Annotated in this window: 50 protein-coding genes and 4 tRNA genes (1 of these 54 only partly in view); 34 read left to right on the top strand and 20 right to left on the bottom strand. The window is 68.8% G+C overall.

Features of this window, described 5'->3' with window-relative positions:
• The 4 genes from KV106_RS36390 to KV106_RS36375 all read left to right on the top strand — a co-directional run.
• On the top strand, nucleotides 1–126 hold the final stretch of the coding sequence (locus tag KV106_RS36390; RefSeq protein WP_261216722.1) for an RHS repeat-associated core domain-containing protein. 4,431 nt of this gene lie to the left of the window's left edge; the window shows 126 of its 4,557 coding nt (coding positions 4,432–4,557); its start codon lies off the left edge, out of view; it ends in the stop codon at nucleotides 124–126.
• The gene (locus tag KV106_RS36385; protein ID WP_261216719.1) at nucleotides 123–464 is read left to right on the top strand and encodes a hypothetical protein; all 342 of its coding nucleotides are present in this window, start codon (nucleotides 123–125) and stop codon (nucleotides 462–464) included. Before KV106_RS36390 ends, KV106_RS36385 begins: the two co-directional genes overlap by 4 nt.
• Before the next feature lie 135 nt (nucleotides 465–599).
• Nucleotides 600–1,715 carry a hypothetical protein gene (locus tag KV106_RS36380; RefSeq protein WP_261216718.1) on the top strand — a complete coding sequence of 372 codons (1,116 nt, stop codon included), beginning with the start codon at nucleotides 600–602 and terminating at the stop codon, nucleotides 1,713–1,715.
• A 256-nt stretch (nucleotides 1,716–1,971) separates the two neighbouring features.
• Nucleotides 1,972–2,238, top strand: coding sequence for a hypothetical protein (locus KV106_RS36375; RefSeq protein WP_261216716.1), 267 nt, complete (start codon nucleotides 1,972–1,974; stop codon nucleotides 2,236–2,238).
• On the opposite strand, the gene KV106_RS36370 is transcribed toward KV106_RS36375, so the two are convergent.
• Nucleotides 2,235–2,540 carry a hypothetical protein gene (locus KV106_RS36370; protein ID WP_261216714.1) on the bottom strand — a complete coding sequence of 102 codons (306 nt, stop codon included), beginning with the start codon at nucleotides 2,538–2,540 and terminating at the stop codon, nucleotides 2,235–2,237. The two genes, KV106_RS36375 and KV106_RS36370, sit on opposite strands and share 4 nt — an antisense overlap.
• 165 nt (nucleotides 2,541–2,705) lie before the next feature.
• Nucleotides 2,706–3,038, bottom strand: a complete 333-nt coding sequence (locus KV106_RS36365) for a hypothetical protein (RefSeq protein WP_261216713.1) — start codon at nucleotides 3,036–3,038, stop codon at nucleotides 2,706–2,708.
• 255 nt (nucleotides 3,039–3,293) lie between these two features.
• Here KV106_RS36365 and KV106_RS36360 point away from each other — a divergent pair, with 255 nt between their 5' ends.
• Complete coding sequence (locus KV106_RS36360; RefSeq protein WP_261216711.1) at nucleotides 3,294–4,133, top strand: HNH endonuclease; 840 nt, start codon at nucleotides 3,294–3,296, stop codon at nucleotides 4,131–4,133.
• A 25-nt stretch (nucleotides 4,134–4,158) separates the two neighbouring features.
• Here KV106_RS36360 and KV106_RS36355 read toward each other — a convergent pair whose 3' ends face one another.
• The 7 genes from KV106_RS36355 to KV106_RS36325 all read right to left on the bottom strand — a co-directional run bounded on the left by KV106_RS36355 (nucleotide 4,159) and on the right by KV106_RS36325 (nucleotide 11,428).
• Nucleotides 4,159–4,668: a DUF4124 domain-containing protein gene (locus KV106_RS36355; RefSeq protein WP_261216706.1), complete on the bottom strand. Its 510-nt coding sequence runs from the start codon at nucleotides 4,666–4,668 to the stop codon at nucleotides 4,159–4,161.
• A gap of 57 nt (nucleotides 4,669–4,725) precedes the next feature.
• Nucleotides 4,726–4,801: transfer RNA gene (locus KV106_RS36350), tRNA-Thr, on the bottom strand.
• 25 nt (nucleotides 4,802–4,826) lie between these two features.
• Nucleotides 4,827–5,840, bottom strand: a complete 1,014-nt coding sequence (locus KV106_RS36345) for a class 1 fructose-bisphosphatase (protein ID WP_261216704.1) — start codon at nucleotides 5,838–5,840, stop codon at nucleotides 4,827–4,829.
• Between the two features lie 43 nt (nucleotides 5,841–5,883).
• Nucleotides 5,884–8,601, bottom strand: coding sequence for an aminopeptidase N (gene pepN, locus KV106_RS36340; RefSeq protein WP_261216703.1), 2,718 nt, complete (start codon nucleotides 8,599–8,601; stop codon nucleotides 5,884–5,886).
• Nucleotides 8,585–9,271 (bottom strand): HAD family hydrolase, encoded by a 687-nt coding sequence (locus KV106_RS36335; RefSeq protein WP_057594913.1) that lies wholly within the window; start codon nucleotides 9,269–9,271, stop codon nucleotides 8,585–8,587. Before KV106_RS36335 ends, pepN begins: the two co-directional genes overlap by 17 nt.
• A 49-nt stretch (nucleotides 9,272–9,320) precedes the next feature.
• Nucleotides 9,321–10,425 (bottom strand): peptide chain release factor 2 gene (prfB, locus tag KV106_RS36330; RefSeq protein WP_172705610.1). Its coding sequence is split into 2 segments (ribosomal slippage): nucleotides 9,321–10,343 and nucleotides 10,345–10,425, totalling 1,104 coding nucleotides; the frame shifts between segments, so codons are not numbered across the junction.
• 181 nt (nucleotides 10,426–10,606) lie between these two features.
• Complete coding sequence (locus KV106_RS36325) at nucleotides 10,607–11,428, bottom strand: MetQ/NlpA family ABC transporter substrate-binding protein (protein WP_261216701.1); 822 nt, start codon at nucleotides 11,426–11,428, stop codon at nucleotides 10,607–10,609.
• A 284-nt stretch (nucleotides 11,429–11,712) separates the two neighbouring features.
• Here KV106_RS36325 and KV106_RS36320 point away from each other — a divergent pair, with 284 nt between their 5' ends.
• The 4 genes from KV106_RS36320 to KV106_RS36305 are packed head-to-tail and all read left to right on the top strand — an operon-like array spanning nucleotide 11,713 to nucleotide 14,541.
• Nucleotides 11,713–12,606, top strand: a complete 894-nt coding sequence (locus KV106_RS36320) for a methionine ABC transporter ATP-binding protein (RefSeq protein WP_057594910.1) — start codon at nucleotides 11,713–11,715, stop codon at nucleotides 12,604–12,606.
• Nucleotides 12,599–13,261: a methionine ABC transporter permease gene (locus KV106_RS36315; RefSeq protein WP_057594909.1), complete on the top strand. Its 663-nt coding sequence runs from the start codon at nucleotides 12,599–12,601 to the stop codon at nucleotides 13,259–13,261. The genes KV106_RS36320 and KV106_RS36315 overlap by 8 nt, the downstream gene beginning before the upstream one ends.
• 53 nt (nucleotides 13,262–13,314) lie before the next feature.
• The gene (locus KV106_RS36310) at nucleotides 13,315–14,139 is read left to right on the top strand and encodes a MetQ/NlpA family ABC transporter substrate-binding protein (protein WP_261216697.1); all 825 of its coding nucleotides are present in this window, start codon (nucleotides 13,315–13,317) and stop codon (nucleotides 14,137–14,139) included.
• A gap of 30 nt (nucleotides 14,140–14,169) precedes the next feature.
• A complete protein-coding gene (locus KV106_RS36305; protein ID WP_261216695.1) occupies nucleotides 14,170–14,541 on the top strand; it encodes a hypothetical protein in 372 nt (123 codons plus the stop codon).
• Nucleotides 14,542–14,584: 43 nt separating this feature from the next.
• Here the strand turns inward: KV106_RS36305 and KV106_RS36300 are convergent, their stop codons facing one another.
• Entirely contained in the window at nucleotides 14,585–15,943 is a 1,359-nt protein-coding gene (locus KV106_RS36300; protein WP_057594906.1) for an LLM class flavin-dependent oxidoreductase, read from the bottom strand.
• Nucleotides 15,944–15,950: 7 nt separating this feature from the next.
• Nucleotides 15,951–16,769, bottom strand: coding sequence for a MetQ/NlpA family ABC transporter substrate-binding protein (locus tag KV106_RS36295; RefSeq protein ID WP_261216691.1), 819 nt, complete (start codon nucleotides 16,767–16,769; stop codon nucleotides 15,951–15,953).
• A 108-nt stretch (nucleotides 16,770–16,877) separates the two neighbouring features.
• Between KV106_RS36295 and KV106_RS36290 the strand changes: the two genes are divergently transcribed.
• The gene (locus KV106_RS36290; RefSeq protein WP_057594904.1) at nucleotides 16,878–17,576 is read left to right on the top strand and encodes an aspartate/glutamate racemase family protein; all 699 of its coding nucleotides are present in this window, start codon (nucleotides 16,878–16,880) and stop codon (nucleotides 17,574–17,576) included.
• Here the strand turns inward: KV106_RS36290 and KV106_RS36285 are convergent, their stop codons facing one another.
• Nucleotides 17,577–18,503, bottom strand: a complete 927-nt coding sequence (locus KV106_RS36285) for an alpha/beta fold hydrolase (protein ID WP_261216685.1) — start codon at nucleotides 18,501–18,503, stop codon at nucleotides 17,577–17,579.
• A 126-nt stretch (nucleotides 18,504–18,629) separates the two neighbouring features.
• On the opposite strand from KV106_RS36285, the gene KV106_RS36280 reads away from it, so the two are divergent.
• From KV106_RS36280 to KV106_RS36265, 4 genes are all read left to right on the top strand, one after another.
• Complete coding sequence (locus KV106_RS36280) at nucleotides 18,630–19,691, top strand: aldo/keto reductase (protein WP_261216684.1); 1,062 nt, start codon at nucleotides 18,630–18,632, stop codon at nucleotides 19,689–19,691.
• Between the two features lie 16 nt (nucleotides 19,692–19,707).
• Complete coding sequence (locus tag KV106_RS36275; RefSeq protein WP_261216682.1) at nucleotides 19,708–20,202, top strand: aminoacyl-tRNA deacylase; 495 nt, start codon at nucleotides 19,708–19,710, stop codon at nucleotides 20,200–20,202.
• A gap of 103 nt (nucleotides 20,203–20,305) precedes the next feature.
• Nucleotides 20,306–20,944, top strand: coding sequence for a glycerol-3-phosphate 1-O-acyltransferase PlsY (gene plsY / locus KV106_RS36270; protein WP_057594898.1), 639 nt, complete (start codon nucleotides 20,306–20,308; stop codon nucleotides 20,942–20,944).
• 10 nt (nucleotides 20,945–20,954) lie between these two features.
• Nucleotides 20,955–21,308: a RidA family protein gene (locus KV106_RS36265; RefSeq protein WP_261216679.1), complete on the top strand. Its 354-nt coding sequence runs from the start codon at nucleotides 20,955–20,957 to the stop codon at nucleotides 21,306–21,308.
• A 15-nt stretch (nucleotides 21,309–21,323) separates the two neighbouring features.
• On the opposite strand, the gene KV106_RS36260 is transcribed toward KV106_RS36265, so the two are convergent.
• Both KV106_RS36260 and KV106_RS36255 read right to left on the bottom strand, forming a co-directional pair.
• Nucleotides 21,324–21,974 carry a retropepsin-like aspartic protease family protein gene (locus KV106_RS36260; RefSeq protein ID WP_057594895.1) on the bottom strand — a complete coding sequence of 217 codons (651 nt, stop codon included), beginning with the start codon at nucleotides 21,972–21,974 and terminating at the stop codon, nucleotides 21,324–21,326.
• Between the two features lie 10 nt (nucleotides 21,975–21,984).
• The gene (locus tag KV106_RS36255) at nucleotides 21,985–22,470 is read right to left on the bottom strand and encodes a YajQ family cyclic di-GMP-binding protein (RefSeq protein ID WP_057594893.1); all 486 of its coding nucleotides are present in this window, start codon (nucleotides 22,468–22,470) and stop codon (nucleotides 21,985–21,987) included.
• Between the two features lie 45 nt (nucleotides 22,471–22,515).
• Here KV106_RS36255 and murB point away from each other — a divergent pair, with 45 nt between their 5' ends.
• Nucleotides 22,516–23,574 carry a UDP-N-acetylmuramate dehydrogenase gene (gene murB, locus KV106_RS36250; protein WP_057594891.1) on the top strand — a complete coding sequence of 353 codons (1,059 nt, stop codon included), beginning with the start codon at nucleotides 22,516–22,518 and terminating at the stop codon, nucleotides 23,572–23,574.
• Nucleotides 23,575–23,586: 12 nt separating this feature from the next.
• The gene (locus KV106_RS36245) at nucleotides 23,587–24,426 is read left to right on the top strand and encodes a glycine-rich domain-containing protein (protein WP_261216666.1); all 840 of its coding nucleotides are present in this window, start codon (nucleotides 23,587–23,589) and stop codon (nucleotides 24,424–24,426) included.
• Between the two features lie 81 nt (nucleotides 24,427–24,507).
• Here the strand turns inward: KV106_RS36245 and argG are convergent, their stop codons facing one another.
• The 4 genes from argG to KV106_RS36225 all read right to left on the bottom strand — a co-directional run bounded on the left by argG (nucleotide 24,508) and on the right by KV106_RS36225 (nucleotide 27,459).
• A complete protein-coding gene (argG, locus tag KV106_RS36240) occupies nucleotides 24,508–25,848 on the bottom strand; it encodes an argininosuccinate synthase (protein ID WP_057594890.1) in 1,341 nt (446 codons plus the stop codon).
• Between the two features lie 20 nt (nucleotides 25,849–25,868).
• Nucleotides 25,869–26,192, bottom strand: coding sequence for a pyrimidine/purine nucleoside phosphorylase (ppnP, locus tag KV106_RS36235; RefSeq protein ID WP_057594888.1), 324 nt, complete (start codon nucleotides 26,190–26,192; stop codon nucleotides 25,869–25,871).
• A 129-nt stretch (nucleotides 26,193–26,321) separates the two neighbouring features.
• Nucleotides 26,322–26,954 carry a hypothetical protein gene (locus tag KV106_RS36230; protein ID WP_057594886.1) on the bottom strand — a complete coding sequence of 211 codons (633 nt, stop codon included), beginning with the start codon at nucleotides 26,952–26,954 and terminating at the stop codon, nucleotides 26,322–26,324.
• A gap of 133 nt (nucleotides 26,955–27,087) precedes the next feature.
• Nucleotides 27,088–27,459, bottom strand: a complete 372-nt coding sequence (locus KV106_RS36225; RefSeq protein ID WP_261216663.1) for an ArsC family reductase — start codon at nucleotides 27,457–27,459, stop codon at nucleotides 27,088–27,090.
• A gap of 35 nt (nucleotides 27,460–27,494) precedes the next feature.
• Here KV106_RS36225 and folC point away from each other — a divergent pair, with 35 nt between their 5' ends.
• The 9 genes from folC (at nucleotide 27,495) to KV106_RS36180 (ending at nucleotide 34,892) form a co-directional block, all read left to right on the top strand.
• On the top strand, nucleotides 27,495–28,793 hold the full coding sequence (folC, locus tag KV106_RS36220; protein ID WP_261216727.1) for a bifunctional tetrahydrofolate synthase/dihydrofolate synthase: 1,299 nt from the start codon (nucleotides 27,495–27,497) through the stop codon (nucleotides 28,791–28,793).
• Nucleotides 28,794–28,886: 93 nt separating this feature from the next.
• Nucleotides 28,887–29,777, top strand: coding sequence for an SPOR domain-containing protein (locus KV106_RS36215; RefSeq protein WP_261216661.1), 891 nt, complete (start codon nucleotides 28,887–28,889; stop codon nucleotides 29,775–29,777).
• A gap of 22 nt (nucleotides 29,778–29,799) precedes the next feature.
• Entirely contained in the window at nucleotides 29,800–30,285 is a 486-nt protein-coding gene (locus KV106_RS36210; protein WP_261216659.1) for a CvpA family protein, read from the top strand.
• Between the two features lie 12 nt (nucleotides 30,286–30,297).
• Nucleotides 30,298–31,797 (top strand): amidophosphoribosyltransferase, encoded by a 1,500-nt coding sequence (gene purF, locus KV106_RS36205; protein WP_057596104.1) that lies wholly within the window; start codon nucleotides 30,298–30,300, stop codon nucleotides 31,795–31,797.
• Between the two features lie 44 nt (nucleotides 31,798–31,841).
• A complete protein-coding gene (locus tag KV106_RS36200) occupies nucleotides 31,842–33,059 on the top strand; it encodes an O-succinylhomoserine sulfhydrylase (RefSeq protein ID WP_261216657.1) in 1,218 nt (405 codons plus the stop codon).
• An 11-nt stretch (nucleotides 33,060–33,070) separates the two neighbouring features.
• Nucleotides 33,071–34,462 carry a glutamate--tRNA ligase gene (gene gltX / locus KV106_RS36195; protein WP_261216656.1) on the top strand — a complete coding sequence of 464 codons (1,392 nt, stop codon included), beginning with the start codon at nucleotides 33,071–33,073 and terminating at the stop codon, nucleotides 34,460–34,462.
• Nucleotides 34,463–34,534: 72 nt separating this feature from the next.
• Nucleotides 34,535–34,610, top strand: a tRNA-Ala gene (locus KV106_RS36190).
• A gap of 60 nt (nucleotides 34,611–34,670) precedes the next feature.
• Nucleotides 34,671–34,746 (top strand) — tRNA-Glu (locus KV106_RS36185).
• A gap of 69 nt (nucleotides 34,747–34,815) precedes the next feature.
• A tRNA-Asp gene (locus KV106_RS36180) sits at nucleotides 34,816–34,892 on the top strand.
• A gap of 323 nt (nucleotides 34,893–35,215) precedes the next feature.
• Here the strand turns inward: KV106_RS36180 and KV106_RS36175 are convergent.
• Nucleotides 35,216–36,112, bottom strand: coding sequence for an AraC family transcriptional regulator (locus tag KV106_RS36175; protein ID WP_261216654.1), 897 nt, complete (start codon nucleotides 36,110–36,112; stop codon nucleotides 35,216–35,218).
• Between the two features lie 99 nt (nucleotides 36,113–36,211).
• Between KV106_RS36175 and KV106_RS36170 the strand changes: the two genes are divergently transcribed.
• Entirely contained in the window at nucleotides 36,212–36,973 is a 762-nt protein-coding gene (locus KV106_RS36170) for an SDR family oxidoreductase (protein WP_261216652.1), read from the top strand.
• A gap of 115 nt (nucleotides 36,974–37,088) precedes the next feature.
• A complete protein-coding gene (locus tag KV106_RS36165) occupies nucleotides 37,089–37,673 on the top strand; it encodes a BPSL1445 family SYLF domain-containing lipoprotein (RefSeq protein WP_261216651.1) in 585 nt (194 codons plus the stop codon).
• 22 nt (nucleotides 37,674–37,695) lie between these two features.
• On the opposite strand, the gene KV106_RS36160 is transcribed toward KV106_RS36165, so the two are convergent.
• Nucleotides 37,696–38,535: a plasmid replication/partition related protein gene (locus tag KV106_RS36160; RefSeq protein WP_261216650.1), complete on the bottom strand. Its 840-nt coding sequence runs from the start codon at nucleotides 38,533–38,535 to the stop codon at nucleotides 37,696–37,698.
• Nucleotides 38,536–38,929: 394 nt separating this feature from the next.
• Between KV106_RS36160 and KV106_RS36155 the strand changes: the two genes are divergently transcribed.
• The 7 genes from KV106_RS36155 to KV106_RS36125 all read left to right on the top strand — a co-directional run.
• On the top strand, nucleotides 38,930–39,454 hold the full coding sequence (locus KV106_RS36155) for a sigma-70 family RNA polymerase sigma factor (protein WP_057596097.1): 525 nt from the start codon (nucleotides 38,930–38,932) through the stop codon (nucleotides 39,452–39,454).
• Between the two features lie 117 nt (nucleotides 39,455–39,571).
• Nucleotides 39,572–39,826 carry an isopentenyl transferase family protein gene (locus KV106_RS36150; protein WP_261216649.1) on the top strand — a complete coding sequence of 85 codons (255 nt, stop codon included), beginning with the start codon at nucleotides 39,572–39,574 and terminating at the stop codon, nucleotides 39,824–39,826.
• Between the two features lie 176 nt (nucleotides 39,827–40,002).
• Entirely contained in the window at nucleotides 40,003–40,257 is a 255-nt protein-coding gene (locus KV106_RS36145; protein ID WP_261216647.1) for an MbtH family protein, read from the top strand.
• A 59-nt stretch (nucleotides 40,258–40,316) separates the two neighbouring features.
• Entirely contained in the window at nucleotides 40,317–41,006 is a 690-nt protein-coding gene (locus KV106_RS36140; RefSeq protein WP_409976597.1) for a thioesterase II family protein, read from the top strand.
• A 102-nt stretch (nucleotides 41,007–41,108) separates the two neighbouring features.
• Nucleotides 41,109–46,424: a non-ribosomal peptide synthetase gene (locus KV106_RS36135; RefSeq protein ID WP_261216645.1), complete on the top strand. Its 5,316-nt coding sequence runs from the start codon at nucleotides 41,109–41,111 to the stop codon at nucleotides 46,422–46,424.
• Complete coding sequence (locus KV106_RS36130; RefSeq protein ID WP_261216644.1) at nucleotides 46,424–50,986, top strand: type I polyketide synthase; 4,563 nt, start codon at nucleotides 46,424–46,426, stop codon at nucleotides 50,984–50,986. The genes KV106_RS36135 and KV106_RS36130 overlap by 1 nt, the downstream gene beginning before the upstream one ends.
• Before the next feature lie 54 nt (nucleotides 50,987–51,040).
• Nucleotides 51,041–55,851 (top strand): non-ribosomal peptide synthetase (locus tag KV106_RS36125; protein WP_261216642.1); only part of this gene is annotated, 4,811 nt, incomplete at its 3' end.

Here is a 55,851-nt window from a genome sequence, read left to right as displayed (position 1 = left end):
ATTCACGACCCTTCCAAGGGCGCGCTGGGACAGAATCACGCCAGGCTGATCCATCCCGAGGGCGTGGATGGATTCAATGCGAACAAGGGAAAGCTGCTCAGCGCATTCAAGGGATGCGCAGGATGAACATGATCGACCACATCGTTTCGCGCCGCGGCGGCGAGGTGTACGCCACCGTCGAATTCCTTCCGGACGAGAAGATCGACTTCTTCTTTCACGGGCGCTTGCTGCGCAACGACTTCCCCGCGGAGCTGCTCGCGCTCGTCGCCGAATACGAGGGCATCGTCGAGGACATGGTGTTCTCGCTCGTCGACGAGGTCGAGGAGAGGATCTACGCCTTTGACCTCGGGTTGCGCGAGATGGGCGTGGGAGTTTTCAATCTCTCGATAGGCACGCATGGCGAGATCTCGTTCTTCACGAAATACCCGACTGGCAGCGGCTTCAAGGACCGGTATCCGGGTTGAGGCGCAAGCAGTAGACGACGAATAGCTGCGTCTACACTCGTTCCAAACAAAGCTTTCGGCCGCCGGGAGACGGTCGATAGCGACTCGTGCGCTGCGCGAGCTTCCGCAATTTCCGGAGGGATTGGGATGAGGTCAGTGAAGGCGAAGCAGGAGCTGGTTCATCGGATTCGGCTGAACGAGGCCTCGGGGAACGCGCTTCCGAAGCAAGGGCTTGCGAAGTACCTGTCCTTGTTTGCCGAATACGTCGTTCGGAATCCAGTGGCCCTCGCCACATCCGCGGCACTCACGCTCGGAGGATTGCTTCTTCTGGGGTTCTTTCTTCGCATTGGGTTCATGCCGGATGTCGATCTGGCGGGGTCCATGGCACTGCTTTTTGCCGCAGCTCTTGTGGGCATCGGCACTCTGATCGCGCTGATACTGGCCACCGTCCTACCCGGCGTGAGCATGCGCTACCTGCTTGATGACGCGAAGATCCCGGTGAACTGGTCTTCGGTGCTGGCTACGGCCGGACCTGCTGTCTTGTCGATCACCCTTGCGGTCTTGTCGCCGTTGATGCTTGAGCCGGCAAAGAGACCGAGCATCTGGGTGATTTCCCTGGGTTGTTGGGCGATCGCGCCCATCTTGGGAATCAGTTTGATCTGGTTCGCTCAACGCCGTGCGACGCCATTCACTTGGCGTGCGCAACTTCAGAAGATATGGCCCTTTTTTGTGTCCAGTGTCCTGTGGACCCTGGGACTTTTCCAGGTCTTGCAGGCAGCCATTTACATGGGAGTGGACAGCCCTCATCCGCAGGTCCTCACGATCGTTCTTCTTGCGGTCTGGCTTCTTCTGATCGGGGCGATCAATTTGTTCATGACGCGGATACCGCTGCGGGTATCGCTGATCGTCGGGCCTATCGCAGGGATTTTTAGCTTGGCTGTCTTGGCTCTCCTCACAAGCAGCTATTCGACGGTGTCGGCAACGACGATGAGGATGCTCGGCATCGGCGACATCCCCAGCACCAACCTGCTCCTCACAGCTGATACCTGTCAAGCATTGAGCGCGGCACCGGGCACACTGCATTGCGAAGCCTTGCCCGATAAAGCGACGGCGGGAGTACTCAAGGACGTCACCATCCTCTCGCGCATCGGTTCGAACGTCGTCGTCGAAGGCCAGATTCCCAAAGCAGATCCAACGCAACCGCGGCCGCGTTTGATCCTTCGCAAAGAGGCCGTGATCGCGTGGACCATGCCCGGCACCAAGGGCCGCTGACCTGGCAACAACCGCGCGCTCCTGCGCGTTCTTGTTCTTGTCACGGTCGTGCCACTGAATTCGACCGGCCCACAATTGTTCACTTCCAAGGGCTGGCCTTGCCCGCCTTCTCTGCCTACATTCCAAGGGGTCACGCCCCGCGCAAGCTCCCTTGGCAAGCGCGAAGGCGAGGCACAAAAGGCGACGGCCGAGGTGCGCTAACACCCCGGCCGTCTAACCAAGTGACGTGCATTACTTTGGAAAGGCAGCACACCAAATGGCTGAAGAGATTATGGCCGGCGCCCCCGCGCCTTCCGCGTTCATCCCGCCCACAACGCCGGACGCATTCGATCTACTCGAGAACAAGTTGTCTCAGCTGCATGCGCTGCTGAGCAGTTGCTACGGCATGGGCAGCGACTGGTTCGAGGAGATAGGCCCGAGGCGGCGCGACATGATGTTGTGGATCGCCTCGGACCCCACGCGCGACGCTGAATCCCTTCTGCAGGAGGTGGCGCCTCAGGTGCTGCGGGCCTCAGGCGCCTAGAGGCCGAACACCGCGACCGTCGCCCAGAACGCTAACCATCCTGCGCCGAAGGCTATGAGCGACATGCCTAACAAGAAGGCAAGCAAGTAGCCGAGCCGCTTCGGTCCAGACACGGCACGGGGCACGCACCATCCGTAAATCGCCACGGCCCACGCCAGCAGAAAGACGAGCGATCCCGCAGCGATGCTGCCTGACACAGGCACGATCTCTCGCCGGTCGAGCCATGTGACGCCGAGGTTGAGCAAGGGAATCGCGGCCGCCCACAGAAAAACGTTGAGAGCGAGTCGCGAGCCGATGGTCATCTGATCGCCTCAGCACGCCGACATAGGAGTCTCTCGTCCTGGAGCTTGGTATCCGGGTATGGGAACGAGTGACGCATGGCCCATCATGCGCTCACGTGCGGGTCTGACGCACAGAGGTCGCGGTTGCGACCCGAGGTGCCGTTTAGGTGGCCGCGATCGACGTGCTCAGCAGCCCAGGCGCTGCTTGATCTCTCGCAAGCGCAGCGAGTGGGCTGAGTGAAATTCCGGCCCCGAATCTTCTTTGGATGCGCCGCGATAGCTGATTGGCCCGATGTCGTCGTTCGAGGCGCGCGGCCCCGTGTGGCAGGCCGGCGAGCAGTAGCGGCAGCCGTTGACCTGCCGATAGAACGCCCGCGCCGTTTCCATCGCCGAGCGGCAGTCTTCGTGCCAGTCGAGCGACAGCGTGTTCACCGGATGCGGCCAAAAAATGCACCCCTGTGCGTGTACCTCATGGTCGCCATTGAGTTGTGCGGTCTTGTTGACGCAGTACTGTGGCATTTCGATCCTCTTGGCCCCTTTGCTTGGGGAGGATCGTAGGAGGGAGAGGCGGGGAGGTGAACGTCACTCCGGGTGATTGACATTTGTCGCGGGAGTGTTCACGAACCTTAACGTCAAGCGGGCCTGAGGTACGCGACCGCAATGCCTCAAGGGGGCGATGCGTAGGGGGTTGCCTCGAGGTTGGAAAGGTTTGGTTAACGTATATTCATAAACGTTATCAACCTTCTCTGCCACGAGTCGCCGCCGTAGAAAGACGTGTCTGTGCCCGATCCAAGCCATGTGTCGCCGTCTTTTGTGGTCGGTGAAATCTACGACCGACGATCCGAGCTTCACAAACCTTATGGCGGAGGCTGGCAAAGCGGCATCTCTTCGTCTTCGCTCTATCCGTTGATTTTCTTGTTCGCGGGGCACAGCGGTACCCGTCATGGATACGCCGATCGTCCAGAGGACGACGGCACGTTTCTCTATACGGGCGAGGGACAGCGCGGTGACATGAAGATGACGCGTGGCAACCTAGCGATCCTGCAGCACTCAATGAACGCGAAGGCGCTCCATCTCTTCCGCACGTTGAAGAAGGGGGCGCAGCGTTACGTCGGCGAGTTTGTCTATGGCGGGCACGAGTGGATCGTGAAGCCAGACACGGATGGCTTGGATCGAAACGCGATTGTTTTCAGGCTGGTGCCTATCGGCCATCTGGAGCATCGAGAACTCCTGGATGAGATGGATGCGTCGGAGGATGTCTCGTTGGAAGAGGCACGACGTAGAGCGATTGCTGCGGCCAAGGTCGATGGCTCGGCCAACAGTAAGAGTGGATCGCGGGCAGTCTATGAACGCAGCCGCACGGTTCGAGACTACGTTCTGTTGCGTGCTGCTGGGCGATGCGAGCTCTGTGAGCAGCCCGCGCCGTTCAAGCGCAAGAGTGGAGCTCACTACCTGGAGCCTCATCACACCACCCGTGTGTCAGACGGGGGCCCTGATCACCCGCGATTCGTTGCAGCACTGTGCCCGACATGCCATCGTGAGGTGCACTACGGTGAGCACGCCAAGCTAAAGAACGATGGGTTGATCGAGAAGCTGCGCACCATCGAGCCTTAATGAGGTCTCGATTGCCTTGCGAGTGTTAGCACTTCAAATCAAAGAAGCGCTTGCGCGCCTTGTAGAGCTCTACATCTGCTCTGGCCTTCGCTTCGGCCTTCGCCTGGTTTGCATCGGCTTCGAGCGAAGGCATTAGGCGATCAAGATGGCTACATTGCACTTGATCACTCGCCGAAAGGTTCACGCGGCGACGGGCGACGTTCATATCCTCGTGCGAGCGCCCGTGTAAGGGGCGCAGGGCGTTGTCGAACTGACGATGAAACTCGTCTTGCTGAACTTCGCGGCCCTTGCGAGAGCTCCCGCCCATCTTGTCCATGCCTTGGGTCGGCGTTGCGTCGATGACTTTCGCGCCTACACAGGGAGCGTCTGAGTAAGAGACTTTGCCGTTTGCCTCGCATCGGTAGACCTTGGGCTGGGCGTAAGCCGACGAAGCGCTGAGCAGATGCAGGGCGACGGCGATGACACCGACGAAGAGCCCGCCCTTGGGCAAAGAGGTGTGAAACACGCGCGTCATATGAATCGAGCTACGAGACATGAGGCTGCCACAAGGAAAAAAGCCCCGCTATCTTTTCAATAGCGGGGCTTTCTAGATTGGTGCCGGAGAGATGAATCGAACACCCGACCTTCTCATTACGAATGAGCTGCTCTACCGACTGAGCTACACCGGCGAAGCCTTCGATTATAGCGAGGTTTTCAGTCCTTTTGAGCGTGGTACTGGGTCAAACGCTCGACTTCGTTTCGCGAACCCAACATCACGCTGACGCGCTCGTGCAGCTTGGTGGGCTGCAGCTCCAGGATGCGCTGCTTGCCGTTGGTGGCGGCGCCGCCGGCCTGTTCCACCAGCCAGCTCATGGGGTTGGCCTCGTACATCAGGCGCAGCTTGCCGGCCTTCTCGGGCTCGCGCTTGTCCCAGGGGTACATGAAGACGCCGCCGCGCATCAGGATGCGGTGCACGTCGGCCACCATGCTGGCGATCCAGCGCATGTTGAAGTCCTTGCCGCGCGGGCCTTCCTTGCCGGCCAGGCATTCGTCGATGTAGCGCTTCACGGGCTCGTCCCAGTGGCGCATGTTGCTCATGTTGATCGCGAATTCCTTGGTGTCGGGCGGAATCTGGATGTCTTCCTGCGTCAGCACGAAGCTGCCCTGCTCGCGGTCGAGGGTGAACATGGCGACGCCGTTGCCCACGGTCAGCACGAGGGTGGTCTGCGGGCCGTAGATGCAGTAGCCGGCGGCCACCTGCTGGGTGCCGGCCTGGAGGAAGTCGCCCTCCTGCACGCCGGGGTGGCCCTCGGGCTTCTTGAGCACGCTGAAGATGGTGCCGATGCTGACGTTGACGTCGATGTTGCTGCTGCCGTCGAGCGGGTCGAACATGAGCAGGTACTCGCCCTGCGGGTAGCGGTTGGGCACGACGTAGATGCTGTCCATCTCCTCGCTGGCCATGGCGGCGAGGTGGCCGCCCCATTCGTTGGCCTCGATCAGCACCTCGTTGGCGATGATGTCCAGCTTCTTCTGGATCTCGCCCTGCACGTTCTCGCTCTCGGCGGTGCCGAGCACGCCGCCCAGGGCGCCCTTGTTGACGGCCTGGCTGATGCTCTTGCAGGCACGGGCCACCACTTCGAGCAGCAGCCGCAGCTGGCCGGGGATGAGGCCGTCGGCGCGCTGCTGTTCGACGAGGTAGCGGGTGAGGGAAATCTTCTGTTGAGCCATGAGGGTTCTTCGGTTTCTCTTCGATGCGTTGCTTGGGTGCGGATCAGCTGCCGGCCAGGGCGCGGGTCACGACCTCGTGGGTGTCCTTGCTCAGGTCGGGCTTGGCGGCCACGCGCGCGATGGCTTCGCGCGCGGCGCTGCGGTAGGGCTCGGCGAGCTTGCTCCAGCGGTCGAGGGCGCGCGCGAGGCGGGCGGCCACCTGGGGGTTGAGGGCGTCGAGCTCGATGACGCGCTCGCTCCAGAACACGTAGCCGGCGGCGTCGGGGCGGTGGAACGCGCCGGGGTTGGCGCTGCAGTAGCTGAAGATGACGCTGCGCGCGCGGTTGGGGTTCTTCAGCGAGAAGTCGGGGTGCTTCATGAGCTGCTTCACCAGCGGCAGGATGTCGCCGCCGCGGTCGCTGGCGCCGGCCTGCAGCGAGAACCACTTGTCGATGACCAGGGCCTCGTTCTTGAACAGGGCATGGAAGCGCGCGAGCGCCTGCGCGGCCAGGGTGTGGCCCGAGGAGACGAGGGCGTTGAGCGCGTTGAAGCGGTCGGTCATGTTGCCCGCGTCCTTGAAGCGCTGCAGGGTCTTGCCGGGCCAGACGGTGTCGCCCGACGAGCGCGCGGCCAGGCACAGGAAGTTGAGCGCCATGCCGGCCAGGGCGCGGCGGCCCGAGCTCAGCGGATCGGGGCTGTAGGCGCCGGTGTCGTGGTGCGCTTCGTAGGCCTGCTGCCAGTCGCCGAAGAGGGCGGTGGCGAGCTGGGCGCGCATGGCTTCGCGCACGAGGTGCACGCGCTGCGGGTCGACCACGTCGAGCTGCTCGGCGATGTAGGTTTCCGACGGCAGGGTGAGCACCAGCTCCTTGAAGGCCGGGTCGAGCTGCGGATGGCGCAGCACGCTGCGCATGGCCTCGAGGTAGGCCTCGCCGAGCACCGGGGTGGTGTCGGTGGCCAGCGCGGCGATGCCCTGCAACGCGGCGCGCAGGCCCAGGCGCTGGCCGGCTTCCCAGCGGTTGAAGGGATCGGGGTCGTTGGCCAGCAGGGTCAGCAGCTGGGCGTCGCTGTACTCGAAGTCGAGGATCACCGGCGCGCTGAAGCCGCGCAGGATCGAGGGCACGGGCTCGGCGTCGAGGTTGGTGAAGGTGAACTGCTCGCCGGCGCGCGACAGCACCAGGGTGCGGGTGCCGGCGCTGCCTTCGGCATCGCCCTCGAGCTGCACGGGCAGCTCGCGGCCGCTGGCGTCGAGCAGGCCGAGGTTGAGCGGAATGACGAACGGTTCCTTGTTGGGCTGGCCCGGGGTGGGCGGGCAGCTCTGCAGCACGCTCAGGGTGTAGCTGCGGTTGGCGCTGTCGTACACGCCGCTGGCTTTCAGGCGCGGGGTGCCGGCCTGGCTGTACCAGCGCTTGAACTGGGGCAGCAGGCGCGCGAGTTCCGAATCGGGGTTGGCGTCGGCGATGGCCTGGGCGAAGTCGTCGCAGGTCACGGCTTGGCCGTCGTGGCGCTCGAAGTACAGGGTGATGCCCTTCTCGAAGCCCTTGCGGCCCACCAGGGTCTGCATCATGCGCACGACCTCGGCACCCTTCTCGTAGATGGTGACGGTGTAGAAGTTGCTGATCTCGATGTAGCTGTCGGGCCGCACCGGGTGGGCCATGGGGCCGGCATCCTCGGGGAACTGGGCGGTGCGCAGCACGCGCACGTCTTCGATGCGCTTGACGGCGCGCGCCGAGGCGTCGGCGCACAGGTCCTGGCTGAACTCCTGGTCGCGGAAGACGGTGAGGCCTTCCTTCAGCGAGAGCTGGAACCAGTCGCGGCAGGTCACGCGGTCGCCCGACCAGTTGTGGAAGTACTCGTGGCCGACCACGCTCTCGATGTTGCTGTAGTCGGCGTCGGTGGCGGTGGCCTGGTTGGCCAGAACGTACTTCGTGTTGAAGATGTTCAGGCCCTTGTTCTCCATGGCGCCCATGTTGAAGTCGCTGGTGGCCACGATCATGAAGCGGTCGAGGTCCAGCGGCAGGCCGAAGCGGGCCTCGTCCCACAGCACCGAGTTGATCAGCGAGTTCATCGCGTGCTCGGTCTTGTCGAGGTCGCCGGCGCGCACGTACACCTGCAGCAGGTGTTCCTTGCCGCTGCGTGCCTTGATGCGCTGCTCGCGCGCCACCAGCTTGCCCGCGACCAGCGCGAACAGGTAGCTGGGCTTCTTGAAGGGGTCGACCCACTTGGCGAAGTGGCGGCCCTCGGGCAGGTCGCCGTGCTCGACCAGGTTGCCGTTCGACAGCAGCACCGGGTAGGCGGCCTTGGCGGCGCGCAGGGTGACGGTGTACATCGCCATCACGTCGGGCCGGTCGAGGAAGTAGGTGATGCGGCGGAAGCCCTCGGCCTCGCACTGCGTGAAGAAGGTGTCCTCGCTCACGAACAGGCCCATCAGCTTGGTGTTCTTGATGGGGCAGCAGGTGGTGAAGAGCTCGAGCTCGAACGAGCCTTCTTCCGCCGCGGGCAGGCCGTCCAGCACGAGCTGGTCGCCTTCCATGCGGAACGAGGCGCCCTGGCCGTTGACCAGCACGCGCGCGAGGTTGAGCTCGTCGCCGTCCAGGCGCAGCGGCTGCGCCGGCACGTCGGGGTTGCGGCGCAGGCGCATGCGGTTGAGCACGCGGGTCTTGGCCGGGTCGAGGTCGAAGGTGAGGTCGACGGTGTCGATCCAGAAGGCCGGCGGTGCGTAGTCTTCGCGGCGGATGGCGTTCGGTGCGGCTTGGGCACCGCTGAAATCAGGCAGCAACGGCATCGAGGGTCTCCAGAAAATTCGAATGGGCGAGTTCGTTGTAGTCGCGCACGGCGGCGATCACGTGGGGGCCGGCGAGTTCGGCGGCGCTGTGGGTGCTGCACACGGCCACGGCGCGCATGCCGCCGCGGCGCGCGGCCTCGATGCCGAAGGGGGCGTCCTCGAACACGATGCAGCGTTCGGGCGCCACGCCGATGCGGCGCGCGGCCTCGAGAAAGATGGCGGGCGTGGGCTTGCCGCTGAAGCCTTCGTCGCCGCCGACGATGGCCAGCGGCAGCGGGTCCATCTTCAGGCGCGACATGGCGAACTCGATGTTGTGGCGGTCGCCCGCGGTGCCCACGGCCACCTTCAGGCCGCGCGCGACGGCGGCCCTGGCGAAGGCGGTGAAGCCGGCGACTTCGGTGAAGTTGTCGCTGAACATCGCGCGGTAGATCTCTTCCTTCTCGTGCACCAGCGCCTGGCACTCGTCATCGGACAGCTCGCGCTCGAACAGCTCGCGCATGCACTCGGCGCCGGTGCGGCCCGTGGTGCGCGCGAGGATGTCGCTCACGTCGAGCACCAGGCCGTGGCGCGCCACGAACTCGACCCACGAGCGCGCATGCCAGGGCATGGAGTCGATCATGGTGCCGTCCATGTCGAAGATCAGGGCTTCGACCTTGCCGTTGAGGTTCATGCGGGGCTGCGCGGGTGGTTGCGGTGGTGACGAAAAGGAGGAGGCGGGATCAGACGCCCTGCTTGAGCGAGGCTTCGATGAACACGTCGAGGTCGCCGTCGAGCACCTTCTGGGTGGCCGAGATCTCGACGTTGGTGCGCAGGTCCTTGATGCGGCTGTTGTCCAGCACGTAGCTGCGGATCTGGTGGCCCCAGCCCACGTCGGTCTTGCTGTCCTCGAGCTTCTGCTGCTCTTCCATGCGCTTGCGCATCTCGTGGTCGTACAGGCGCGAACGCAGGCGCTTCCACGCCACGTCGCGGTTGCTGTGCTGGCTGCGGCCGTCCTGGCACTGCACCACGATGCCGGTCGGGATGTGCGTGAGGCGCACGGCCGAGTCGGTCTTGTTGATGTGCTGGCCGCCCGCGCCGCTGGCACGGAAGGTGTCGGTGCGCACGTCCGCCGGGTTGATCTCGATCTCGATGGAGTCGTCGATCTCGGGGTAGACGAAGATGCTCGCGAAGCTGGTGTGGCGCCCGCCCGAGGAGTCGAACGGCGACTTGCGCACGAGGCGGTGCACGCCGGTCTCGGTGCGCAGCAGGCCGAAGGCGTAGTCGCCCTCGACCTTGATGGTCGCGCTCTTGATGCCGGCGGTGTCGCCCGGGGTCTCGTCCTCGAGCTGGATCTTGAAGCCCTTGCGCTCGGCGTACTTGGTGTATTGGCGCAGCAGCATGCTGGCCCAGTCGCAGGCCTCGGTGCCGCCGGCGCCGGCCTGGATGTCGACGAAGGCGTTCAGCGGGTCGGCCGGGTTGTTGAACATCCGGCGGAACTCGAGCTGCTTGATGTCGGTTTCGAGCGTGGCGGCGTCATCGGCGATGGCCTGCAGGCCGTCGACGTCGCCTTCTTCCTTCGACATCTCGTAGAGCTCGGTGTTGTCCGCGAGGCCGCTGGTGAGGCGGTCGAGCGTGACGACGACGTCGTCGAGCGACTTCTTTTCCTTGCCCAGCTCCTGGGCCTTCTTGGGGTCGTTCCAGACGTTGGGATCTTCGAGCGATGCGTTGACCGTCCTCAGACGTTCGGCTTTGGCATCGTAGTCAAAGATACCTCCGGAGATCCACGGTCCGGGCGCTCAGGTCCGCAAGCGTTGCGCCGATCTGGTTGATTTGTTCTGCGTCCATGGGGTGGTCCTGACTGTGTGGGTTGGCGAGGGGAGGAGAGGCGTGCCCTCCAGGGAACCCGCCATTTTCTCACGGGTGGCGGATGACCCCATGGGCAGTGCCATTCCAGTGCCGCCAAAGGCGAAAAGCCCCCTGGGCGCGGCGCGCGCAGGGGGCCGGGAGGGCGCGTGGGGCGGCGGCGTCAGAACGCGGGAACCAGCGCGCCCTTGAACTGCGTCTCGATGAAGCTCCTGACCTCGGGCGACTGGTAGGCCGCCACGAGGCGTTTGGCCCAGGGCTTGTCCTTGTCGGCGCGGCGCACGGCGATCAGGTTGGCGTAGGGGCCCTTGGGCGATTCCTTGATGACGGCGTCCTTGTTGAACGAGAGGCCGGCCTTCTCGGCGTAGTCGTTGTTGATGGCGGCGATCGCGAGGTCGTCGAGCGAGCGCGGCAGCTGCGCGGCGTCGAGCGGCACCAGCTTGAGCTTCTTGGGGTTGGTCACCACGTCGAGCGGGGTGGCGGTGTTGTTCTTCACGGCCTCGGGTTTGAGCGTGATCAGGCCGGCCTGCTGCAGCAGCAACAGCGCGCGGTTGCCGTTCGACGGGTCGTTCTGGATGCCGACCGCGGCGCCCTCGGACAGCTGGTCGATGCTCTTGAGCTTCTTCGAATAGAAGCCCAGCGGCGCGGTGATGGTCAGGCCCACGGGCACGAGGTCGAAGCCGCGCGCCTTGATCTGGTTGTCGAGGAAGGGCTGGTGCTGGAAGGCGTTGGCGTCGAGGTCGCCGGCCGCGAGCGCGGCATTGGGCAGCTGGTAGTCGTTGAAGACCACGACCTGGACCGTGAGGCCGTCCTTGGCGGCGACCTTCTTCACCACCTCGAAGATCTGCTCGGCGTTGCCGACCGAGATGCCGACCTTGACGGTGTTCTTGTTGTCCTGGGCCTGGGCGCCGCCGGCGATGCCGCCGAGGAGGGAAGCCGCCAGGGTGGCGGCAAGGAGGCCGCGGCGGCGAAGGATGCTGTGCATGGTTGGGGTGGCGCTGCGCGCTCGAAAAAGAAAGGCGCGAATGTGGCAGCAGGCGGGCGCGATGGGAACGAACCAATGCGCATATCCATATGGGAGCCCTTGCTCGCTTTATGGTGTATGTGGTTGAAGGTTGGCGCCTTCTTATGTGATTTCGGGAATAAGCATCGCCCGATTTGTTCGTTCCCTTTCGATGCCTTTCTTTTCATACTCGCCACCTTTTTGCGAATCCGTGGCCGGTGTTCCTGTTGGCGGCCGCGCGCATCCGTTCCTTGGTTCCCCCAGACATGAGCAACCCATCGTCCGACCCGGCCCGCGGCAGCGCGGAACCGGTCATCCGCCTCCAGTCGGTGCAGAAGTCCTTCGCGCTGCCCAGCGGCGAGGTCTTCGACGCCGTGCAATCGCTGTCGCTCGACATCCAGCAGGGCGACGTGTTCGGCCTGATCGGCAAGAGCGGCGCCGGCAAGTCGACCCTTCTGCGCCTGATCAACCTGCTCGAGCGGCCCGACGCGGGCCGCGTGCTGGTCGGCGGGCGCGACCTGACGACGCTGTCGCGCCGCGAGCTGCGCGACACGCGCCAGAACATCGGCATGATCTTCCAGCAGTTCAACCTGCTGCAGAACGCCACGGTGTTCGACAACGTGGCCTTCCCGCTGAAGATCCACGGCCGCCACTCGCGCGCCGAGATCGACGCCCGGGTGCGCGAATGCCTGGCGCTGGTGGGCCTGTCGGAAAAGATCGACACCTACCCGGCCCAGCTCTCGGGCGGCCAGAAGCAGCGCGTGGCGATCGCCCGCGCGCTGGCGCCGCGCCCGCAGGTGCTGCTGTGCGACGAACCGACCTCGGCGCTCGACAGCGAGACCACGCGCTCGCTGCTGGAGACGCTGCGCGACATCAACCAGAAGATCGGCGTGACCATCGTGATCGTGACGCACGAGCTGTCGGTGGTGGAGGTGCTGTGCCGCAACGTGGCGATCCTCGAGAAGGGCCGGCTGGTCGAGCAGTTCGAGGTCGATGCCGCGCCGAGCGAGGCGCGCAAGACCGCGCTGGGCCGCGAGATCGACGAGCTGGTGCGGCGCCGCGAACGCGATGCACGCGAAGCGCGCGAGGCTGGCGAAGCCGCCTCGGCCAGCGCCCCGGTTGCCACGCAACGCAGCGCGCTGGAGGTGGCCTATGTTTGAGAACATCGCCCCCATCCTTCCCGAGCTCTGGGTCGCCACCGGCCAGACCTTCATGATGCTGGCCATCGGCCTGTCGGCCGCGGTGCTGATCGGCGGGCCGCTGGGCATCCTGCTGTTCCTGCTCGGCCCGGGCCAGTCGCTCGCCAACCGGCCCGCGTTCCTGATCCTGAACTGGCTCGTGAACACGGTGCGCTCCTTCCCCTTCATCATCCTGCTGGTGGCGCTGGTGCCGTTCACGCGCGTCATCGCGGGCACCTCGATCGGGCCGCTGGCCGCGGCGGTGCCGCTGTCCTTCGCGGCCATTCCCTATTTCGCGCGGCTGGTCGACCAGTGCCTGCGCGAGGTGCCGCGCGGCGTGATCGAGGCGGCCCATGCGATGGGCGCCTCGGAGCTGCAGATCGTCTGGCGCGTGCTGGTGGTCGAGGCCCGCTCGGGCCTGGTGCTGGCGCTCACGGTGCTCGCGGTGAGCTTCCTCTCCTACTCGGCGATCGCCGGCGTGGTGGGCGGCGGCGGCATCGGCGACCTGGCCATCCGCTACGGCTACTACCGCTTCCAGACCGACGTGATGGTGCTCACCGTGGCGCTGCTCGTGGTGCTGGTACAGATCCTGCAGTTCGTCGGCAACACCGCGGCGCGCAGGCTCGACAAGCGTTGATTCGTTTCTTCTCCCGTTCCCTTTTTTCTTTCTTTCCTGCAAAGCCTTCCGTCATGACCACCGCACTGCTGCGCCGTTCCGTCCTCGCCCTGTCCCTCGCCGCGCTGTCGCTCGGCGGCCTCTCGCTGCCGGCGCAGGCGCAGGACGCCAAGAAGAACCTCACGATCGGCGGCACCGCCGGCTCGAACATCGACCAGCTCAAGCAAGGCATCGTGCCGATCCTCGAGAAGAAGGGCTACAAGGTGAAGCTGGTCGAATTCAACGATTACGTACAGCCCAACCTGGCGCTGGCCCAGGGTTCGCTCGACGCCAACTTCTTCCAGCACCAGGTCTACCTGAAGAAATTCGCGGCCGACCAGAAGCTGGACCTGGCCGAGCTGGTGCAGGGCCCGATCGCGCCACTGGGCGTGTACTCGACCAAGCGCAAGACGCTGGCCGACCTGAAGGACGGCGACCGCGTGACGCTGCCGAACGATCCGAGCAACCTGGCGCGCGCGCTGGTGCTGCTGGAGCAGAACAAGCTGATCACGATCAAGCAGGGCGTGGATCCGCTGCGCGCTTCCGAGAAGGACGTGGCCGACAACCCCAGGAAGCTGAAGTTCATTCCGCTCGAGGCTGCACAATTGCCGCGCTCGCTCGGCGACACCGAGTACGCGATCATCAACGGCAACTTCGCGATCTCCTCGGGCCTGAAGCTCACCGAAGCGGTGGTGCTCGAGAAGACGCCCGACTACTACCTGAATGTCGTGGCCGTGAAGACCGCGGACAAGAACACCGCCTGGGCCAAGGACCTCGTGGAGGCCTACCACTCGAAGGAGTTCAAGGCGGTGGTCGACACGAAGTTCCAGGGCTACGCGAAGCCCAGCTTCCTGCAATAAACCAACTACTTTTCTGAGAGGGACCTTCCCATGCCCGTGCTGGCCGTGTTCGATGCGCAAGCGAGCTGGAGCGACACCCATGTGTGCGACGGCTGGATCACCGACCGGCTGGCCGCGCAGGGCGTGCGATGGGGGCGCGAGGACGCTCCCGCGCCGCTCGCGGGCGAGGAGGTTCGCGTGCTCGGGCAGGCCGGGTTGTTCTACGTGCCCGAGGGCGAGGGCTATCTGGGCCTGCTGCTCGAGGCCGGCGAATGGGTCGCGCTGCCGGTGGGGCAGGCCCGGGTGTTCTTCGACGACGGCGAGGGCGCGGACGATGCGCTGCCGCATGCGGCGCTGCCGGGCTTCGAGGCCTTCGTCGAAGAGGTGCTGTCGTTGACGGGGAACGACGCCGACGAGGGCTGAGGCCCGCCGCCGCTCCCCTGGGCGGCGTTTCTCCTTCTTCTTTCTAAGCCGCCAGGCGCTGCGCCGTCCGTCCTTCGGGCCGCGCCAGCCCCAGGTGATCGCGCAAGGTACGCCCCTCGTACTCGGTGCGGAACAGCCCGCGCTTCTGCAGGATCGGCACCACCCCGTCGACGAAATGCTCGAGCCCGTGCGGCAGCGCATCGGGCATCAGGTTGAAGCCGTCGGCCGCGCCGCCCTTGAACCAGTGCTCGATGTCGTCGGCGATCTGCTCGGGTGTGCCCACGATCACGCGGTGGCCGCCGCCTCCCGCGAGCTCGCGGATCAGCTGGCGCACCGTGTAGCCATGGGTGCGGCCGGCCGCCACCACCGCATTGAAGAAGGTGTGGTTGCCGTTGCCATTGCCGGGCAGCGGCAGGTTCTCGGGCAGGCGCTCGTCGAGCTTCAGGCGATCGGGCGTGATGCCCAGCGTGCCCGCGATGCGCGTGAGGCTGTAGTCCCAGGGGATCAGGTCGACCAGCTCGTCGCGGCGGCGCAGCGCCTCGGCCTCGGTGCCGCCGACGATGGTGGTGAGGCCCGCGAGCACCTTCACCGCGTCGGGGCCGCGGCCCAGCTCGGCCGCGCGGGTCTTGAGGGCGCGCGCATAGGCCAGCGATTCCTCGAAGGACTGCGAGGCCGAGAACACGGCCTCGGCATGGCGCGAGGCGAGCTCGCGCCCGTCGGCCGAGGCGCCGGCCTGTACCAGCACCGGATGGCCCTGCGGCGCGCGCGGTAGGTTCAGCGGGCCCTGCACCGCGAAGTGCTCGCCGCGGTGCGCGATGGGGTGCACCCTGGTGGCGTCGACGAAGCTGCCCGTGGCCTTGTCGCCGACAAAGGCGCCGTCTTCCCAGCTGTCCCACAGCGCCTTCACGATGTCGGCGAACTCCGAGGCGCGTGCGTAGCGCTTCGCATGGTCGGGCGTGGCCTCGAGGCCGAAGTTGCGCGCCGAGGGCAGGTCGGCCGTGGTCACCATATTCCAGCCGGCGCGGCCATTGCTCACGTGGTCGAGCGTGGAGAAGCGGCGCGCGATGTTGTAGGGCTCGTTGTAGCTGGTCGAGGCGGTGGCGATCAGTCCGATGTGGGTGGTGGCCGCGGCCACGCAGGCCAGCAGGATGGTGGGCTCGAGCGCGGTGATCGGGCGGAAGTGGATCTGGTCGACGATGGCCGCGTTGTCGGCCAGGAAGATCGCGTCGAGCTTGCCCGCTTCCGCGATCCGTGCGGTGCGGATGTAGTGCTGGATGTCGGCGAAGGCCCGGGGGTCGGCCTCGGGCAGGCGCCAGGCCGAGGGCACGAAGCCCGAGTGCAGGATGTTGACGTTCAGGTGCAGCCGCCGGGGAGGCGCGCCGCGGGTGGTGGAGCCGCTCATCGGTCGATCACTTCGAGAAGTAGTCGGGCAGCCGGTAGCCGGCCCACACGGGATTGGCGAGGAAGACGCGCTGGAACTCGGCCGACTGGTAGGCCGCGACGATGTCCTTCGCGAACTTCGCGTTCTCGTTGCCGCGCTTGACCGCCACCACGTTGACGTAGGGCAGGGTCATGTCCTCGAGCTTGAGCGCCTCGGTGAGCTTGAGGCCCGAGGCGACGGCGAAGTTGCCCTGCACGGCCGCGAGGTCGGCGTCGGCCAGCGAGCGCGGTGCCTGGGCGGCATCGAGCGGCACCAGCTTCAGGCGCTTTGGGTTGCTCGAGATGTCTCGCTCGGACACGCTCAGCGGGTTCACGCCGGTCTTGAGCTGCACCCAGCCGATGGCCGCGAGGATGTTGAGCGCGCGCGCCGCGTTCACCGGGTCGGCCGGCAGCGTGACGGTGGCGCCGTCGGGCACGCTGGCCAGCGACTTGTGGCGCTGCGAATAGAGGCCCATCGGCGGCGTCGGCACGTGGACGATCGGCACCAGATCGAAGTTCTGCTGCTGGTTGGTGGCGTTGAGGTAGAGCGTGTGCTGGAAGATGTTGGCGTCGATCTGGCCGCGCTCGACGGCGTCGTTGGGCTGCACGCCCTGGCTGAATTCGACGTACTTGACGGTGTAGCCGAGCTTGGCGAGCTGGGGCTCGATGCCCTTGGTGAAGGCGTCGCGGTACGGGCCCGGCATGAAGCCGACGCGCAGGTCGGCGGCCTGAGCCGCGGCCGCGAGGCCCAGCGTGAGGGCGAGGCCGCCGGCCAGGGCCAGGCGGCGGGAAAGGGCGAAAGGGCGCATGAGAGAGGGGCTCCAGAACTGAACCGGGCACTCTAGGAGCCGCTGCCGCGCGCGCGAACGAATATTCGCAAGCTTGCATATGCGGACAGCGGTCATAGGATCGCTGGCATGACCCAACACATCGGAATCGTGGGCTGCTCCGCCGAAGGCGCGGCCCTTTGCTACAAGACCATCTGCGTGGAGGGTGCCGCGCTGCTCGGGCCCCATGCGCATCCCGAGGTGTCGATGCACACGCCCTCGCTCGCGGACTACGTGCGCTGCCTCGATGCGGGCGACGTGGCCGGCGTGGGCGAGCTGATGCTCGCTTCGGCGCGCAAGCTGCAGGCCGCGGGTGCCGACTTCCTGATCTGCCCCGACAACACGATCCACCAGGCCTTCGAGTACGTGGCGCCGCGTTCGCCGCTGCCCTGGCTGCACATCGCCGAGGTGGCCGCCGACGAGGCCGTGCGGCGCGGCTTCCGGCGCATCGGCATCACGGGCACGCGCTGGCTGGTCGACAGCGAGGTCTATCCGTCCAGGTTCGCGGCGCGCGGCCTCGAGTACCGCCGGCCGAACGCGCAGGAGCGCGACGAGACCGGGCGCGTGATCATGGACGAGCTGGTCAACGGCATCTTCAGCCCCGAGGGCGTGGCGAGCTTCCAGCGCGTGATCGAGCGCATGAAGGTAGAGGAGGGCTGCGACGCGGTGGTGCTGGGTTGCACCGAGATCCCGCTGATCATCGGCGATGCGAACTCGGCGCTGCCGACGCTCGATTCGACGCGGCTGCTGGCGCGCGCGGCGTTGCGGCGCGCCGTGCAGCAGGCCTGACTAGGTAAGGAAATCCTCGATCAGCTTCGCCACCCGCTGCGGCTGGTCGTGGTGCAGCATGTGGCCGGCATCGGCCAGCTGCTCGATGCGCACCGAGGGCACCGAAGCCAGCCGCTGGTGGAATTCCTCGAGCGTGTAGCGGCTCTTCCACCAGCCCTGCAGGCTGTCGTCGGCGGCCTCGATCATCAGCGTGGGCGCGGCAATGCGCGCATAGAGCGCGCGCACCTCGTCGACGCGGAAGATGTTGGCGTTGACGACCTTGTGCGCGGCCTCGCCGAGGATCTGCCAGCGCGCGCTGCCATCGGGCTGAACGCGGCTGGCCGACCAGTGGCTCGCGAGCCAGTCGGCCTTGTCCTGCGACAGGCGCGGGTTGGTCTTCATGAGCCGGCGCGCCACGCCGTCGACAGCCGAGTAGCCGGCGAGCTCGAGTTCGCCGCGGTGCAGCCGCTTGAGCTCGTCGATCCACTGGCCGTAGCGCGCGGGCGCTTCCTCGGGCTGGCGCGCGGGCATGCCGAAGCCCTCGAGGTTGACCAGCCGGCGGATGCGCTCGGGCCGCACGCCCGCGTAGTGCATGACGACGTTGCCGCCCATGCTGTGGCCCACGAGGTCGACCGGGCGCGCCGATTCGCCTTCGCCCGCGTAGTGGTCGAGCAGCCATTCGAGGTCGGCCAGGTAGTCGGGCAGCCAGTAGTTGTCGACCCCGCCGCCGTCGGTGAGGCCGAAGCCGCGCCAGTCGGGCGCGACGATGAAGCGCTCCTCGGCCAGCGCGTCGACCACGAACTGCCAGGAGGCGGCCACGTCCATCCAGCCGTGCACCAGCACCAGCGGCGGCCGCTCGGCCGAGGGCTGGCCCCAGAGGCGCACGTGGTAGCGGAGGTTGCGCACGGGCACGAATTCGCTGCGCGAGGGACGGAGGGCGTGGTACATGGCTCCGATGATAAGGAGCCGGGTCGATGCGCACAGTCCGCCAGACGACAGTGGCGTGACGGCCGCGCCGCTCGGGTTTGGCGCCGCCGCCAGCGCGCCGCGAAGCCCGGCGGTACATTTCCGCGCATGCAAAAAATCAGACTCGGTCAGAGCGACCTTCACGTCACGCCCATCTGCCTCGGCACCATGACCTTCGGCGAGCAGGTCGACGAGCCCACGGCCCATGCCATCCTGGCGCGCTCGCTCGAGCGCGGCGTCGACTTCATCGACACGGCCGAGATGTACTCGGTGCCCACGCGCCAGGAGACCTACGGCGCGACCGAGACCATCATCGGCAACTGGTTCGCGGCCAACCCCGGCGCGCGCCGGAAGCTGACGCTGGCGAGCAAGGTCGCGGGCCCGCTGCGCAACACGCCCTGGGTGCGCGAAGGCGTGGGCATGACGGGCGCGGACATCGTGGCCTCGTGCGACGCGAGCCTCAAGCGCCTGCAGACCGACGTGATCGACCTCTACCAGATCCACTGGCCCGAGCGCCACGTGCCGGCCTTCGGCAACATCTACTACGACCCGGCCAAGGAGGTCTCGCAGACCCCGATCCGCGAACAGCTCGAGGCGCTGGCCGGGCTGGTGAAGGCGGGGAAGATCCGCGCCATCGGCCTGTCGAACGAGACGCCCTACGGCGTGCACGAGTTCGTGCGGCTGGCCGAGGAGCACGGACTGCCGCGGGTGGCGACGGTGCAGAACGTCTACAACCTCGCGAGCCGCGGCGCCGAGAACGGCCTGGACGAAACCATGCACCGGCTCGGCGTGTCGCTGCTGGCCTATTCGCCGCTGGCCTACGGCCTGCTGACCGGCAAGTACGACCAGAGCGGCATCACCGGCCCGGACGCGCCACAGGAAGCGCGCATCACGCGCTACGAATCGGTGCGCAAGCTGCGCTGGGGCCGGCCCGACGCGCTCAAGGCCGCGCGCCGCTACAACCAGCTCGCGCGCGACAACGGCCTGACGCCGGTGAAGCTCGCGCTGGCCTTCTGCTACACCAAGTGGCAGGTGGCGAGCACCATCATCGGCGTGCGCACGGTCGAGCAGCTCGACGAGGACATCGATGCCTGGGGCACGACGCTGTCGCCCGAGCTGCTGGCCGAGATCGACGCGATCCGCTGGGAGATCCGCGACCCGGCCGCCTGAGCCGGCCTCGCCCGCCATGGCCAGGAAGAACGCCCACGTCTCCGAGACGCCCGCCACCCAGCTGCTGCGCGCCCACAAGGTCGCATTCACCGAGCACCCCTACGAATACATGGAGCACGGCGGCGCCCAGCGCGGCGCCGAGATGCTGGGGCTCGACCCGTTCATGGTGATCAAGACGCTGGTGATGCAGGACCAGGACGCCAGGCCGCTGGTGGTGCTGATGCACGGCAACCGCACCGTGTCGACCAAGAACCTCGCGCGCCAGATCGGCGCCAAGTCGGTCGAGCCCTGCAAGCCCGAGGTGGCGCAGCGCCACAGCGGCTACATGGTGGGCGGCACCTCGCCCTTCGGCACCAGGCGCGAAATGCCGGTGTACGTGGAGGCGACGGTGCTCGCGCTGCCGCGCATCGTGCTCAACGGCGGGCGGCGCGGTTACCTGATCGGCATCGACCCGCAGGTGTGCGTGCAGCTGCTGGGCGCGACCCCGGTGGAGTGCGCGCTGGCAGAATAGCCGGCTCCTGCGATTCGATCGTTGGCGCTGCGCGTCCCGCCCGGGGCGCATCGGCGCGGCGATGCGTCCCCCGAAGAACAACACCGATCCGCGGAGACCCGCCTTGACCTTTCACCTGCCTACCCTGATCGCCATCGTGGCGTCGTACCTGCTCGGCTCGCTGTCCTTCGCCGTCATCGTGAGCAGGGCGCTCGGCATGGCCGACCCGCGCAGCTACGGCAGCAAGAACCCCGGCGCGACCAACGTGCTGCGCTCGGGCAACAAGGGCGCGGCGCTGGCCACGCTGCTGCTCGACGCGGTCAAGGGCTGGGTGCCGGTGTTCGTGATCCGTCACTGGGGCGCCCAATGGGGCCTGGACGACGGCGTGGCCGCGGTGGCTGGCGTGGCCGCCTTCCTCGGCCACCTGTACCCGGTGTTCTTCGGCTTCCAGGGCGGCAAGGGCGTGGCGACGGCGGCCGGCGTGCTGGTGGGCATCGCGCCCTGGCTCGGGCTCGCGACCGGCGCCACCTGGCTGATCATCGCGGTGTTCTTCCGCTACTCCTCGCTCTCCTCGCTGGTCGCCGCCTTCTTCGCGCCGGCCTACTACCTGATCGGCGGCGGCATCGCGTGGCCGCTGAGCCGCACGGCGCTGGTCGCCATCATCGTCATGAGCCTGCTGCTGATCTGGCGGCATCGCGAGAACATCCGCCGGCTCGCCGCCGGCACCGAGTCCAAACTGGGCTCCAAAAAGAAAAAGGACTGAAGGAATCACCATGGGCACCATCACCCGCTTCCACGTCGGACCGCGTCTTTCCGAGACCGCGGTGCACAACGGCACCATCTACCTCGCGGGCCAGGTGCCCGACGACACCACGCAGGACATCCGCGGCCAGACCCAGCAGGTGCTGGCCATGGTCGACCGGCTGCTGGCCGAGGCCGGCAGCGACAAGTCGCGCATCCTCATGACCCAGATCTTCCTGGCCGACATCGCGGACATCACGGCGATGAACGAGGTCTGGGACGCCTGGATCCCGGCCGGCAACACGCCGCCGCGCGCGACGGTGCAGGCCAAGATGGCCAACACCGGCTACAAGATCGAGATCGTGGTGACGGCCGCGCAGGTCTGATTCGCGAGCTTCGTCTCAGTAGCGCTTCTCGAGCACCATCTGGTCGGCGTCGCGCCGCATCGAGAAGCGGTTGATGAAGCTGTTGCCCAGCAGCACGAAGGGCATGGACTGCGGCGAGACGATGGCCTCGAGGTCGTAGACCTCGACGTCGCCCACGCGCACCGAGCGCAGCCGCAGCAGGTAGCCGGGTGCCACGCCGTTGGCGGTGTTGACCTGCACCGGCCGGCCCTTGCTGTAGTCGAGGCCGATGCGCTGCGCGTCGGCCACCGACATGGCGACCGTGGTCGCGCCGGTGTCGAGCATGAAGGTGACCGGGCGATCGTTGATCAGGCCCTGGGTCATGAAATGGCCGCGGCTGTCGGCTGGCAGCACGATGCGGTTGCCGCTGCCGCCCGAGGGGCCGCCACCGCCGATGCTCACGGGCGTGTCCATGCGCAGCGTGACGCGCTTGCCCTCGGACTCGACCACCGCCTGCTCGGACTGCAGCGAAACCAGCTTCACGCCCTGGAAGCTCTCGCCCACCGCCACCGTCTTGGGCGCGCTGCCGTTGACGATCAGGATCGCGCGGCTGCCGATGGTGCCGGTCAGCATGACCGAGTCGGCCGCCTGGGCCGACGGCGCCGCCACCGCGGCCAGGACGAACGCGGCGACGGCGAATGCCTTCATGGGCCGGGGCTCAGTCGCGGAAGTTGTTGAAGGACAGCGGGGTATCGGGCACGTCCTTCTTGATCAGCGCCATGGCGGCCTGCAGGTCGTCGCGCTTGGCGCCGGTGACGCGCACCGCGTCGCCCTGGATCGCGGCCTGCACCTTGAGCTTGCTGTCCTTGATCAGGCGCTGGATCTTCTTGGCGATGTCGCCCTCGATGCCGTTCTTGATCTTGATGACCTGCTTGACCTTGTCGCCGCCGATCTTCTGCACGTCGCCCTTGTCGAGGAAACGCACGTCGACGCTGCGCTTGGTGAGCTTGCTGCGCAGGATGTCCTCGACCTGCACGAGCTGGAACTCGGCATCGCCGGTCATGGTGATTTCCTTGTCCTTGAGCTCGACCGCGGCCGCGGTGCCCTTGAAGTCGAAACGGGTGGCGATTTCCTTGGCGGTGTTCTCGACGGCGTTCTTGACCTCGGGCAGATTGGGTTCGCAGACGGTGTCGAAAGACGGCATGGGCTCTCCTCAGGTGTCACGGTAGCTGGATGCGACAATTCTCCCATGATCGTGGAGCACAACGTCCCGCTGCAGCCGTACAACAGCTTCGGCATCGTCGCGCGCGCGCAGCACCTGGTGCGCATCGCGAGCGAGGCCGACCTGGCCGCGCTGCATGCCGACACCGAATGGCGCGACGCGCCGCGTTTCGTGCTGGGCGGCGGCAGCAATATCGTGTTGACCGGCGACGTGAAGCCGCTGGTCCTGAAGGTGGAGATCCAGGGCCGCCGGCTGGTCGAGGAGACCCCGCGCGCCTGGATCGTGGAGGCCGGCGCCGGCGAGGTCTGGCACGACACCGTGCAGTGGACGCTGGCGCAGGGCTATCCGGGGCTCGAGAACCTCGCGATGATCCCGGGCACGGTGGGCGGCTCGCCGGTGCAGAACATCGGCGCCTACGGCGTCGAGCTGCAGGACCGCTTCGACTCGCTCGACGCCTTCGATCTGGAAACCGGCCGCAGCTTCACGCTCGACGCGGCCCAGTGCGCCTTCGGCTATCGCGACTCGGTGTTCAAGCACGTGCGCGGCGCCGGCGGCGCCAACGACTTCGGCCTCGCGGGCCGCGCGCTCATCACGCGCGTGCGCTTCCGGCTGCCCAAGCCCTGGAAGGCGGTGGCGGGCTACCTCGACCTGGAACGCAGGATGGAGGAGACCGGCAACTTCACGCCCGATGCGAACGATATCTTCGACTGGATCTGCGCCATCCGCCGCGCCAAGCTGCCCGATTGGCGGGTGCTGGGCAACGCAGGCAGCTTCTTCAAGAACCCGACCGTCACGCCCGAGCAGTGCGCCGACATCATCGCGCGCGAGCCGAAGATCGTGCATTACCCGATGGACGACGGCAGCATCAAGCTCGCGGCCGGCTGGTTGATCGACGCCTGCGGCTGGAAGGGCAAGTCGGTGGGCAATGCCGGCGTCTACGAGAAGCAGGCGCTGGTGCTGGTCAACCGCGGCGGCAGCGAGAACCCGGTGACCGGCGGCGAGGTGATGACGCTGGCCAAGGCGATCCAGACCAGCGTGTACGAGCGCTTCGGCATCCGGCTCGAGCCCGAGCCGGTGGTGGTCTGAACACCCGGGGACATGGACCTCGACTTCCTGCCCCTGAACTACCGCCGGCGCATCTTCGCGCTGGTGTGGCTGCGGCGGCTGGTGATCCTGGCGGCAATCGCCGCGCTGGCGTTCTCGAGCGGGCGCTGGTGGAGCATGGTGCTCGGGCTGATTGGCGCGGGCCTGCTGGTGGTGGTGATGGGCTGGTTCGAAACCAGCCTGCGCCGCCAGTTCGTTCGCGAGGCGCGGCTGCCGCCCTTCCTGGTCCACAAGCTGATCGCGGCCCATCCGCAGCTGAGCCGGCGCGACGCCGAGCTGGTGCTGCGCGGCCTGCGGCAGTTCTTCATGGCCCACCTGCGCAGCGGGCGCAAGTTCGTCGGCATGCCCTCGAAGGTGGCCGACACCGCCTGGCACGAGTTCATCCTCCATACCCAGGGCTACCAGCACTGGTGCCAGGCGGCCTTCGGCGGCCTCTTGCACCACACGCCGGCCGAGGTGCTGGGGCGCGATCCCAAGCGCAACGACGGTCTGCGTCGCAGCTGGTACTGGGCCTGCAAGGAGGAGAGCATCGATCCGCGCAAGCCCGCGCGGCTGCCCTTGCTGTTCGCGCTCGACGCCAAGTTCGGCATCGAGGGCGGCTTCAACTACGTGCCCGACTGCCGCGACATCGACCGGCAGGCCGGCTCCGATGCCCACTGCGGCACGAGCTTCGGCGAAGGCGGTTCCTCGAGCGGCGGCTGCGGCGGTGACGCGGGCGGCTTCGGCGGCAGCGAATCGAGCGGCGGCGATGGCGGCGGTGGCGATTCTTCCGGCGGCGGCGCGGATGGCGGCGGCTGCGGTGGTGGCTGCGGTGGCGGAGGCGGTGGGGACTGAGCGCCTCGCGCCGGTCGCACCCAAGAAAAAAGCAGGCGCGAGGCCTGCTTTTTTCATTCGAAGCCGGATGGGCGGATGGGCTTACTTGCCGCTGTCGTCGTTCGCGAGCTTCGGCAGCGCCGCGCCCTGGCTCGAGGCCAGCAGGCCGGTCTTGGTGTAGATGCCGAGCTTCTCGCGCGTGTCGACGATGTCGAGGTTGCGCATCGTCAGCTGGCCGATGCGGTCCAGCGGCGTGAACGCGCCCTCGACCTTTTCCATGCTCAGGCGTTCGGGCTTGTAGGTGAGGTTCGGCGACTCGGTGTTGAGGATCGAGTAGTCGTTGCCGCGGCGCAGCTCGACCGTGACCTCGCCGGTGATCGCACGCGCCACCCAGCGCTGGGCGGTCTCGCGCAGCATGATGGCCTGGGGGTCGAACCAGCGGCCCTGGTAGAGCAGGCGGCCCAGGCGGCGGCCGTGGTCGCGGTACTGCTCGATGGTGTCCTCGTTGTGGATGCCGGTCACCAGGCGCTCGTAGGCGATGAACAGCAGCGCGAGGCCGGGGGCCTCGTAGATGCCGCGGCTCTTGGCCTCGATGATGCGGTTCTCGATCTGGTCGCTCATGCCCAGGCCGTGGCGCCCGCCGATGCGGTTGGCCTCGAGGATCAGCTCGACCAGGTTGGGGTAGCTCACGCCGTTGAGCGCGACCGGCACGCCTTCCTCGAAGCGCACCGAGACGGTTTCGCGCTTGACCTCGACCTCGTCCTTCCAGAAGGCCACGCCCATGATCGGCTGCACGATCTGGATGCCGCTGTTGAGGTGCTCGAGGTCCTTGGCTTCGTGCGTGGCGCCGAGCATGTTGGAGTCGGTCGAGTAGGCCTTCTCGGCCGACATCTTGTAGGCGAAGCCGGCCTGCTGCATGAAGGCCGACATTTCGGCGCGGCCGCCGAGCTCGTCGATGAAGACCTGGTCGAGCCAGGGCTTGTAGATCTTCAGGCCCGGGTTGGTCAGCAGGCCGTAGCGGTAGAAGCGCTCGATGTCGTTGCCCTTGTAGGTGCTGCCGTCGCCCCAGATGTGGACGTCGTCTTCCTTCATGGCCGACACCAGCATCGTGCCGGTGACCGCGCGGCCCAGCGGCGTGGTGTTGAAGTAGGTGACGCCGGCCGTCGTGACGTGGAAGGCGCCGGCCTGCAGCGCGGCCAGGCCTTCGTTGGCGAGCTGCGCGCGGCAGTCGATCAGGCGCGCGTTCTCGGCGCCGTAGAGCATCGCCTTGCGCGGGATCTCGTCGTAGTCGGGCTCGTCGGGCTGGCCGAGGTTGGCGGTGTAGGCGTAGGGGATCGCGCCCTTGTTGCGCATCCAGTGCAGCGCCGCGCTGGTATCGAGGCCGCCCGAGAAGGCGATGCCGACCTTCTGGCCGGCGGGGACGTTTTGGAGGATGGTCGACATGCTGGGTGGCTCCGTGCGGTTCAGCCGAAGTGGCAGATGTAGCTGTAGGGCTCGCCGCTCACGCGGATCTGGAAGCTGGAGTTGCCCGGAACGTCGAACTTCTGGCCGGGGCCGGAGGCGATCCACTCGGTGCTGCCCGCGAGCTGGTATTCGCAGCTGCCGGCGGTCCCTTCCATGATCTCGGGGGCGCCGGTGTTGAAGGTCAGGGTGGACGGCAGGATCACGCCGACCGATTTCTTCGTGCCGTCGGCCAGCGTGAGGCTGTGGCTCACGCACTTGCCGTCGAAGTAGACATTGGCCTTGGTGGCCACAGCGGCGCTGTTCAGGGTGTCGGTAATCGTCATGGAATGGCGCCGGCGCCGGGGGCGTTCGGCTGGTCGAGGACGGCACCGCGCGGGCGGCGCACCCCTCAGGGGTTGGAGAAGTCCTCGATTTTAGGGGCTTGGCCGGCGGCGCCTGGCCGGCCGGCCGGCTCAGTGATGCCAGCCGTGGTAGCCGCCACCGCGCCAGCCGCCGTAGCCGCCGCGGTAACCGCCGTAGCCCCGGTAGCCGCCGCCCCAGCCGCGCGAGTAGCCGAGGTTCAGCGAGATGCCGACCGGCGGGTAGACGTAGGGCTGCGGATAGGCATAGGCCGGCTGCACGTAGACCGGCGCCGGATAGACCGCGGCCGGGTAGGCGGGCTGGGCATAGACCGGGGCCGGCTGCGTGCCCGACACCACCACGCCCGGCTCGGGCACGACGTCGTCCCAGGGCGAGCCCGTGCTGTATTGCTGGCCTTGCTGCTGGGCATAGCCGCGGTTGTCGCTTTCGACCGGGTAGGGCGTGAGCCGGTTCTGCGGCGTCACCGGCGCGGTGGTCACGCCATAGGCGTTGGCCTCGACGGGGATGGTGGCGCCCGGCTGGTAGTCGGTGCGCGTGGTGTAGCGGCGGCCGTTGTACTCGTAGGTGACGTTGTAGCTGGTGCCGGCGCCGTCGCGCACCGGCGTGGCCGAGAGCACGCGCGCCTGCACGGTCTGGCCCGACTGGGCATGGACCAGGCCCGCGCTGGCGGCGAGGACGCCGGCCAGCGAGAGGCCGAGGACGGTACGGATGGTCTGGGTATTCATGTTGGAGACTCCTGCGGATCGGACGCGGTGCGCTGCGAGGGTTGCCCGGCCGCGCCCGGTCCGGGTTCGACGCCGGCCCGCCAGGCGGGTTCCGGCATTTACACGGCGTTCACAGCACGGTTTTCACAGGCGCTTACAGCGACCTGGCCCATTGTTCGGCGTCGAAACCCGCCGTGATGTCGGCCTGGCGCGCTTTTTGGCGCCAGTCCACCACCGGCCGCTTGATCAGGCTGGGATTGGCGAGCAGCACGGCGCGCGCCGAGGCGGCGTCGACCACCGATTCGCGCGTGGCGTCGTCGAGCTTGCGCCAGGTGGTGCCGCGGCGGTTGACCAGCGTTTCCCAGCCCAGCGCGGCCAGCCAGCGGTCGAGCTCGGCCTCGGGCACGCCCTGTTTCTTGAAATCGTGGAAGCCGTAGGCGATGTCGTGGTCATCAAGCCAGGCGCGGGCGCGCTTGACGGTGTCGCAGTTCGGAATGCCGTACAGAGTGGTCGAAGGGGTTGTCATGGCGCCGATGATGCGCGAGCGGCGGGTGGGCGACAATCCCGGCCTCCATGGAAACCCTGAACGACTGGCTCGAGCGCGCCGAGCGCCTGCATCCCAAGAACATCGAGCTCGGACTCGAGCGCGCGCGCGAGATGGCCCAGCGCATGGCGCTGCGCTTCGGCTGCCCCGTGATCACGGTGGCCGGCACCAACGGCAAGGGCTCGACCTGCGCCATGCTGGAGTCGATCCTGATGCACGCCGGCTATCGCACGGCGGTCTTCACCTCGCCCCACCTGGTGCACTTCGAGGAGCGGCTGCGCCTGTCGGGCCAATCGGTCGATGCTTCCAAATTAATAGCAAACTTCGAAGCCGTGGAAAAGGCCCGGGGCGACCTGCCGCTGACCTATTTCGAGTTCACGACGCTCGGCATCCTGCGCTGCATGATCGAGGAGAAGCCCGACGTGGCGATCCTCGAGGTGGGCCTGGGCGGGCGGCTCGACGCCGTCAACATCATCGACGCCGACTGCTCGGTGATCACCAGCATCGACCTCGACCACATGGAATTCCTCGGCCCCGACCGCGAGAGCATCGGCTTCGAGAAGGCGGGCATCCTGCGCGCCGGCAAGCCGGCCATCGTGAGCGACCCGATGCCGCCGCAGAGCGTGGTCGACCATGCCGAGGCCATCGGCGCCGACCTCTGGCGCTTCGGGCGCGACTTCAACGTCTCGGGCGACAAGCAGCAGTGGGGCTGGAGCGGCCGCGGCCGGCGCTACAGCGGGCTGGCCTATCCGGCGCTGCGCGGCGCCAACCAGCTGGTCAACGCGGCCGGCGTGCTGGCGGCGCTCGAATCACTGCGCCAGCAGCTGCCGGTGACGGCACAGGCGATCCGCAGCGGCCTCGCGATGGTCGAGCTGCCGGGGCGCTTCCAGATCGTGCCGGGCCAGCCGGTGCTGGTGTTCGACGTGGCGCACAACGCGCACGCCGTGGCCGCGCTGACCGAGAACCTCGACGCGATGGGCTTCTACCCGACCACCCATGCCGTGTTCGGCGTGATGGCGGACAAGGACCTGGCGCCGATCCTCGCGCGCATCGGGCCGCTGATCGACCGCTGGTACTTCACCGACCTGCCGACCGCGCGCGCCGCCAAGGCGGCCGACCTGCTGGCCGCATGGCAGGCGCAGAACACGCGCAAGGACGCCGCCGGCGAGGTCTTCGCCGACCCCATGCAGGCGCTCCAGGCGGCCATCGAGCGCGCGGACCCCGCTGATAGAATCGTGGTCTTCGGATCGTTCTTCACCGTGGGCGGCGTGCTCGAGCATGGCACCCCCCGGCTGCAAGCCAAACACCTGTCCTAAACCTTGTCGCCCGGCGGCCGATTCGCAGGTCGATCTCGCCGGATTCCGCAGCTTCCCGCATCACTCGCAGCACTCCTTCAGGGACCGAACTTCATGGCGTTTTTCAAGTTCCGCGCGCGCGGCCCACAAGGCAACGAAGGACGCAGCGCACCGGCTGCGGTGCCGGCGGAAAGTGTCGAATCCATGCGCCGTCGCGCCCGCCACCGCCTGCTGGGCGCCGCGGTGCTGGTGCTGCTGGGCGTGATCGGTTTCCCGCTGCTGTTCGACACCCAGCCGCGCCCGGTGTCGGTCGACATCCCGATCGAGATTCCCGACCGCAACAAGGTCAAGCCGCTGCCGGTGCCCCAGGCGCCCGCGCCCGCTGCCACCAGCGGCAGCGACAACGGCGACACCCGCGTGGCCGCCGCGACGCCGTCGCGTCCCCCGGCCGCGTCGAGCGGCGGCATCATCACCGAGACCGCCGACGGCACCGAGATCGACGCCTCGGGCAAGCCGGTCAACGCCGCGCCGGCGCCCGCCCCCGCGCCGGCCAAGCCGGCCGAACTCAAGCCCGAGCCGAAACCGGAGCCCAAGCCCGAACCCAAACCCGAGGCCAAGCCGAAGCCCGAACCCAAGCCCGAGGCCAAGCCGGAACCGAAGCCCGCGCCCAAGCCCGCCGCGGTCGACGACGGCGCCCGTGCCCGCGCGCTGCTCGAAGGCAGGCCCGTCGCCGCCGCGCCCGCCACGCCCAAGCCCGCCGCCGCGTCGGACGACAACGGCCGCTTCGTGGTGCAGGTCGGTGCCTTCGCCGATGCCGACAAGGCCCGCGAGGTGCGGCAGAAGCTCGAGAAGGCCGGCCTCAAGACCTATGTGAACGTGGCGAAGACGGCCGACGGCGAACGCACGCGCGTGCGGGTCGGTCCCTTCGGCTCGCGCGCCGAGGCCGACAAGGCCGCCGAGCGGGTGAAGGCCTTGTCTTTGTCGGCCGCGATCCTCACCTTGTAATTCGCCACCGCCCGTAGCCGCCGTGGCCTTGCTCGACTGGATCGCCGTCGCGCTCATCGTGGTGTCGATGCTATTCGGCCTCGTGCGCGGGCTGGTGTTCGAAGTGATTTCGCTGGTCGGCTGGGTAGTGGCTTTCGTGGTGGCGCAGTGGTTCGCGTCCGATGTGGCGGCCTGGTTGCCGGCCGGCGATCCGCAGGCGTCCTGGCGCTATCCGCTGGCCTTCGTGCTGCTGTTCGTGGCGGTCGCGTTCGGCGTGGGCCTGGTGGCCGCGCTCACGCGCAAGCTGATCGCCGCCGTGGGATTGCGTCCGGTCGACCGGATCCTGGGCGGTGCCTTCGGCGCGGCCCGGGGCGCGGTAGCGCTGCTGGTGCTGGCAGTGGTTGTTCATTTGCTGGCGTTGAGCGACAGTGCCTGGTGGCACGAATCGCGCAGCGCCGTTGTTCTCGACGCGGCATTGCAGAGCCTGAAGCCTGCATTGCCCGAAAAATTGGCAAGCTACCTGCCCTGAGAGGATCGCTTCATGTGTGGAATCGTCGGCGTTGTCAGCAACGCACCCGTCAACCAGCTGCTCTATGACGCGCTGCTGCTGCTGCAGCACCGCGGCCAGGATGCGGCCGGCATCGTCACGCTGCAGGAACGCAAGTTCTTCATGCACAAGGCCAAGGGCATGGTGCGCGACGTGTTCCGCACCCGCAACATGCGCGCGCTGCCCGGCAGCGTCGGCCTGGGCCAGGTGCGCTATCCGACCGCGGGCAACGCCTACAGCGAGGAAGAGGCGCAGCCCTTCTACGTCAACGCGCCCTTCGGCATCGTGCTGGTGCACAACGGCAACCTGACCAACGCCCACGCACTGCGCGCCGAGCTGTTCTCGACCGACCACCGCCACACCAACACCGAGAGCGACTCCGAGGTGCTGCTCAACGTGCTCGCCAACGAGCTCGAGCAGGCATCGCACGGCGTGCCGCTGAATCCGGCCGAGGTGTTCGCCGCGGTGCGCAGCATGCACAAGCGCCTGCGCGGCTCGTATGCCGTGGTGTCGCTGATCGCGGGCCACGGCCTGCTGGCCTTCCGCGATCCCTACGGCATCCGCCCGCTGTGCATCGGCCGCAGTGCCGACGGCACCGTGATGGTGGCCAGCGAATCGGTGGCGCTCGAGGGCTCGGGCCACACCTTCGAGCGCAACGTGCTGCCGGGCGAGGCGGTGTTCGTCGACATGCAGGGCCAGCTCCATTCCATGCAGTGCGCCGAGGCGCCCACGCTCAATCCCTGCATCTTCGAGTTCGTGTACCTGGCGCGTCCCGACTCGGTGCTCGACGGCATCTCGGTCTACCAGGCGCGCCTGAACCTCGGCGAGACGCTGGCCAAGCGCGTGGTCTCGACCGTGCCGCCGAACCAGATCGACGTGATCATCCCGATCCCCGAATCGAGCCGCCCGAGCGCCACGCAGCTCGCGCACCTGCTGGGCATTCCGTACCGCGAGGGCTTCGTCAAGAACCGCTACGTGGGCCGTACCTTCATCATGCCGGGCCAGGGCGTGCGCAAGAAGTCGGTGCGCCAGAAGCTCAACGTGATCGCGAGCGAGTTCAAGGGCCGCAACGTGCTGCTGGTCGACGACTCGATCGTGCGCGGCACCACCAGCCGCGAGATCGTGCAGATGGCGCGCGACGCCGGCGCGCGCAAGGTCTACCTCGCGAGCGCCGCGCCGCCGGTGCGCTACCCCAACGTCTACGGCATCGACATGCCGACCAAGGACGAGCTGGTGGCGCACGACCGCACCGTGGAAGAGATCCGCGAGCTGATCGGCTGCGACGCGCTGATCTACCAGGACGTCGATGCGATGAAGCGCGCCATCGGCTCGCTCAACGGCAAGCTCGACGGCTTCGATGCCTCGTGCTTCGACGGCGTCTATGTCACCGGCGACATCGACACCGAAGCCATCTCGCGCATGAACGGCAACCGCCCGCGCATCGAGGAGACCGAAGAGGATTCCTCGCGCCTCGCGCTGCCCAACCTGAGCTGATCTTCTTCCGACGTTCCTCGTTGGCCTCGCGCCCGAAAGTTTCCGTGACCGATAGCCCCCTGCCTCCCGGCCTGCACCGCGATACGCTGGCCCTGCGCACCGCGCTCGAACGCAGCGTGCATGGCGAGCACTCCGAAGCGCTCTACCTCACCAGCGGCTTCGTGCAGCCCGACGCCGAGACCTCGGCCCGCCGCTTCGCCGGCACCGAGGAAGGCTTCACCTACGCGCGCACCTCGAACCCCACCGTCAGCAGCTTCGAGCGCCGGCTCGCCGCGATGGAAGGCACCGAGGCCGCGATCGCCGCGTCCAGCGGCATGGGCGCGATCCTCATGATGTGCATGGGCCTGCTCAAGGCCGGCGACCACGTCGTGTGCTCGCGCTCGATGTTCGGCTCGACCATCAACCTGATCGGGCGCGAGTTCGGCAAGTTCGGCGTCGAGACCACCTTCGTCTCGCAGACCGACGTGGCCGAGTGGCGCGCCGCGGTGCGTCCCACCACCCGGCTGCTGTTCGCCGAGACGCCGACCAATCCGCTGACCGAGGTCTGCGACATTCGCGCGCTGGCCGACGTGGCGCACGAGGCGGGCGCGCTGCTCGCGGTCGACAACTGCTTCTGCTCGCCGGCGCTGCAGCGGCCCGCCGAGCTCGGCGCCGACCTGATCATCCATTCGGGCACCAAGCATCTCGACGGCCAGGGCCGCGTGATGGCGGGCGCGATCTGCGGTCCCTCGAAGCTGATCGTCGACGTGTTCGGCCCGGTGGTTCGCACCGCGGGCATGGTGCTGTCGCCGTTCAATGCCTGGGTCGTGCTCAAGGGGCTCGAGACGCTCAACGTGCGCATGCAGGCGCACTGCGCGAACGCGCTGGCCGTCGCGCAATGGCTCGAGGCCCAGCCGGGCATCGAGCGCGTGTACTACCCGGGGCTCGCCTCGCATCCGCAGCATGAGCTGGCGATGCGCCAGCAGGCGGGGCAGGGCGGGGCGGTCGTGTCCTTCATCGTGAAGGGCGGCGATCCCGAGACCGCGCGCGCCAACGCCTTCCACGTCATCAACAGCACCGAGGTCGTGAGCATCGCCACCAACCTCGGCGACGTGAAGACCATCATCTCGCATCCGGCCACCACCTCGCACGGACGCCTGTCCGAAGCGCAGCGCCAGGCGGCCGGCATCGGCCAGGGCCTGATCCGCCTCGCGGTCGGCCTCGAGCACGTCGACGACATCAAGGCCGACCTGTCGCGCGGCCTTTCCACCCTGAATTTCTGAATCCCGCCTCCATGACCGGCAAAGTCCGCACCCGCATCGCTCCGTCTCCCACCGGCTTCCTGCACCTGGGCACCGCGCGCACCGCGCTCTATTCGTGGGCCTATGCGCGCCACCATGGCGGCGAGTTCGTGCTGCGCATCGAGGACACCGACGTCGCGCGCTCCACGCAGGATTCGACCGACCAGATCCTCGCGTCGATGCACTGGCTCGGCCTCGACTACGACGAAGGCCCGATCTACCAGATGCAGCGTCTCGAGCGCTACCAGGCCGTGATCGCGCAGATGCTCGAGGCCGGCACGGCCTACCACTGCTACGCCACGCCCGCCGAGCTCGACGAGATGCGCGAGGCGCAGAAGGCGCGCGGCGAGAAGACCCTGTACGACCGCCGCTGGCGCCCCGAGCCCGGCAAGGTGCTGCCGCCCATTCCCGAAGGCGTGCCGCCGGTGGTGCGCTTCTGCAATCCGCCCGAAGGCGACGTGACCTGGAACGACCTCGTCAAGGGCGAGATCACCATCAACAACCGCGAGATCGACGACCTCATCATCCTGCGGCCCGACGGTGTGCCCACCTACAACTTCGCCGTGGTGGTCGACGACTGGGATATGAACATCACGCACGTGTTCCGCGGCGACGAGCACATCAACAACACGCCGTGGCAGATCAACATCTTCCACGCGCTCGGCGCACCGCTGCCGCAGTTCGGCCATGTGCCCGTGATCCTCGGCGACGACGGCCAGAAGCTCTCGAAGCGCCGCGGCGCCGTGAGCGTGACCGCTTACGAAGACAACGGCTACCTGCCCGAGGCGATGCTCAACTATCTCGCGCGCCTCGGCTGGAGCCACGGCGACGACGAGCTGTTCACGCGCGAGCAGATGGTGAGCTGGTTCGACGGCTCGCACCTGTCGAAGAGCCCGGCGCAATGGGACGCGGCCAAGCTCGCATGGGTCAACGCGCAGTACATCAAGGCCAAGAGCGACGACGCGCTCGCGCCGCTGGTGGCCGCGCAACTGAAGAAGCGCGGCATCGAGGCCGACGATCGGCTCGCCGCCATCTGCGCGCTGTTCAAGGACCGCTGCGAGACCACCGTCGCACTGGCCGACTGGGCCGCGGCTTTCTATGCAGACGTCCACGCGAGCGAAGCGGATCGTGCGCAACACATCACCGATGCGGTGAAGCCTGCGGTGGCCACACTTGCGGATAAACTCTCCACCCTTCCGACGTGGGACAAGGCGACGATCGCCGCGGCCATCAAGGAAACCTTGGCTGCGCATTCGCTCAAGATGCCTGCTCTGGCGATGCCGGTGCGTGTTCTCGTGATGGGGACGCCACAGACGCCATCGCTCGATGCGGTCCTCGCGATTTTTTCTAAAGAAAAAATCATCGAGCGTTTGAAAGTGGCCTAAAAATCGGTCTATAATTTGAGGCTCGACACCGACACAAGGTGATTCTGAAAAGAAGCACTGGAATGTCAAAGAGGGGGTATAGCTCAGCTGGGAGAGCGCTTGCATGGCATGCAAGAGGTCATCGGTTCGATCCCGTTTACCTCCACCATCAAAAGTGTCGAGAAGAGAAGAGAAGAAGTGCTGATCGCAGCACGGTTCCTAAGGTTTTGACCCTATCGTCTAGAGGCCTAGGACACCACCCTTTCACGGTGGCTACCGGGGTTCGAATCCCCGTAGGGTCGCCAGTTTCATGCAAGTGAAGCAGGCACGAGTCGTCAACACTCGGCTCCGCAAGGAGTGAACGTTGTCTACCAGGAGTGGTAGTTCAGTTGGTTAGAATACCGGCCTGTCACGCCGGGGGTCGCGGGTTCGAGTCCCGTCCACTCCGCCACACAAAGCAACGGGCTACGCGAGCGATCGCGTAGCCCGTTTGTCTTTTCGGGTTTCGATTCCTTGTTGGGCTGGTCATCGTGCGCGACGAGTGGCCCAAAACGAACAAAGCCCGCACGAGGCGGGCTTTGGAAATATGGTCGTGAACTCTTACGCGGTCCACGCTACGGCAAAGATTCCTTTGCGGAAGTCATTGTTGTTTTTCTCGTCGTAGTGACTTCGACGCGCTGGTGTGAGATTCAGCTTGCCTGGCCAGGCAACGCTCAGGTGGTCCGAGCGAAGGCGCATTGTAGCAGGCACGCGCATGCGGCCCCGTACAAGGGATCATCCACGGCGCGCGTAGCGTCCCGGCGGCAGTCCCACATGCCGGCTGAAGGCCGTGCTGAAGGTGCTCGCCGAGCCGTAGCCCACGCGTTGGGCAACCTCAGCGATCGCGAGATCGTGATGCTCGAGCAGGTTTTTCGCGAGCGCCATGCGCCAGGCCAGCAGATATTCCATCGGTGGCAGTCCGACGGCGCGCGTGAAGCGATCGAAGAAGGCCGAGCGCGACAGCGCGGCCTGCTGCGCGAGTTGCGCCATGGTCCATGGTCGCGCGGGATCCGCGTGCAGTTGGCGCAGCGCCAATGCGAGCCTCGCGTCGGCCAGTCCGCGCAGCAGGCCGGGTGGCGCATCCTCGCCGGAAGACGAACGCAGCGCTTCCACCAGCAGCACCTCGACGAGGCGCGTGAGCACGAGCTCGCGCCCGGAGCGCTCCTCGCTCGACTCCTCGCCGACCAGACGCACCAGCACCGACAGCCGGTCGACGCCGCGCACATGCACCAGCGTGGGCAGCAGCGAGACCAGCAAGGCCGCATCGGGCGAATCGAACACGAAGTAGCCACCGAGCAGGCGCACGTCGGGTGGGCCATCGCGCCTGCCGTGGCGAACCTCGCCTTCGGGTGCGGGCGCGAGCTTGGGATCGATGTGAACGGGTGCGGCCGCCTCGAAGCTCGACAGCGTGAAGCCCGGCGTCGCCGGCATGAGCACGAAGTCGCCCGCTTCGAGGGCGATGGCTTCCTCGCCCTCGACCGCGAGGCGGCAACTTCCGCTGATCACCGCGCAGAAGCTGGGCTGGCCGAAATCGGAATAGCGGACGGCCCAGCGACCAGCGCCGCTGATGCCCTTCGAGAACACGGCGCGCGGATTGAGCAGCGCGATGACCTCTGAGAGCGGATCGTTCATGGCCGGACGCTTGCAAAAGAATCGTGGACTTTTCATTGTAGATGGTCCGGTTTTCTCTGGATATCGTTCGCTTCCATGTCAACCACTCAGCAAACACCCATGAAAACCGTCCTCATCACCGGCTGCTCGTCCGGCTACGGCCTCGAGACCGCGCGCCACTTCCTGTCGCAGGGCTGGCGCGTGATCGCCACCATGCGCACGCCGCGCGAAGACCTGCTGCCGCGCGACGAGCGGCTGCGCATCGTGGCCCTCGACGTCACGAATCCGCACAGCATCGCCGCCGCGCTCGAGGCGAGCGGACCCATCGACGTGCTCGTCAACAACGCGGGCATCGGACTGCTCGGTGCCTTCGAGGCGACGCCGATGAGCACCATGCGCGAAGTCTTCGAGACCAACACCTTCGGCGTGATGGCGATGACGCAGGCGGTGTTGCCGCAGTTCCGCGCGCGCCGCGCCGGCGTGGTGGTGAACGTGACTTCGAGCGCCACGCTGGCACCGATGCCGCTGGTCGCGGTCTACACGGCCAGCAAGACGGCCATCGAAGGCTTCACGGGCTCGCTGGCGCACGAACTCGCGGCCTTCGACGTGCGCGTGAAGCTGGTGCAGCCAGGCTATGCGCCGAGCACGAACTTCACGAGCAATGGCCAGTCGCGCATGGAGGGCTTGATCCCGCCGGCCTATGGGGCCTATGCGCAGCAGGTCTTCGCGTCCTTCGCGGGCATCTCGGAAGTGACCACGGCATCCGACGTGGCCGAGACCGTGTGGCGCGCCGCGAACGACGAGACGGGGCAACTGCGCTTCCCCGCGGGTGCCGACGCGGTGGCGCTGGCCCGCTCGAACGTGCCTTCTGCATCGGCTTGAGTTGGCGTAGGCGGTCTTCCACAACGCGCCATGGAGCGATATGCGCGCCGTAGCATGGCCAGGCCCGCATCGTCGCGGGCACGGTTTGCGTCATGTTTCAGCAAAGGAGTTCGCCATGCCCATCTCTTCGCTTCGTACGGTGGCCGTCGCCTGTGCAGTGGCCGCGAGCAGCATTGCCTTCGTCGGTTGCACGACCACGCGTCCCGAGAACCAGGCCAGCAGCGCGTCCTCGCGCGCATCGATCGACGCACAGGTCGATGCCTCGCTGTCCAAGCTCTACGACTCGGTGCGCGGTTCGCGCGAACTCGTCGCCAAATCGAGCGGCGTGCTGGTGTTTCCGGCCGTGGTCGGCGCGAGCATGGGCGTGGGCGCCGAATACGGCCGCGGCGCCTTGCGCGTGAACGGCCGCACGCAGTCCTACTACAGCACCACCTCGGGCTCGATCGGCTTCCAGGCGGGCGCGCAGTCGAAGGCCGTGATCTACCTGTTCACCACGCAGGCCGCGCTCGACAAGTTCCGCAGCAGCAAGGGATGGACGGCCGGTGCCGATGCCACGGTGGCCGTCGCGACCATCGGTGCCAACGGCAGCATCGACACCAACACGGTCCGCCAGCCCGTGGTGGGCTTCGTGCTGACGAACGTGGGGCTCGAGGCCGGTGTCTCGGTGCAGGGCGCGAAGGTGACGGAGATCGCGCTCTGACGCGGTGCCCGCGGCCGCGCGCTCAGGCGGCCGCCAGTTGCAGCTGCAGCGTGGCGATCTGCTCGCGCAGCGCCTTGTTCTCGGATTCGAGCGCCGCCACGCGCTGCTTCAGCGCCTGAACCTGCTCGGAATCGGCCACATCGAACGGCGGCGATTCGGTGTCGGACGAGGTTTCGGCATCGTCCTCGCGCGGCTTGCGCTTCGCTTCGCGCGCTCGCTTGGCCGCGAGCTTCAGTTCGTCCTTGCCCGCGTTCGCGGCGGCCACCTGCTCCTCGGCGGGCAGGCTCGCCACGGCAGCAGCCGCGTTGATCGAGATAGTGCCGGACTTCACCGCGGCCACCACTTCGGGCGCGGCCTGCTTCTGGATCTTCTCGATCATCTGCACCTGGGTGCTGCTGATGCGCGCGGCCTTGGCGATGGCTTCGCGGCTGTTGAGCGGTGGAGGCGGCGGCACGCTCGCATCGTCGGCGCTCGCGGCCGAGCTCGCGGGCGCTTCGGCATCGGCGGTCGAAGACGACACGTTCGCCGAGCGCGCGCGGCGCTCCGTCACGATGTCCTTCTTGCGCAGCGCGAGCACGCCGCGCACGAAGTCCGAGATGCTGCGCCGGCCCAGGTGCTGGTCGATCATCCACAGGTGCACGTCCTCGATCGACTGGAAGCGCGTGTTCTGCACGGTCTGGAACGGCAGGCCATGCTTCTGGCAGATCGCATAGCGGTTGTGGCCGTCGACGAGAACGTCGCCCCACAGCACCAGCGCATCGCGGCAGCCTTCGGTCAGGATGCTGCGTTCGAGGGCTTCGTGCTCCTCGGGCGTGAGGGGATCGATATAGGCTTTGAGTTCTTCGTTGACGACGATGTTCATGGAGACGCGATCGGGCTGAGGGGCGGAATTCTAGAGGGCCGCCGATGCTGCAATGCCGCGAAGCAGTGCGCTGGATTGTCGACGTGCCGCAATGGCCGGCATGCAATGCCTGACGCATGCCTGTCAAACAATCTGGGCTATCATCGCCCGCCACCGCGCAAGCCAATGCGGGCCTGATGTTCCTTTCGCGGAACATCGTTCCGGTCCCGCTGCAACGTCAGTCCCCCCAAGTTTTTTCGTCCTGATTTCTCGCCCGAACGCGAGTTCAGAGGTGCCCGGAAACATGGTTATAGATAGGAATGATTCTTATTCTGTTTTGGATTACCAAAGTAGTAATCCAGAGCCTCCAGGATTCGCGTCGTCCACTTCGTCCCGCTCTCAAGAGGTGTTGCACATGCCATCGCATTTGTCCGAGCCCTCGCTCGGAGAGGTCTTCATCGCCCATCGAGCACAGCTGTGGCGCGTTGCCCGCAAGATCGTCAACACCCCGGACCTCGCGGACGACGTCGTGCAGGACGCCTATCTGAAGATCGTCGACGGCGCGTCCGTGCGGCTGGCCGAGAAACCCATCGGCTACTGCTGCCAGGTGGTGCGCAACATGGCGCTCGACTACTGCCGGCGCCACCGCGTCGAGGCGAACTACCGCACCTTCGACGTGGACGTGGAAGTGCTCGAGATCCCGAACGTCGAGACGCCCGATCGGCGCATGCGCGAGCGCCAGGTCCTGCATGCGATCGATCGCGCGCTGGCCGGGCTGCCGCCGCGCACGCGGCTGGTCTTCGAGCTCTATCGCCTCGAGGGGCTCACGCAGCGCGAGATCGCGGCGCGGCTCGATTGCGCGTTGGGCCTCGTCAACGGGTTGATCGCCGATGCCGCGGCCGCGATCAAGGGCTGTGCCCACCTGCTCGACGCCGACTGAGGGCCGAAGACCGTCCATGCATCGAGGCATGGGCATGGTTTGGTATGGTTCGTGCCTGCTGCGCTGGCAGCAAGGGGCCACCGGCACCGGCAAGAACAAAGCGAACCACCTTCTGGCATGACTCAAGACAAGGACGATCCCGTCTGGAATGCCGCGTGGACGTGGGTGCAGCGGGAATACGACCGCGACACCTTCGACGACGCGGCGCGGGACGAAATGACGACCTGGCTGGCGGCCGACCCGGCTCACCGCCGCGCCTACGACAAGGCGGCCCGCCTCTGGCTGCTCGCGGGCATGGTGCCACCCGTCAACGACATCGGCGGCGACGACATCCCGCACGACGACGCCGGCCACGCGCCCGGCAAGCACTGACGCATCGACGCGCGGCGAGCGCCTCGCCCGCGCGTCCGCATCCGGGGCCCGTCGACCCCGTGCAAATGAACAGATGACCCGCTGAAGCGTCCTGTTGAGCAGGAGCGCCCTTCCACGCGACGCCCGCACGGGCGGTCGCCGGCGCTTCCCATGTTCAACCGCACAAGGATGCCTCGATGTCTACCAGCTGTTTCGACCGCGAAGACGAAACCTTCATCGTCCTGGTCAACCACGAAGACCAATATTCCATCTGGCCGCACTGGAAGGCCGTGCCCAGCGGCTGGACCGTCGTCGACGGCGTCAAGGGCGACAAGAAGACGGTGCTGGCCTATGTCGAGCAGACCTGGACCGACATGCGCCCCCGCTCGCTGCGCGAATGGATGGCCGCGCAGGAAGGTCGGTCCGCGGCCACCGAAGGCGCGATCGGTTGAGCGTGGGCACGCCGGAGCTCGCGCTGCTGTGCCTGCCTTGTGCCGGCGCGAGCGCCACCATGTACCTGCGCTGGCGCCGCCTCGTGCCGCAATGGCTGCGGATCGTGCCCGTCGAACTGCCGGGCCGTGGCGCGCGCATGGGCGAGGATTTCGTCGAGGACTTCGATGCGCTCGTGGCGCGGCTGTGCACCGAGCAGGCCGCGGCGCTGCAGGGGCGCTTCGCGCTCTTCGGCCACAGCATGGGCGCGTTGCTGGCCTGGGGCATCGCGCGGCGCCTGCATGACGAGCGGCGTGCCTTGCCTCGGGCGCTGCTGGTGTCCGGCAGCGCGGCGCCTTCGTGCCGCGATCCCGATCGTTTCGCGGACAGGAACGACGACCGGGCGCTGATCGCCGACCTGCGCAGGCAGGGCGGCACGCCCGAGGAGGTCTTCGCGAGCGAGGAGCTGATGCGCATCACCCTCGACGTGCTCGCCGCCGACTACCGCATCTGCGAAAGCTTCGGCCAGCGCGAACGGCCGCCGCTGCCGTTGCCGATCCATGTCTTCGCGGGCCGCGACGACGACATCGACGCGGCGCGTGTCGAGGCCTGGTCGCGCGAGGCGACGCATGCGGTCACGCTCGACTGGTTCGATGGCGGCCACTTCTTCCTGCGGCATGGCGAAGGCGCGTTCCTCGAGGCCTTGTCGCGACGGCTCGCCCCGGGAGCGGTCGTGCCGGGCGGCCGCCACGCGACCCCTTCGCTGGTCTGACGATGGCCAGGACATGAGGCGGTGGGCTCGGCGACGGTGCAGGGATGCACCCCAATGACACGCGGCCGCGATGCCGCTTTCGATCGTCTGGAGGCTAGAGAAATGACAAGCAAGGCAGCGGCGCCGGCATCCGCATCCGCGCGCCCGCGCAACTTCGTGGCCCATCTGCGCGCACTGGCGCGGCAGCGCGCCGACCACACCTGGCTCACCGTCGTCGACGAAATCGGCGGCGTCCCGCGCGAGCAGTCCTTCTGCTACGGCGAGTTCGAGCACGGCGTGCGCGCGCTGGCCGCGCGGCTGCAGCGCGACCTGTCGCGCGGCGACCGCGCGCTGGTCATGCTCGACAACGGCGAGCACTACGCGATCGCCATGCTGGCCTGCTTCTACGCGGGCGTGATCGCGGTGCCGATCTTCCCGCCAGAGTCGGCCCGGCCCCAGCACCTCGCGCGCCTCGCGGGCGTGGCCGCCGACTGCGGCGCGCGCTGCGTGCTGACCACCGCGGCGCTCGAAGCGGCCATCGCCGCGACCGCGCCGACGCAGTTCGCCGGTGCCGCGATCCTCGCCGTCGATGCGGTCGACGCAGCGCTGGCCGAGTCCTGGCAGCCCTTCGATCCCGGCGACGACGACATCGCCTTCCTGCAATACACCTCGGGCTCGACCTCGGCACCCAAGGGCGTGATCGTCACGCACGGCAACCTGATGGCCAACGAGCATGCGATCCAGGTCGGCATGGGCATCGGGCCCGACGACAAGTTCGTCTCGTGGGCGCCGCTCTATCACGACATGGGCCTGATCGGCGGCCTGCTGCAGCCGCTCTACAGCGGCATCCCGCTGGTGCTGACCTCGCCGCGCCACTTCCTCGAGCGGCCGGTGCGCTGGCTCGAGCTGATCTCGCGCCACCGCGCCACGCTCAGCGGCGGGCCCGACTTCGCGTTCCGCCTGTGCCTCGAGCGCGTGAAGGACGCGCAGCTCGCCACGCTCGACCTGTCGAGCTGGCGCGTGGCCTACACCGGCGCCGAGCCGGTGCGCGCCGACACCGAGGCTGCCTTCATCGAGCGCTTCGCCGCCGCCGGTTTCGATGCCGGCGCGGCCTATCCCTGCTACGGGCTGGCCGAGGCCACGCTCTACGTCACGGGCGGGCGGCGCGGCGACGGCATGGTCGCGCGCGCTTTCTCGAACGCGGGCCTGGCCGCGGGGCAGGGCACGCCGAGCCTGCCGGGCGAGGACGGCACGGTGCTGGTCGGCTGTGGCGGCGTGGCGGTCGAGCACCGCGTGGAGATCGTCGATCCGGCCACGCGCGCGGTGCTCGAGGAGGGCGCCATCGGCGAGATCTGGATCGCCGGCGCGAGCATCGGTGCCGGCTACTGGGGCAACGAAAGCGCCTCGGGCGAGACCTTCGTCGAGCGCGACGGCCTGCGCTGGCTGCGCACCGGCGACCTCGGCTTCTTCCATGAGGGCCAGCTCTACGTCACGGGCCGCATCAAGGACCTGATCATCGTGCGCGGCCACAACATCTATCCGCAGGACATCGAGCGCGCGATCGAGGCCGAGGTCGAGGCGGTGCGCAAGGGCCGCGTCGCGGTCTTCGCGGCCCATGGTCCCGACGGCGAGGGCATCGGCGCGGCCGCCGAGATCTCGCGCAGCATGCAGAAGCTGGTGCCGCCGCAGCTGCTGGTCGAGGCGCTGAGCGCCGCGGTCAGCGAGGTGTTCGGCGAGCCGCTGTCGGCCGTGGTGCTGCTCAACCCGGGCGGCATGCCCAAGACCACCAGCGGCAAGCTGCAGCGCGGCGCCTGCCGCGCGGGCTGGCTCGATCGCAGTGCCGATGCCTATGCGATCCACGAGCGCGGCCGCTTCGTGAAGGGCGGCCCCGCCACCGAGGCGGTCGCGGAAATGGTGCTCGACGACACGGAACGCGTCCTCGATGCGATCTGGCGCGAGGTGCTGCGCCAGGCCGACGCGCCCGCGCTGCCGCGCGACGCGCACTTCTTCGCGCGCGGCGGCAACTCGCTGAGCGCCACGCAGGCCGCCGCGCGCATCGCCTCGCACTGGGAGATCGACTTTCCCGTGCGGCTGCTGTTCGAGCAGCCGCGCCTGCGCGAATGCGCGGCCGCCGTGGGCCGGCTGCGGGCCACGGGCCGGCGCGAGCGTCCCGCGCCCGTCGCCGTGCTCGGCGCGGCGCAGCGCGCGCAGGGCCTGCCGCTCTCGCATGCGCAGGAGCGCCAATGGTTCCTGTGGCAGCTCGATCCCCGAAGCGCGGCTTATCACATGAGCGGTGCGATGCAACTGCGCGGCGCCCTCGATGCCGATGCGCTGCGCGCCGCGCTCGGCGACCTGGTGGCGCGCCACGAGTCGCTGCGCACCGTGTTCCGCGCGGGCGCGGACGGCGTGCCGATGCAATGGGTGCGGGAGGCCGCCGAGGCGAGCGTCGAGATCGTCGACCTGCGCACGCAGCCCGCCGACACGCGCGAGGCGAAGCTGGCCGAGGAAGCGCGCCGCATCAAGGCCACCCCCTTCGATCTCACGCAGGGCGGCCTGCTGCGCGTCGCGCTGCTGCGCACCGCCGACGCGGCCCAGTTGCTGGTCGTCGCGATGCACCACATCGTCTCCGACGGCGCCTCGATGCAGGTGCTGCTCGAGGAACTGGCCGCGGGCTATGCCGCGCGCCTGCAGGGCCGCGCGGCCGGCATCGCCGCGCCCGCGCTGCAATACGCCGACTACGCCGCCTGGCAGCGCGACTGGCTCGCGGCCGGCGAGGCCGAGCGCCAGGCCGCCTGGTGGCGCGCGCAGCTGGGCCACGAGCACCCGGTGCTCGAGCTGCGCACCGACCGCCCGCGCCAGCCGCGCGCGAGCTACCGCGCCGCGCGCCATGGCTTCGAGCTGTCCGCGCCGCTGCTCGCGACGCTGCGCGCGCTGGCGCAGGCCGAGGGCGCCACGCTGTTCGTCGTGCTGCTGGCGGGGCTGCAGGCGCTGCTGCACCGCTACACCGGCCAGCAGGACATCCGTGTCGGCGCCGCCGTCGCCAACCGCGGCCGGCCCGAGTTCGAGCGGATCATCGGCCTGTTCGTCAACACGCTGGTGCTGCGCAACCGCATCGACGGCCGCACGCCGCTGGCCGGCGTGCTCGCGCAGGCGCGCGAAGCGGTGCTCGGCGCGCAGGCGCACCAGGACCTGCCGTTCGAGCAGCTCGTGCAGCTGCTGCAGCCCGAGCGCAGCATGAGCCACAGCCCGCTGGTGCAGGTGATGTTCAACCACCTGCTCGAGGACCGCGGCGCGCTGCGCCAGCTCGGCGGCCTCGATGCCGAGGACCATGCGCTGCCCGACCTCGAGGCCCAGTTCGAACTCGTGCTCGAAGTGCGCGAGCGCATGGACGGTCCGCCGCGGCTCGACTTCATCTACGCGGCGGAGCTGTTCGACGCCGACACCATCGAGCGCATGGCCGGCCATTACCTCGCGCTGCTCGAGGCCCTGGCGGGCGATGCCACGCGCACGGTCGGCGATGTCGCGCTGCTGGCGGCGAGCGAGCAGGCCGAGATCGCGCGCTGGAGCGTCGATGCCACGCGCGAGCCCGGCGCCGAGCCGGTGCACCGCGCCATCGCGCACCATGCGCGGCAGCAGCCCGCGGCCATCGCCCTGCTGTTCGCCGACGAGGCCCTGAGCTTCGCCGAGCTCAACCGCCGCGCCAACCGCCTCGCGCACCGCCTGGTCGCGCTCGGCGTGCGGCCCGATGCGCGCGTGGGCATCGCGATGGAACGCAGCGTCGAGCTGGTCGTGGGCCTGCTCGCGATCCTCAAGGCCGGCGGCGCCTACCTGCCGCTCGACCCCGACTACCCGGCGCAGCGCCTGGCCTACATGGTCGACGACAGCGGCATCGACCTCCTGCTCGCCCACCGCGCCACGCGCGACTGCATCGCCGCGCGCGGCGGGCTCCGGGTGCTCGAGATCGACAGCCTCGACCTCGGCAGCGAGCCCGAATCCGACCCCGAGGTCGCGCTGCACGGCGAGAACCTCGCCTACGTGATCTACACCTCGGGCTCCACCGGCAGGCCCAAGGGCGCGGCCGTGCGGCACGGCGCGCTGCACAGCTGCATGGCCTGGATGCAGCGCGTCTACGGTCTTTCGCGCGACGACACGGTGCTGCACAAGGCACCGTTCGGCTTCGACGTGTCGGTGTGGGAGATGTTCTGGCCGATGACGGCCGGCGCGCGGCTCGTGGTCGCCAACCCCGGCGACCACCGCGATCCCGAACGGCTGGTGCAACTGATCGAGCGCCACCAGGTCACGACGCTGAACTTCGTGCCCTCGATGCTGCAGGCCTTCCTCGCGCATCCGGGCATCGAGTCGCGCACGCGGCTGCGCTACATCATCTGCGGCGGCGAGGCGATGCCGGCCGAGACGCAGAAGGAGGCGCTGCGGCGCCTGGCCGGTGCCTCGCTGCAGAACCTCTACGGTCCGACCGAGACCACCATCCACGTCACGCGGTGGACCTGCCGCGACGATGGCGAAAGCCTGGTGCCGATCGGCCGCCCGATCAGCGACACCCGGGCCTGGGTGCTCGACGCCGAACTCAACCGCGTGCCGCGCGGCGTGGCCGGCGAGCTCTATCTCGGCGGCGTCAACCTCGCGCGCGGCTACCTGAACCGCGCCGGCCTCAGCGCCGAGCGCTTCGTGGCCGATCCTTTCGGCCAGGGCGACCGGCTCTACCGCACCGGCGACCTGGTGCGCTGGAACGCCGAAGGCCAGATCGAGTACCTGGGCCGCATCGACCACCAGGTCAAGATCCGCGGCCTGCGCATCGAGCTCGGCGAGATCGAGGCCCAGCTCGCGGCCCAGCCCGAGGTGCGCGAGTCGGTGGTGGTCGCGAAGGAAGGCCCGGCCGGCGCCACGCTGGTCGGCTACGTCTCGCCGCGCGGCGACGCGCCCGTCGACACCGCCGCGCTGCGCGAGCGCCTCGGCCGGTCGCTGCCCGACTACATGGTGCCGCGCGCCATCGTCGTGCTCGATGCGTTGCCGCTCAATGCCAACGGCAAGGTCGACCGCAAGGCGCTGCCCGAGCCCGACGGCCTGGCCGACGCGCGTGCCTACGAGGCGCCGCAGGGCGAGGTGGCGCGCACGCTCGCGGCCATCTGGTCCGAGGTGCTGCAGGTGCCTCAGGTCGGCCAGCACGACAACTTCTTCGACCTCGGCGGCCATTCGCTGCTGCTGATCCGCGCGCACCGCCTGCTGCAGGACCGGCTGCGCATCGAGCTGCCGCTGGTCCAGCTGTTCAAGCACCCCACGGTCGAGTCGCTGGCGCGCGCCATCGAGCAGGGCGGCGGCCGTGCCGAGGCCGCCGCCGCGTCGGCCGCCATCGACGAGCGCGCGCTGCGCCAGCGCGCCGCCATGCTTCAACGCCGCAAGGCGGCAGAAAGAGTCCACTGATGTCCACGCCCGAGTCCTTCGACGCCGTTCCCGGCGAACCCACCGGCCTGGAGATCGCCATCGTCGGCATGGCCGGTCGCTTTCCCGGCGCCGACGATGTCGATGCCTTCTGGCGCAACATCCGCGACGGCGTGGAGTCGATCCGGCGCTTCTCCGACGAGGAGCTGCGCGCGCAGGGCGTGCCGCAGTCGGTGCTCGAGGAGCCCGACTACGTCAAGGCCGGCGTGCGCTTCGAGGGCTTCGACCAGTTCGACGCCGCCTTCTTCGGCTACGCGCCGCGCGAGGCCGAGACCCTCGATCCGCAGCAGCGCATCTTTCTCGAATGCGCCTGGTCCTCGCTCGAGCATGCGGGCTGCGATCCCGAGCGCTGGCAGGGCAAGGTCGGCGTGTACGCGGGCGAGGGCGCCAACGTCTACCTGATCCGCAACCTGCTGCCCTCGTTCGGCCTCGGCGCGCACAGCGGCATCGCCGACCTGCTGGGCCTGATGAGCGGCAACTCGGGCGGTTCGCTGTGCACGCGCGTGGCCTACAAGCTCGACCTGCGCGGCCCGGCCGTGAGCGTGCAGACCGCCTGCTCGACCTCGCTGACGGCGGTGCACACCGCCTGCCAGGCGCTGCTGGCGCACGACTGCGACATGGCGCTCGCGGGCGGCGTATGGCTCAACCTGCTGCAGGAAGGCGGCTACCGCTGGCAGGCCGGCGCCATCCTCTCGCCCGACGGCCACTGCCGCGCCTTCGACGCCGAGGCCGCCGGCACGGTGATCGGCAGCGGCGCGGGCGTGGTCGTGCTCAAGCGGCTCGACGAGGCGCTGCGCGACGGCGACACCATCCATGCGGTCATCAAGGGCAGCGCGGCCAACAACGACGGCTCGGCCAAGGTCGGCTTCACCGCGCCCAGCGTGGACGGCCAGGCCGAGGTGATACGCGCGGCGCAATTGATCGCGGGCGTGTCGGCCGACACCATCGGCTATGTCGAGACCCACGGCACCGGCACCACGCTCGGCGACCCGATCGAGATCGCCGCGCTGACCCAGGCCTTCCGCGCCGACACCGAGCGGCGCGGCTTCTGCGCCCTCGGTTCGGTCAAGACCAACATCGGCCACCTCGACGCAGCCGCCGGCGTGGCCGGCCTCATCAAGACCGCGCAGGCGCTGCGCCACCGCGTGCTGCCCGCGAGCCTGCATTTCCGCGCGCCCAATCCGCGGATCGACTTCGCGAACAGCCCGTTCTACGTCAACACGGTGTCGAAGCCCTGGCCCGAAGGCCCGGTGCCGCGCCGCGGGGGCGTGAGCTCGTTCGGCATCGGCGGCACCAACGTGCACGTGGTGCTCGAGGAAGCGCCCCCCGTTCGCGCCGAAAGGAACGCGGGCGGCTGGCAGGTGCTGCCGCTGTCGGCGCAGGCGCCCGCCGCGCTGCGGGAGGCCGCGGCGCTGCTGGCCGACCACCTCGAGGCGCATCCCGAGGCATCGCTGGCCGATGTCGCGCAGACCCTGCAGAACGGCCGCCGTGCCTTCGCGCAGCGCGCCGCGGTGGTGGCGGGCGACACCGCCTTCGCGCTGCAGTCGCTGCGCGCGGCCGCGGACGATCTCGATGCGCCGCAGCGCGCGCCCGAGACGGCGCCCGAGGTCGTCTTCCTGTTCCCGGGCGGCGGCACGCAGCACGCCAACATGGGCCTCGCGCTGTACCGCGACCATTCGGTGTTCCGCGAGGAGGTCGACCGCTGCTGCGCGCTGCTCGAGAACATCCTCGGCGAGGACCTGCGCGCGCTGCTGTACCCCGCGCCGGAGGCGGAGGCGGAGGCCGACGCGCGGCTCGCGCGCATCGAGTACACGCAGCCGCTGCTGTTCGTCGCCGAGTACGCGATGGCGCGGCTGTGGATGGCGCGCGGCGTGCGGCCCGCGCTGATGCTGGGCCACAGCCTCGGCGAGTACGTCGCGGCCTGCCTCGCGGGCGTGTTCCGGCTCGAGGACGCGCTGCGCATCGTGGCCGAGCGCGGCCGCCTGATGCAGTCGATGCAGCCCGGCGCCATGACCGCCATCGCGCTGTCCGAAGCCGAACTGCAGCCCTTCCTGGCCACCGGTTGCGACATCGCCGCCATCAACGGCGAACAGCTGTGCGTGCTGGCCGGGCCGCTCGCGGCCATCGAGGCGGCCGAGGCGCGGATGAGCGCGCGCGGCCTGCTGCCGCGCCGGCTGCTGGTGTCGATCGCCTCGCATTCGGCGCTGACCGATCCGATCGTGGACGCGCTGCGGGAGGTGGTCGCGGGCGTGCCGCGCCAGGCACCGGGCATTCCCTTCCTCTCCAACGTCACCGGCCGGCCGATCACCGCGCAGGAAGCCGTCGATCCGGCCTACTGGGCCCGCCACCTGCGCGGCACGGTGCGCTTCGCCGACGGCCTCGCGCACCTGCTGGGCACGCCAGGCCGCGTGCTGCTCGAAGTGGGGCCGGGCGAAACGCTCAGCGGCCTCGCGCGCCAGCATCCGCTGGCGGCCTCGGCCGCCGGCATCGTGTCGAGCCAGGGTCACCCGCAGCAGCGGCTGCACAACGAACGCCACATGGCCGGCGCGATCGGCGCGCTGTGGTGCGCCGGCGTGCCGATCGACTGGCAGGCCTGCCATCCCGGCCGCGCCGCGCGCCGCGTGCCGCTGCCGACCTATGCGTTCCAGCGCCAGTCGTACTGGAAGGAGGCCGCGCCCGCCGATGCACCGGCCGCCGCCGCCAGCGGCCCGTTCCACGTGCCCGCATGGAAGCGCCTCGACCCGGCCGAGCCCGTGGCGGGCGCCGCGCCCGCCGACGGCTGCACGCTGGTGATCGGCAATGCCGACGACTTCCAGCGTGCCTTCGTCGAGCACCTGCGCCAGGCCTGGCCCGGCCACGCGGTCGTGCGCGTCGACCATGCGCAGGTCTTCGCCGAGCATGCGCCGCACCACTACGCGCTGCGCGCCGGCGAGCGCGCCGACCACGAGGCCGTGCTGCGCAAGGTGCGATCGGCCTTCGGGCCGGTCGCGCGCATCCATCACCTGGGTGGTATCGATGCCGACGCGCCCGTCGCTGCCGATGCGGCTGCCGAGACCGCGCTCGAGCGCGGCTTCTTCAGCCTGTTCGCGCTGGCGCAGGCGCTCGAGGCCGTCGCCGCGGGCGGCGAGCGTCGGCTGTCGCTGCAGGCGGTGCTCACCCAGTCCGAGGACGTCGCGGGCGATGAACTGCTGTGCCCCGAGAAGGCCACCGTCTTCAGCCTCTGCAAGGTGATCGGCCAGGAATACCCGCACATCGATGCGCGCGTGGCCGACGTGGTGCTGCCGGCCGCGGGCAGCGGCGCGCAGGCGCGGCTGTTCGCGCAGCTGGCGGCGGGCGCGCATGCGGGCACCGACGAGACGCGGATCGCGCTGCGCGGCCCGCACCGCTGGGTCCGCGGCTACGAGCCATTGCCGGCGGCATCGGGCACGCCGATCCAGCGCTTCCGCCAAGGCGGGGTCTACCTCGTCACCGGCGGCCTCGGCGGCGTGGGGCTCGCGGTCGCACGCCACCTGGCTGCCTCGTGGCAGGCGCGCCTCGTGCTGCTGGGCCGCTCGCCGGTGCCCGCGCGCGCCGAATGGGAAGGCCTGGCCGGCGACGACGCGCAGCCGCCGGCCCTGCGCGCGAAGCTGCGCCAGCTGCTCGAACTGGAAGCCCTGGGTTCCGAGGTGCTGGTGCTGTCGGCCGACGTGGCCGATGCCGCGCAGATGCGCGCGGTCGCCGCGCAGGCGCGCGAGCGCTTCGGCGCGGTGCATGGCGTGATCCACGCGGCCGGCCATGCCGACAGCGGCATGATCGGCCAGCGCACGCGCGCCCGCGTCGACGCGGTGTTCGCGCCCAAGCTGCGCGGCACGCGCTGCCTGCTCGAGGCGCTGCGCGGCGAGCCGCTCGACTTCGTGCTGCTGTGCTCGTCCATCTCCAGCATGGCCGGCGGCCTCGGCATGAGCGACTACGCCGCCGCGAACGCCTGCCTCGATGCGCTGGCGGCGCTGTGGCAGCGCAGCGCGCCGTACCCGGTGGTCTCGGTCAACTGGGACGCCTGGCGCGACCTCGGCATGGCCGCGGGCCGCGTGCTGCCCGAGGGCATCGGCATGGACGGCCCCGAGGGCGCGCGCGCGCTCGAGCGCATCGTCAACGGCCCGGCCTTCGCGCAGGTCGCGATCTCCACCACCGACCTCGCGCAGCGCCTGGGCCAGCTCGACAACGGCATGCTGGCGCTGGTCGAGACCGGCCCGGCGGTACGGAAGAAGCGCCGCAGCCATCCGCGGCCCGCGCTCTCCACCGCCTACGCCGCGCCCGACGGCGACCTCGAGCAGGGCCTCGCCGGCCTCTGGCAGGAGATGCTGGGCATCGCCGGCGTCGGCGTCGACGACAACCTGTTCGAGCTCGGCGGCGATTCGCTGCTCGCGATCCAGATCCTCGCGCGTGCCCGCAAGGCCTACGAGGTCGAACTGCATCCCGCCGCCTTCTTCAAGGCGCCCACCATCCGCGAACTCGCCGTGCTGGTCGAGACGCGGCTGATCGAAGAGATAGAGAACGCCGCCTAGCCCTGGCTCCCCCCGGGGCCCATGGCCCGCCCGCACCTGTTCGCCGAAGAAACCATGTCCAACATCCAAGACATCGCCGCGCGCCGCGCCAACCTCACCCCCGAACAGCGCGAACGGCTGAAGCAGCGGCTGCGCGGCGGCGCCGACAGCGGCCGCGCCGAACAGCCGATTCCGCGGCATGCCTCGGAGGACGGCCTGGCGCCGTTGTCCGCGGCGCAGCAGCGCCAGTGGTTCCTCTGGAAGCTCGATCCCGCGCGCACCGCCTATCACCTGAGCGGAGGCCTGCGGCTCGCCGGCGCGCTCGACGCCGATGCGCTGCGCGCCGGCCTGCAGGCGCTGGTCGAGCGGCACGAATCGCTGCGCACCGTGTTCGTCGAGAGCGCGCGCGACGATGGCGAGGCGATGCAGCGCGTGCTGGCCTCGCTCGAGATCGATCTGCGTTGCGAGGACCTGCGCGGTCTCGACGACGCGGCGCGCGATGCCGCGGTGCACGAGCGGGTCGAGGCGATCCGCACCGAGCCCTTCGACCTGGTGCGCGGGCCGCTGCTGCGCACGCGGCTGCTGCGCACCGGCGATGCCGACCACCGGCTGCTGGTGGTGATGCACCACATCGTGTCCGACGGCTGGTCGGTCCAGCTGATCCTCGACGAACTCGCGCTCGAATACGCGGCGCGGGTGCGCGGCGAGCAGCCCGCGCATGCGCCGCTGCCGGTGCGCTATGGCGACTACGCCGCCTGGCAGAACCGCTGGCTCGACGAGGGCGGCGACGAGGGCGAAGGGGGCCGCCAGCTCGCCTGGTGGCGCGCGCGCCTGGGCACCGACCAGCCGGCGACCGCGCTGCGGACCGACCGGCCGCGCCGCGCCGACGGCCGCTACCGCGCCGCGCACCACACGGTCACGCTGCCGGCGGACGTGGTGCAGTCGCTGCGCCAGCGCGCGCAGGCGCAGGGCGCGACCGTGTTCATGGCGCTGCTGGCGGGCTTCAATGCCCTGCTGTATCGCCATTGCGCGCAGTCCGAACTGCGCGTGGGCGTGCCGATCGCCAACCGCCATCGCCCCGAGACCGCCGGCATCGTCGGCTTCTTCGTCAACACGCAGGTGCTGCCCGCGCGAGTCGATCCACGCATGTCCTTCGACGAACTGCTGGCGCAGACGCGCGACGCGGCGATCGGCGCGCAGGCGCACCAGGACCTGCCCTTCGAGCGGCTGGTCGGCGCCCTGCGGCCGGAGCGCAGCCTCAGCGTGAACCCGCTGTTCCAGGTGATGTTCAACCATGTGCGGCGCGACCACCGTTCGCTGGCCGACTGGCCGGGCATCGCCGTCGAGCGGCTGGACTTCGAGGAAGAGGATGCGCAGTTCGAGCTGACGCTGCAGACCCTCGAGTTCGAGGACGGCCGCATCGACGCCACGCTGCTGCATGCGGTGGAGCTGTTCGATGCCGCGTCGATCGCGCGCATGGCGACGCACTACGTCGCCTTGCTGCGCGCGCTCGCGCAGACGCCGCAGCTGGCGATCGGCGAGGTGCCGATGCTCGGCGAGCCGGAGCGCGCGCTGCTTGCCGCCTGGAGCGAGAACCCGAGCGCGCACGGTGATGGGCGAGCGGTGCACGCGCTGATCGAGGCGCACGCGCGGGCCGAGCCCGCTGCGCCGGCGCTGGCCTTCGACGAGCAGGTGCTCGGCCGCAGGGAGCTGAACGCGCGCGCGAACCGGCTGGCGCACCGCCTGATCGCGCTGGGCGTGAAGCCCGAGACGCGCGTGGGCCTGCTGGCGCAGCGCTCGGTGGAGATGATGGTGGGCATCCTCGCGGTGCTCAAGGCCGGCGGCGCCTATGTGCCGCTGGATCCGGAGTACCCGGCGGAACGCCTGGGCTACATGATCGAGGACAGCGGCATCGCGCTGCTGCTGGTGCAGGGCGGCCTGCGCGCGCCGGCCTCGGTGGCCTCGATGGCTGAGGGCCCGCGGGTGCTGGACCTCGACACCGTGGATGTCTCGGGCGAGCGCGCGACCGACCCCGAGGTGGCGGTGCACGGCGAGCAGCTGGCGTACGTGATCTACACCTCGGGCTCGACGGGGCGGCCCAAGGGCGCGGCGGTGCGCCACGCGGCGCTGTCCAGCTGCATGGCGTGGATGCAGGCGAACTACGGGCTGACGGCGGCGGACACGGTGCTGCACAAGGCGCCATTCGGCTTCGACGTGTCGGTGTGGGAGATGTTCTGGCCGCTGACTACCGGCGTGAAGCTGGTGATCGCGAACCCCGGGGACCACCGGGACCCGGAGCGGCTGGTGCGGCTGATCCAGCGCCACCAGGTGACGACGCTGAACTTCGTGCCCTCGATGCTGCAGGCCTTCCTCGGGCACGAGGGGATCGAGCGGAGCACGCGGCTGCGCTACATCATCTGCGGCGGGGAGGCGATGCCGGCGGCGACGCAGTCGGAGGCGCTGCGCAGGCTGAAGGGCGCGTCGCTGCAGAACCTGTACGGGCCGACGGAGACGACGATCCACGTGACGCAGTGGACGTGCCGCGACGATGGAAGCAGCCAGGTGCCGATAGGCCGTCCGATCAGCGAGACGAGCGCGTGGGTGCTGGATGGGCAGCTGGAGCCGGTGGCGCTGGGCGTGGCGGGGGAGCTGTACATCGGCGGAGGCCTGCTGGCGCGCGGCTACCTGGGGCGTCCCGGGCTGACGGCGGAGCGCTTCGTGGCGGCGGCCGATGGCCGGCGGCTGTACCGCACGGGGGACCTGGTGCGCTGGAACTCGGAAGGGCAGCTGGACTACCTGGGTCGCATCGACCACCAGGTGAAGGTGCGCGGGCTTCGCATCGAGCTCGGGGAGATCGAGGCGCAGCTGCTGGCGCAGGCGGAGGTGCGCGAGGCGGTGGTGGTGGCCAAGGAGGGCGCGGGCGGGACGAGGCTGGTGGGCTATGTGAGCGCGCAGGCGGGGCAGGTGCTGGACGTGGCGCGCATGCGCGAGCGGCTGGGGGCGGTGCTGCCGGACTACATGGTGCCGGGGGCGCTGGTGGTGCTGGAGGGGTTGCCGCTGAATGCGAACGGGAAGGTGGACCGCAAGGCGCTGCCGGAGGCGGAGTTCGCGAGCGAGCGGGCGTACGAGGCGCCCGAGGGGGAGGTGGAGCAGGCGCTGGCGGATATCTGGGCGGAGGTGCTGGGCGTGCAGCGCGTGGGACGCAACGACAACTTCTTCGAGCTCGGCGGCGATTCGATCCTGAGCCTCAAGGTCGTGGCCCGCGCCCATCGCGCCGGCCTGCGCGCGAGTCCACGCCAGATGCTCGCGCACCAGCTGCTGTCGGAGCTCGCGCATGCCGTCGGGGCTGCCGCGCAGCCATCGGCGCATGAGGCGCCGGCGATCACCGCGCTGCCCGCCGCGCGGCGTGGCGGCCGGCTCGCGCTGTCGCACGCACAGCTGCGCCAATGGTTCCTGTGGCAGATCGATCCGCGCGGCACCGCTTACCACATCAGCGGCGCGCTGCGGCTCGACGGCAGGCTGGATGCCGAGGCCGTGCGCGATGCGCTGCATGCGATCGTGCAGCGCCACGAATCGCTGCGCACCGTGTTCCGCGCCGACGCGCAGGGCCTGGCCGAGCAATGGATCCTCGATCCGGGCCCGCTCGATTTCGCGCTGGTCGACCTGCGCGACGTGGCCGGCCGCGAGGCGCGCGAGGCGCGCGCGAGACAGGAGGCGCGCGCGCTGAGCGACACGCCCTTCGACCTCGGCGAAGGCCCGCTGCTGCGCGTGCGCCTCGTGCGCATCGAGGCCGAGTCGCACCTGCTCGTGGTGGTGATGCACCACATCGTGTCGGACGGCTGGTCGATGCAGATCGTGGTCGACGAGTTCGTCGAGCGCTATCGCGCCCGCGTGCTCGGCCAGCCGCTCGCGCTGCCGGCCCTGGCGCTGCAGTACGCCGACTATGCCGCCTGGCAGCGCGGCTGGCTCGAGGCCGGCGAGCGCGAGCGCCAGCTCGCCTACTGGACCGCGCAGCTCGGCGGCGCGCAGCCGGTGCTGCAGGTGCCCACCGACCGCGCGCGCCGCGCGGACGGCCGCTATGTCGCCGTGCGCCACGACTTCGCGCTGCCCGCGGAACTCGTGGCGGCGCTGCGGCGGCGCGCGCAGGGCGAGGGCGCCACGCTGTTCATGGCGCTGCTCGCGGGCTTCCAGGTGCTGCTGCACCGCATCACCGGCGAGCGCGACATCCGGCTCGGCGTGCCGGTCGCGAACCGGCACCGGCCCGAGATCGAGAGCGTGATCGGCTTCTTCGTCAACACGCAGGTGCAGCGCAATCCGATCGACGAGCGCGCGAGCCTGCTGCAGGCGCTGCGCCAGGCGCGCGACGCGGCGCTGGGCGCGCAGGCGCACCAGGACCTGCCGTTCGAGCAGCTGGTGGAGGCGCTGCAGCCCGAGCGCAGCCTGGGCACCAGCCCGCTGTTCCAGGTGCTGTTCAACCACCAGCGCGCCGATTTCCGCGCGCTCCAGGGGCTGCCCGGCCTCATGCTCGGCGACTACGAACTCGAGGCACAGGCCGCGCAGTTCGAGCTGGCGCTGGACACCTCCGAGGACATGAACGGCCAGGTGCGTGCCAGCCTGCGCTATGCGTCGGAGCTGTTCGATGCCTCGACCATCGAGCGCATGGCGGGCCACTACCTCGCGGTGCTCGATGCGCTCGCGAATGCGCCGTCGCAGGCCGTCGGCGCCGTGGCGCTGATGGGCGAGGCCGAGCGCGCGCAGCTGTCCGCCTGGGGCGCGCCGCGCGGCCGTTTCGCGGGCGAGGCGACGCTGCACGAGCGCATCGCGCGCCAGGCGTCGGCGCGCCCCGACGCGCAGGCGGTGGTCTTCGGCGAGCACCACCTGAGCTA

This window comes from Variovorax endophyticus (assembly GCF_025376855.1).
In the GTDB taxonomy this organism is placed as follows: Bacteria; Pseudomonadota; Gammaproteobacteria; order Burkholderiales; family Burkholderiaceae_C; genus Variovorax.
Note: the sequence above shows the minus strand (reverse complement) of the source record. Positions and strands in the feature narration are given on the sequence as shown.

What these genes read in the sequence shown, in the direction of transcription:
- KV106_RS36260 (WP_057594895.1), bottom strand. Translation starts at nt 21,974, where the DNA reads ATGAAGGCATTCGCCGTCGCCGCGTTCGTCCTGGCCGCGGTGGCGGCG.
- KV106_RS36315 (WP_057594909.1), top strand. Translation starts at nt 12,599, where the DNA reads ATGTTTGAGAACATCGCCCCCATCCTTCCCGAGCTCTGGGTCGCCACC.
- KV106_RS36355 (WP_261216706.1), bottom strand. Translation starts at nt 4,668, where the DNA reads ATGTCTCGTAGCTCGATTCATATGACGCGCGTGTTTCACACCTCTTTG.
- KV106_RS36290 (WP_057594904.1), top strand. Translation starts at nt 16,878, where the DNA reads ATGACCCAACACATCGGAATCGTGGGCTGCTCCGCCGAAGGCGCGGCC.
- KV106_RS36150 (WP_261216649.1), top strand. Translation starts at nt 39,572, where the DNA reads ATGACTCAAGACAAGGACGATCCCGTCTGGAATGCCGCGTGGACGTGG.
- purF (WP_057596104.1), top strand. Translation starts at nt 30,298, where the DNA reads ATGTGTGGAATCGTCGGCGTTGTCAGCAACGCACCCGTCAACCAGCTG.
- murB (WP_057594891.1), top strand. Translation starts at nt 22,516, where the DNA reads ATGATCGTGGAGCACAACGTCCCGCTGCAGCCGTACAACAGCTTCGGC.
- KV106_RS36275 (WP_261216682.1), top strand. Translation starts at nt 19,708, where the DNA reads ATGGCCAGGAAGAACGCCCACGTCTCCGAGACGCCCGCCACCCAGCTG.
- KV106_RS36155 (WP_057596097.1), top strand. Translation starts at nt 38,930, where the DNA reads ATGCCATCGCATTTGTCCGAGCCCTCGCTCGGAGAGGTCTTCATCGCC.
- KV106_RS36230 (WP_057594886.1), bottom strand. Translation starts at nt 26,954, where the DNA reads ATGAATACCCAGACCATCCGTACCGTCCTCGGCCTCTCGCTGGCCGGC.
- KV106_RS36365 (WP_261216713.1), bottom strand. Translation starts at nt 3,038, where the DNA reads ATGCCACAGTACTGCGTCAACAAGACCGCACAACTCAATGGCGACCAT.
- KV106_RS36165 (WP_261216651.1), top strand. Translation starts at nt 37,089, where the DNA reads ATGCCCATCTCTTCGCTTCGTACGGTGGCCGTCGCCTGTGCAGTGGCC.
- KV106_RS36385 (WP_261216719.1), top strand. Translation starts at nt 123, where the DNA reads ATGAACATGATCGACCACATCGTTTCGCGCCGCGGCGGCGAGGTGTAC.
- KV106_RS36375 (WP_261216716.1), top strand. Translation starts at nt 1,972, where the DNA reads ATGGCTGAAGAGATTATGGCCGGCGCCCCCGCGCCTTCCGCGTTCATC.
- KV106_RS36310 (WP_261216697.1), top strand. Translation starts at nt 13,315, where the DNA reads ATGACCACCGCACTGCTGCGCCGTTCCGTCCTCGCCCTGTCCCTCGCC.
- KV106_RS36300 (WP_057594906.1), bottom strand. Translation starts at nt 15,943, where the DNA reads ATGAGCGGCTCCACCACCCGCGGCGCGCCTCCCCGGCGGCTGCACCTG.
- argG (WP_057594890.1), bottom strand. Translation starts at nt 25,848, where the DNA reads ATGTCGACCATCCTCCAAAACGTCCCCGCCGGCCAGAAGGTCGGCATC.
- gltX (WP_261216656.1), top strand. Translation starts at nt 33,071, where the DNA reads ATGACCGGCAAAGTCCGCACCCGCATCGCTCCGTCTCCCACCGGCTTC.
- KV106_RS36135 (WP_261216645.1), top strand. Translation starts at nt 41,109, where the DNA reads ATGACAAGCAAGGCAGCGGCGCCGGCATCCGCATCCGCGCGCCCGCGC.
- KV106_RS36335 (WP_057594913.1), bottom strand. Translation starts at nt 9,271, where the DNA reads ATGAACCTCAACGGCAAGGTCGAAGCCCTGATCTTCGACATGGACGGC.
- KV106_RS36325 (WP_261216701.1), bottom strand. Translation starts at nt 11,428, where the DNA reads ATGCACAGCATCCTTCGCCGCCGCGGCCTCCTTGCCGCCACCCTGGCG.
- KV106_RS36140 (WP_409976597.1), top strand. Translation starts at nt 40,317, where the DNA reads ATGTACCTGCGCTGGCGCCGCCTCGTGCCGCAATGGCTGCGGATCGTG.
- KV106_RS36280 (WP_261216684.1), top strand. Translation starts at nt 18,630, where the DNA reads ATGCAAAAAATCAGACTCGGTCAGAGCGACCTTCACGTCACGCCCATC.
- ppnP (WP_057594888.1), bottom strand. Translation starts at nt 26,192, where the DNA reads ATGACGATTACCGACACCCTGAACAGCGCCGCTGTGGCCACCAAGGCC.
- KV106_RS36370 (WP_261216714.1), bottom strand. Translation starts at nt 2,540, where the DNA reads ATGACCATCGGCTCGCGACTCGCTCTCAACGTTTTTCTGTGGGCGGCC.
- KV106_RS36305 (WP_261216695.1), top strand. Translation starts at nt 14,170, where the DNA reads ATGCCCGTGCTGGCCGTGTTCGATGCGCAAGCGAGCTGGAGCGACACC.
- KV106_RS36265 (WP_261216679.1), top strand. Translation starts at nt 20,955, where the DNA reads ATGGGCACCATCACCCGCTTCCACGTCGGACCGCGTCTTTCCGAGACC.
- KV106_RS36225 (WP_261216663.1), bottom strand. Translation starts at nt 27,459, where the DNA reads ATGACAACCCCTTCGACCACTCTGTACGGCATTCCGAACTGCGACACC.
- KV106_RS36245 (WP_261216666.1), top strand. Translation starts at nt 23,587, where the DNA reads ATGGACCTCGACTTCCTGCCCCTGAACTACCGCCGGCGCATCTTCGCG.
- KV106_RS36130 (WP_261216644.1), top strand. Translation starts at nt 46,424, where the DNA reads ATGTCCACGCCCGAGTCCTTCGACGCCGTTCCCGGCGAACCCACCGGC.
- KV106_RS36160 (WP_261216650.1), bottom strand. Translation starts at nt 38,535, where the DNA reads ATGAACATCGTCGTCAACGAAGAACTCAAAGCCTATATCGATCCCCTC.
- KV106_RS36295 (WP_261216691.1), bottom strand. Translation starts at nt 16,769, where the DNA reads ATGCGCCCTTTCGCCCTTTCCCGCCGCCTGGCCCTGGCCGGCGGCCTC.
- KV106_RS36285 (WP_261216685.1), bottom strand. Translation starts at nt 18,503, where the DNA reads ATGTACCACGCCCTCCGTCCCTCGCGCAGCGAATTCGTGCCCGTGCGC.
- pepN (WP_261216703.1), bottom strand. Translation starts at nt 8,601, where the DNA reads ATGCCGTTGCTGCCTGATTTCAGCGGTGCCCAAGCCGCACCGAACGCC.
- KV106_RS36175 (WP_261216654.1), bottom strand. Translation starts at nt 36,112, where the DNA reads ATGAACGATCCGCTCTCAGAGGTCATCGCGCTGCTCAATCCGCGCGCC.
- KV106_RS36215 (WP_261216661.1), top strand. Translation starts at nt 28,887, where the DNA reads ATGGCGTTTTTCAAGTTCCGCGCGCGCGGCCCACAAGGCAACGAAGGA.
- KV106_RS36170 (WP_261216652.1), top strand. Translation starts at nt 36,212, where the DNA reads ATGAAAACCGTCCTCATCACCGGCTGCTCGTCCGGCTACGGCCTCGAG.
- KV106_RS36345 (WP_261216704.1), bottom strand. Translation starts at nt 5,840, where the DNA reads ATGGCTCAACAGAAGATTTCCCTCACCCGCTACCTCGTCGAACAGCAG.
- KV106_RS36320 (WP_057594910.1), top strand. Translation starts at nt 11,713, where the DNA reads ATGAGCAACCCATCGTCCGACCCGGCCCGCGGCAGCGCGGAACCGGTC.
- KV106_RS36145 (WP_261216647.1), top strand. Translation starts at nt 40,003, where the DNA reads ATGTCTACCAGCTGTTTCGACCGCGAAGACGAAACCTTCATCGTCCTG.
- KV106_RS36255 (WP_057594893.1), bottom strand. Translation starts at nt 22,470, where the DNA reads ATGCCGTCTTTCGACACCGTCTGCGAACCCAATCTGCCCGAGGTCAAG.